Annotated in this window: 54 protein-coding genes, 1 tRNA gene, 1 pseudogene and 1 riboswitch (1 of these 57 only partly in view); of the genes and pseudogenes, 42 read left to right on the forward strand and 14 right to left on the reverse strand. The window is 63.4% G+C overall.

The window, feature by feature from the left end:
- Nucleotides 1-100: 100 nt before the first annotated feature.
- The 9 genes from ectA (at nt 101) to ehuA (ending at nt 8045) form a co-directional block, all read left to right on the forward strand.
- Complete coding sequence (ectA, locus tag GDR53_RS16265) at nt 101-661, forward strand: diaminobutyrate acetyltransferase (RefSeq protein WP_193335497.1); 561 nt, start codon at nt 101-103, stop codon at nt 659-661.
- A 41-nt stretch (nt 662-702) separates the two neighbouring features.
- Nucleotides 703-1992, forward strand: coding sequence for a diaminobutyrate--2-oxoglutarate transaminase (ectB, locus tag GDR53_RS16270; protein WP_193335498.1), 1290 nt, complete (start codon nt 703-705; stop codon nt 1990-1992).
- Between the two features lie 13 nt (nt 1993-2005).
- On the forward strand, nt 2006-2398 hold the full coding sequence (locus tag GDR53_RS16275) for an ectoine synthase (protein WP_193335499.1): 393 nt from the start codon (nt 2006-2008) through the stop codon (nt 2396-2398).
- A gap of 44 nt (nt 2399-2442) precedes the next feature.
- Nucleotides 2443-3366 carry an ectoine hydroxylase gene (gene thpD / locus GDR53_RS16280; RefSeq protein WP_332872356.1) on the forward strand — a complete coding sequence of 308 codons (924 nt, stop codon included), beginning with the start codon at nt 2443-2445 and terminating at the stop codon, nt 3364-3366.
- A gap of 69 nt (nt 3367-3435) precedes the next feature.
- Nucleotides 3436-4893 (forward strand): aspartate kinase, encoded by a 1458-nt coding sequence (locus GDR53_RS16285; protein WP_193335501.1) that lies wholly within the window; start codon nt 3436-3438, stop codon nt 4891-4893.
- Nucleotides 4894-4961: 68 nt separating this feature from the next.
- Entirely contained in the window at nt 4962-5825 is an 864-nt protein-coding gene (gene ehuB / locus GDR53_RS16290; protein ID WP_193335502.1) for an ectoine/hydroxyectoine ABC transporter substrate-binding protein EhuB, read from the forward strand.
- 85 nt (nt 5826-5910) lie between these two features.
- Entirely contained in the window at nt 5911-6582 is a 672-nt protein-coding gene (gene ehuC, locus GDR53_RS16295; protein WP_193335503.1) for an ectoine/hydroxyectoine ABC transporter permease subunit EhuC, read from the forward strand.
- A gap of 3 nt (nt 6583-6585) precedes the next feature.
- Nucleotides 6586-7278, forward strand: coding sequence for an ectoine/hydroxyectoine ABC transporter permease subunit EhuD (gene ehuD / locus GDR53_RS16300; RefSeq protein WP_193335504.1), 693 nt, complete (start codon nt 6586-6588; stop codon nt 7276-7278).
- Nucleotides 7275-8045, forward strand: coding sequence for an ectoine/hydroxyectoine ABC transporter ATP-binding protein EhuA (gene ehuA / locus GDR53_RS16305; protein ID WP_193335505.1), 771 nt, complete (start codon nt 7275-7277; stop codon nt 8043-8045). Before ehuD ends, ehuA begins: the two co-directional genes overlap by 4 nt.
- 93 nt (nt 8046-8138) lie before the next feature.
- Here the strand turns inward: ehuA and GDR53_RS16310 are convergent, their stop codons facing one another.
- The 3 genes from GDR53_RS16310 to pdxR all read right to left on the reverse strand — a co-directional run bounded on the left by GDR53_RS16310 (nt 8139) and on the right by pdxR (nt 11963).
- Complete coding sequence (locus GDR53_RS16310; RefSeq protein ID WP_210321346.1) at nt 8139-8915, reverse strand: sulfite exporter TauE/SafE family protein; 777 nt, start codon at nt 8913-8915, stop codon at nt 8139-8141.
- A 126-nt stretch (nt 8916-9041) separates the two neighbouring features.
- Nucleotides 9042-10418, reverse strand: a complete 1377-nt coding sequence (locus GDR53_RS16315; protein ID WP_193335506.1) for an aminotransferase family protein — start codon at nt 10416-10418, stop codon at nt 9042-9044.
- Nucleotides 10419-10484: 66 nt separating this feature from the next.
- Nucleotides 10485-11963, reverse strand: coding sequence for a MocR-like pyridoxine biosynthesis transcription factor PdxR (gene pdxR, locus GDR53_RS16320; protein ID WP_193335507.1), 1479 nt, complete (start codon nt 11961-11963; stop codon nt 10485-10487).
- Between the two features lie 401 nt (nt 11964-12364).
- Between pdxR and GDR53_RS16325 the strand changes: the two genes are divergently transcribed.
- The 4 genes from GDR53_RS16325 to GDR53_RS16340 all read left to right on the forward strand — a co-directional run bounded on the left by GDR53_RS16325 (nt 12365) and on the right by GDR53_RS16340 (nt 15402).
- Complete coding sequence (locus GDR53_RS16325) at nt 12365-13252, forward strand: transporter substrate-binding domain-containing protein (RefSeq protein WP_193335508.1); 888 nt, start codon at nt 12365-12367, stop codon at nt 13250-13252.
- Between the two features lie 83 nt (nt 13253-13335).
- The gene (locus GDR53_RS16330; RefSeq protein WP_193335509.1) at nt 13336-13977 is read left to right on the forward strand and encodes an amino acid ABC transporter permease; all 642 of its coding nucleotides are present in this window, start codon (nt 13336-13338) and stop codon (nt 13975-13977) included.
- Between the two features lie 8 nt (nt 13978-13985).
- Nucleotides 13986-14648 carry an amino acid ABC transporter permease gene (locus GDR53_RS16335; protein WP_193335510.1) on the forward strand — a complete coding sequence of 221 codons (663 nt, stop codon included), beginning with the start codon at nt 13986-13988 and terminating at the stop codon, nt 14646-14648.
- Nucleotides 14641-15402, forward strand: coding sequence for an amino acid ABC transporter ATP-binding protein (locus GDR53_RS16340; protein ID WP_193335511.1), 762 nt, complete (start codon nt 14641-14643; stop codon nt 15400-15402). Before GDR53_RS16335 ends, GDR53_RS16340 begins: the two co-directional genes overlap by 8 nt.
- Nucleotides 15403-15904: 502 nt before the next feature.
- On the opposite strand, the gene GDR53_RS16345 is transcribed toward GDR53_RS16340, so the two are convergent.
- Together GDR53_RS16345 and GDR53_RS16350 are read right to left on the reverse strand one after the other, a co-directional pair.
- On the reverse strand, nt 15905-16066 hold the full coding sequence (locus GDR53_RS16345; protein WP_193335512.1) for a DUF1127 domain-containing protein: 162 nt from the start codon (nt 16064-16066) through the stop codon (nt 15905-15907).
- Nucleotides 16067-16260: 194 nt separating this feature from the next.
- Nucleotides 16261-16482 (reverse strand): hypothetical protein, encoded by a 222-nt coding sequence (locus tag GDR53_RS16350; protein WP_193335513.1) that lies wholly within the window; start codon nt 16480-16482, stop codon nt 16261-16263.
- 264 nt (nt 16483-16746) lie between these two features.
- On the opposite strand from GDR53_RS16350, the gene GDR53_RS16355 reads away from it, so the two are divergent.
- Nucleotides 16747-17781, forward strand: coding sequence for a response regulator (locus tag GDR53_RS16355; protein WP_193335514.1), 1035 nt, complete (start codon nt 16747-16749; stop codon nt 17779-17781).
- Between the two features lie 442 nt (nt 17782-18223).
- On the opposite strand, the gene GDR53_RS16360 is transcribed toward GDR53_RS16355, so the two are convergent.
- The gene (locus tag GDR53_RS16360) at nt 18224-19627 is read right to left on the reverse strand and encodes an FAD-binding oxidoreductase (protein ID WP_210321347.1); all 1404 of its coding nucleotides are present in this window, start codon (nt 19625-19627) and stop codon (nt 18224-18226) included.
- 241 nt (nt 19628-19868) lie between these two features.
- On the opposite strand from GDR53_RS16360, the gene GDR53_RS16365 reads away from it, so the two are divergent.
- From GDR53_RS16365 to GDR53_RS16375, 3 genes are all read left to right on the forward strand, one after another.
- Nucleotides 19869-20420, forward strand: a complete 552-nt coding sequence (locus GDR53_RS16365; RefSeq protein WP_193335515.1) for a molybdopterin-dependent oxidoreductase — start codon at nt 19869-19871, stop codon at nt 20418-20420.
- Nucleotides 20421-20449: 29 nt separating this feature from the next.
- On the forward strand, nt 20450-21778 hold the full coding sequence (locus GDR53_RS16370; RefSeq protein WP_193335516.1) for a sensor histidine kinase: 1329 nt from the start codon (nt 20450-20452) through the stop codon (nt 21776-21778).
- A 684-nt stretch (nt 21779-22462) separates the two neighbouring features.
- Nucleotides 22463-23590 carry an acyltransferase family protein gene (locus GDR53_RS16375; RefSeq protein ID WP_193335517.1) on the forward strand — a complete coding sequence of 376 codons (1128 nt, stop codon included), beginning with the start codon at nt 22463-22465 and terminating at the stop codon, nt 23588-23590.
- A gap of 812 nt (nt 23591-24402) precedes the next feature.
- On the opposite strand, the gene GDR53_RS16380 is transcribed toward GDR53_RS16375, so the two are convergent.
- From GDR53_RS16380 to GDR53_RS16400, 5 genes and pseudogenes are all read right to left on the reverse strand, one after another.
- Nucleotides 24403-24690 (reverse strand): hypothetical protein, encoded by a 288-nt coding sequence (locus GDR53_RS16380; protein ID WP_193335518.1) that lies wholly within the window; start codon nt 24688-24690, stop codon nt 24403-24405.
- A gap of 101 nt (nt 24691-24791) precedes the next feature.
- Nucleotides 24792-25058: a hypothetical protein gene (locus GDR53_RS16385; RefSeq protein ID WP_193335519.1), complete on the reverse strand. Its 267-nt coding sequence runs from the start codon at nt 25056-25058 to the stop codon at nt 24792-24794.
- A 365-nt stretch (nt 25059-25423) separates the two neighbouring features.
- Nucleotides 25424-25920 (reverse strand): annotated as a pseudogene (locus GDR53_RS16390) (transposase); the annotation flags it as partial.
- Nucleotides 25921-26095: 175 nt separating this feature from the next.
- Nucleotides 26096-26171: transfer RNA gene (locus tag GDR53_RS16395), tRNA-Thr, on the reverse strand.
- 132 nt (nt 26172-26303) lie between these two features.
- Nucleotides 26304-27521 carry an ROK family transcriptional regulator gene (locus tag GDR53_RS16400; protein ID WP_193335520.1) on the reverse strand — a complete coding sequence of 406 codons (1218 nt, stop codon included), beginning with the start codon at nt 27519-27521 and terminating at the stop codon, nt 26304-26306.
- Nucleotides 27522-27747: 226 nt separating this feature from the next.
- Between GDR53_RS16400 and xylF the strand changes: the two genes are divergently transcribed.
- From xylF to GDR53_RS16450, 10 genes are all read left to right on the forward strand, one after another.
- Nucleotides 27748-28791 carry a D-xylose ABC transporter substrate-binding protein gene (gene xylF, locus GDR53_RS16405; RefSeq protein WP_193335521.1) on the forward strand — a complete coding sequence of 348 codons (1044 nt, stop codon included), beginning with the start codon at nt 27748-27750 and terminating at the stop codon, nt 28789-28791.
- 124 nt (nt 28792-28915) lie between these two features.
- Nucleotides 28916-30235 (forward strand): sugar ABC transporter permease, encoded by a 1320-nt coding sequence (locus GDR53_RS16410; protein WP_408639770.1) that lies wholly within the window; start codon nt 28916-28918, stop codon nt 30233-30235.
- 11 nt (nt 30236-30246) lie between these two features.
- A complete protein-coding gene (locus GDR53_RS16415; protein ID WP_193335522.1) occupies nt 30247-31029 on the forward strand; it encodes an ATP-binding cassette domain-containing protein in 783 nt (260 codons plus the stop codon).
- A gap of 102 nt (nt 31030-31131) precedes the next feature.
- Nucleotides 31132-31770, forward strand: a complete 639-nt coding sequence (locus GDR53_RS16420) for a DUF1345 domain-containing protein (RefSeq protein WP_193335523.1) — start codon at nt 31132-31134, stop codon at nt 31768-31770.
- Nucleotides 31771-31841: 71 nt separating this feature from the next.
- Entirely contained in the window at nt 31842-32969 is a 1128-nt protein-coding gene (locus GDR53_RS16425) for an S-(hydroxymethyl)glutathione dehydrogenase/class III alcohol dehydrogenase (RefSeq protein ID WP_193335524.1), read from the forward strand.
- Between the two features lie 10 nt (nt 32970-32979).
- The gene (locus GDR53_RS16430; RefSeq protein ID WP_193335525.1) at nt 32980-33438 is read left to right on the forward strand and encodes a YaiI/YqxD family protein; all 459 of its coding nucleotides are present in this window, start codon (nt 32980-32982) and stop codon (nt 33436-33438) included.
- A gap of 168 nt (nt 33439-33606) precedes the next feature.
- Nucleotides 33607-35907 (forward strand): Tex family protein, encoded by a 2301-nt coding sequence (locus GDR53_RS16435; protein WP_193335526.1) that lies wholly within the window; start codon nt 33607-33609, stop codon nt 35905-35907.
- Between the two features lie 151 nt (nt 35908-36058).
- A riboswitch (cobalamin riboswitch) is annotated at nt 36059-36277 on the forward strand.
- 281 nt (nt 36278-36558) lie between these two features.
- Entirely contained in the window at nt 36559-37362 is an 804-nt protein-coding gene (locus tag GDR53_RS16440; protein ID WP_193335527.1) for an ABC transporter ATP-binding protein, read from the forward strand.
- Nucleotides 37363-37391: 29 nt separating this feature from the next.
- The gene (locus GDR53_RS16445) at nt 37392-38321 is read left to right on the forward strand and encodes an ABC transporter substrate-binding protein (RefSeq protein WP_193338135.1); all 930 of its coding nucleotides are present in this window, start codon (nt 37392-37394) and stop codon (nt 38319-38321) included.
- Nucleotides 38322-38467: 146 nt separating this feature from the next.
- A complete protein-coding gene (locus GDR53_RS16450; RefSeq protein WP_193338136.1) occupies nt 38468-39436 on the forward strand; it encodes a FecCD family ABC transporter permease in 969 nt (322 codons plus the stop codon).
- 9 nt (nt 39437-39445) lie between these two features.
- On the opposite strand, the gene GDR53_RS16455 is transcribed toward GDR53_RS16450, so the two are convergent.
- The 3 genes from GDR53_RS16455 to GDR53_RS16465 are packed head-to-tail and all read right to left on the reverse strand — an operon-like array spanning nt 39446 to nt 43723.
- Entirely contained in the window at nt 39446-40627 is a 1182-nt protein-coding gene (locus GDR53_RS16455) for an efflux RND transporter periplasmic adaptor subunit (protein ID WP_193335528.1), read from the reverse strand.
- 4 nt (nt 40628-40631) lie between these two features.
- Nucleotides 40632-43001, reverse strand: a complete 2370-nt coding sequence (locus GDR53_RS16460; protein ID WP_232846649.1) for an ABC transporter permease — start codon at nt 42999-43001, stop codon at nt 40632-40634.
- A complete protein-coding gene (locus tag GDR53_RS16465) occupies nt 42998-43723 on the reverse strand; it encodes an ABC transporter ATP-binding protein (RefSeq protein WP_193335529.1) in 726 nt (241 codons plus the stop codon). Before GDR53_RS16465 ends, GDR53_RS16460 begins: the two co-directional genes overlap by 4 nt.
- Before the next feature lie 229 nt (nt 43724-43952).
- On the opposite strand from GDR53_RS16465, the gene phnF reads away from it, so the two are divergent.
- The 15 genes from phnF to GDR53_RS16540 all read left to right on the forward strand — a co-directional run.
- Nucleotides 43953-44711: a phosphonate metabolism transcriptional regulator PhnF gene (gene phnF / locus GDR53_RS16470; protein ID WP_193335530.1), complete on the forward strand. Its 759-nt coding sequence runs from the start codon at nt 43953-43955 to the stop codon at nt 44709-44711.
- Nucleotides 44698-45153 carry a phosphonate C-P lyase system protein PhnG gene (locus GDR53_RS16475; RefSeq protein ID WP_210321348.1) on the forward strand — a complete coding sequence of 152 codons (456 nt, stop codon included), beginning with the start codon at nt 44698-44700 and terminating at the stop codon, nt 45151-45153. The genes phnF and GDR53_RS16475 overlap by 14 nt, the downstream gene beginning before the upstream one ends.
- On the forward strand, nt 45153-45689 hold the full coding sequence (gene phnH, locus GDR53_RS16480; protein WP_193335531.1) for a phosphonate C-P lyase system protein PhnH: 537 nt from the start codon (nt 45153-45155) through the stop codon (nt 45687-45689). Before GDR53_RS16475 ends, phnH begins: the two co-directional genes overlap by 1 nt.
- Nucleotides 45690-46790, forward strand: a complete 1101-nt coding sequence (locus GDR53_RS16485; protein WP_193335532.1) for a carbon-phosphorus lyase complex subunit PhnI — start codon at nt 45690-45692, stop codon at nt 46788-46790.
- Entirely contained in the window at nt 46787-47701 is a 915-nt protein-coding gene (locus tag GDR53_RS16490) for an alpha-D-ribose 1-methylphosphonate 5-phosphate C-P-lyase PhnJ (protein ID WP_193335533.1), read from the forward strand. Before GDR53_RS16485 ends, GDR53_RS16490 begins: the two co-directional genes overlap by 4 nt.
- Nucleotides 47698-48519 carry an ATP-binding cassette domain-containing protein gene (locus tag GDR53_RS16495; protein ID WP_210321349.1) on the forward strand — a complete coding sequence of 274 codons (822 nt, stop codon included), beginning with the start codon at nt 47698-47700 and terminating at the stop codon, nt 48517-48519. The genes GDR53_RS16490 and GDR53_RS16495 overlap by 4 nt, the downstream gene beginning before the upstream one ends.
- A gap of 8 nt (nt 48520-48527) precedes the next feature.
- On the forward strand, nt 48528-49265 hold the full coding sequence (locus GDR53_RS16500; RefSeq protein WP_210321350.1) for a phosphonate C-P lyase system protein PhnL: 738 nt from the start codon (nt 48528-48530) through the stop codon (nt 49263-49265).
- Nucleotides 49252-50439 (forward strand): alpha-D-ribose 1-methylphosphonate 5-triphosphate diphosphatase, encoded by a 1188-nt coding sequence (locus tag GDR53_RS16505; protein ID WP_193335534.1) that lies wholly within the window; start codon nt 49252-49254, stop codon nt 50437-50439. The genes GDR53_RS16500 and GDR53_RS16505 overlap by 14 nt, the downstream gene beginning before the upstream one ends.
- Nucleotides 50440-50509: 70 nt before the next feature.
- Nucleotides 50510-51337: a phosphonate ABC transporter ATP-binding protein gene (gene phnC, locus GDR53_RS16510; RefSeq protein ID WP_193335535.1), complete on the forward strand. Its 828-nt coding sequence runs from the start codon at nt 50510-50512 to the stop codon at nt 51335-51337.
- Nucleotides 51338-51373: 36 nt separating this feature from the next.
- Entirely contained in the window at nt 51374-52294 is a 921-nt protein-coding gene (gene phnD / locus GDR53_RS16515; RefSeq protein ID WP_193335536.1) for a phosphonate ABC transporter substrate-binding protein, read from the forward strand.
- Between the two features lie 65 nt (nt 52295-52359).
- Nucleotides 52360-53271: a phosphonate ABC transporter, permease protein PhnE gene (gene phnE, locus GDR53_RS16520; protein WP_232846650.1), complete on the forward strand. Its 912-nt coding sequence runs from the start codon at nt 52360-52362 to the stop codon at nt 53269-53271.
- Between the two features lie 2 nt (nt 53272-53273).
- Complete coding sequence (gene phnE / locus GDR53_RS16525; RefSeq protein WP_193335537.1) at nt 53274-54122, forward strand: phosphonate ABC transporter, permease protein PhnE; 849 nt, start codon at nt 53274-53276, stop codon at nt 54120-54122.
- A gap of 381 nt (nt 54123-54503) precedes the next feature.
- Nucleotides 54504-55286, forward strand: a complete 783-nt coding sequence (locus tag GDR53_RS16530) for an SDR family NAD(P)-dependent oxidoreductase (protein ID WP_193335538.1) — start codon at nt 54504-54506, stop codon at nt 55284-55286.
- Between the two features lie 23 nt (nt 55287-55309).
- On the forward strand, nt 55310-56206 hold the full coding sequence (locus GDR53_RS16535; RefSeq protein WP_193335539.1) for an NAD-dependent epimerase/dehydratase family protein: 897 nt from the start codon (nt 55310-55312) through the stop codon (nt 56204-56206).
- 132 nt (nt 56207-56338) lie between these two features.
- Nucleotides 56339-56775: the 5' portion of a sugar phosphate isomerase/epimerase family protein gene (locus tag GDR53_RS16540; protein WP_193335540.1), read on the forward strand. The gene runs 430 nt beyond the window's last position; the window shows 437 of its 867 coding nt (coding positions 1-437); it begins with the start codon at nt 56339-56341; its stop codon lies beyond the right edge, outside the window.

Genomic DNA, 56775 nt, shown 5'->3' on the forward strand with positions numbered 1-56775 from the left:
GCGCTTTTGTGGGATAGGGTGGCCAGTATGGAGGTGGAATTGAGTGACTTGCCACAATGCGCGGGTTGACAATTAGTTTGATATGACTAAATTTCCGCCCATGATTTATGGCACTACCGTTCTTTCGGACGCCGCATCGTTGCGGCGCGAGGCGCAATCCGACATCCGCATGCCCATCGCGGCGGATGGACCTGCCGTCTGGAAACTGATCGCGGCAACGCCGTCGCTGGACAAGAACTCGCTCTATTGCAACCTGCTGCAGTGCAGCCATTTCGCCGCCACCTGCGCCCTTGCCGAAGGCGACGGCGCCGTCGTGGGCTGGCTGTCCGGCTATGTCCCACCCGAGCAGGCCGATACGCTGTTCGTCTGGCAGGTCTGCGTGGCGGAGGCGGCGCGCGGCCAAGGACTGGCGCGGCGGATGATCGGGAATGTGCTGGCGCGCCCTGGCGCCCAATCCATTGAGCGCATTGCCTGCACCATCACGGCGGACAATGCGCCTTCCTGGGCGCTGTTCGGCTCGATTGCCCAGGCGCTCAAGGCAGAGCTGGCGCAGGAAGAGCATTTTACCCGCGCCGTGCATTTCGACGGCAGCCATGACAGCGAACTGGCCGTCTCCATCGGGCCGTTCGATCGGCGCCACCTGGCTGCCCTGGCCGCCTAAACCCGCTATTTCCGATAATTTCGTCTCAGGAGACGCGTCTCATGACCTTGACCAAAACCATTTCACCCCTGGCCACCTTTGATCGTGTCGAAAGCCGCGTGCGCTCCTATTCGCGCAGCTTCCCCAAGATGTTCAACAAGGCGGTCGGCGCCACGATCTACGACACCAATGGCCGCGCCTATACCGATTTCCTCGCCGGCTGCTCGACGCTCAACTACGGCCACAACGATCCCGACCTCAAGGCAGCACTGATCGACTATGTCTCGGCCGACGGCATCGCCCATGGCCTCGACATGTTCACCCATGCCAAGGAACATTTTCTGGCCGCCTTCGAGCAGCACATCCTCAAGCCGCGCCACATGGATTATCGCGTCCAGTTTACCGGCCCCACCGGCGCCAATGCCGTGGAAGCCGCGCTCAAGCTGGCCCGCAAGGTTACCGGCCGCACCAATGTCATCTCCTTCACCAATGGCTTTCATGGCGTGACGCTGGGCGCCCTGGCCGCCACCGGAAATGGCAAGCACCGCAACGGCGCCGCCACCCCGCTATCGGGCGTGACCCGCGCCGCATTTGACGGCTATTATGGTCCCGACATCAACACCGCCGACCTGCTCGAGCGCCAGCTCTCCGATCCCTCGAGCGGCGTTGACGCGCCCGCCGCCATCATCGTCGAGACGGTGCAGGGCGAGGGCGGCCTCAACGCGGCGTCCAAACCGTGGCTGCAGCAGATCGAAAAGATCGCCCGCAAGCATGGCGCGCTGTTCATCATCGATGACATCCAGGCTGGTTGCGGCCGTACCGGCGGTTTCTTCTCGTTCGACGGCATGGGCCTGTCGCCCGACCTGATCACCATGGCCAAGTCGCTGTCAGGCATGGGCCTGCCTTTGGCGGTGACGCTGATCAAGCCGCAGCACGATATCTGGAAGCCGGCCGAGCATAACGGCACCTTCCGCGGCAATAACCACGCCTTCATCACCGCCGCCGCCGCCATCGAGAAATTCTGGGCCGATGACAGCTTCGCCACCGAAGTCGCCGCCAAGGCCGACTACCTGGCCGATCGCCTGAGCGCCATCGCCGAAGCCCATGACCTCTCGGTCAAGGGCCGCGGCATGATGATCGGCGTCAATGCCGGCAGCACCGAACATGCCGCCGCCATCTGCAAATCCTGCTTTGCCAATGGCCTGATCATCGAAACCTCGGGCAGCTTTGACGAAATCGTCAAGATTCTCGCCCCCCTCACCATCTCCAAGGCGCAGCTCGCCGCGGGTCTGGATACGCTCGAAACCGCCTTCGAGGCGGTTATGGGCAGCCACCGCGCTGCTGCCGAATAGTAAGGAAATCACCATGATCGTCAGAGATCTGCAAACCGCCCGCACCGGCGACCGCCTCGTCAAAGCCGATGGCTGGGACAGTACGCGCCTGCTGCTGGCCGGCGATGATATGGGCTTCAGCTTCCACATCACCCGCATCCACGAAAACACCAGTCACGTCTTTCACTACAAGCACCATTTCGAGAGCGTCTACTGCGTCTCCGGCGAGGGCAGTATCGAAGATCTCGCCACCGGCACGGTGCACCAGATCCGCCCCGGCGTGATGTACGCCCTCGACCAGCACGACCAGCACCGCCTGACCGCCAAATCCGAGCTGGTCATGGCCTGCTGTTTCAACCCGCCCGTCACCGGCACCGAAGTCCATCGCGAAGATGGCTCCTACGCGCCCGTGACCGAAGACGCTTAGTCGCGTCCTTTCCCGTCTCAAAAACGAAAGGTCAAGACATGACAATGCCCGCCACCAAAGCCACCCATCAGGACGATTATCCCACCCGCTTGCCACAGGAACAGTGGCTCGAGCGCAAGGACCCCACCGTCTGGGGCAAGTGGAGCCCTGAAGCCCCGCTCACCCGTGCCGAGACCCAGTCCTTCGAGAAGAACGGCTATCTCGTGCTCAAGGGCGTCTTTTCCGCCAGCGAGGTCGAAGCGCTGCAGGCGGAATCCACGCGCATGCGCTCGGGCGAAGCCAAGCTGGCGCCGGAAAACATCATCACCGAGCCCAATTCGAGCGAAGTGCGCACCGTGTTCCGCCTCGACGAACAGAATGCGCTGTTCGATCGCTTGGCGCGCGACAAGCGCGTGGCCGGCCGCGTCAGCTATCTGCTGGGCGATGATGTCTATCTCCATCAGTCGCGCCTGAACTACAAGCCGGGCTTTACCGGCAAGGAATTCTACTGGCATTCCGATTTCGAAACTTGGCACGCCGAAGACGGCATGCCGCGCATGCGCGCCATTTCCGCCTCGGTGCTGCTGACCGACAATGACGCGCTCAATGGCCCGCTGATGCTGATGCCCGGCTCGCACCAGACCTTTGTTTCCTGTGCCGGCGAGACGCCGGAGGACAATCACAAATCCTCGCTCAAGAAGCAGGAAATCGGTGTGCCCTCGCAGGACAGCCTGTCCAAGCTGGCGGAAAAATTCGGTGTTGACTATGCCGCCGGCCGCGCCGGCACGGTGATCCTGTTCGACTGCAACACCATTCACGGCTCGAACGGCAATATCACCCCGTTTCCGCGCTCGAACGCCTTCTTCGTCTACAATGCCTGGTCCAACAGGGTGGTGACGCCCTTTGCCGCCAAGGCGCCGCGTCCGGCTTTTCTGAGTTCGCGCGATCCGCAAGCCCCGATCCAGATCGAGAGCGGCAAGCTGGCCTAGGCCAGCCGTTCTCATTCTGCACTCAAGGCATCGCGGTGCTGGCCCAGCCAGCATCGCGTCGGAGACGACATGACTGAACAGTCCACCGGCCATACGGTCGAAAAAATCGGCGGCACCTCAATGTCGCGCACGGCAGAACTGCTCGATACGGTCCTCATCGGCCCGCGTAGCGGCGCGGCGCTCTATAACCGCATCTTTGTCGTGTCGGCCTATGCCGGCATGACCGACAGCCTGCTCGAGCACAAGAAATCCGGCGAGCCGGGCGTCTATGGCCTGTTTTCCAGCGCCGAGGGCGGCTGGACCTGGGGCGATGCGCTCAATGCCGTGGCCGATCGCATGTATGCGCAAAATGCCACCATCTTTGCCGATGAAGGCGCCCGCCAGACGGCCAACCGCTTTGCCCAGGAGCGCGTCGAAGGCGTGCGCTCCTGCCTCATCGATCTGTCGCGGCTCTGCTCCTTCGGCCATTTCCAGTTGCAGCAGCACCTGCTGACGGTGCGCGAAATGCTGGCCTCGCTGGGCGAAGCCCAGTCGGCCTTCAACACCGCCATGCTGCTCACCATGGCCGGCGTCAATGCGCGCTTCGTCGATCTGACCGGCTGGCGCGAAGATGGCCAGCGCGGCCTCGACGAGGCCATTGCCCGCGCCTTTGCCGATATCGACCTCAGTTGCGAACTGCCCATTGTCACCGGCTATGCCCAGTGCAGCGAAGTGCTGATGGGCACCTATGATCGCGGCTATAGCGAGGTGACCCTGTCGCGCGTCGCCGTGGTCACCGGCGCCAGCGAGGCCATCATCCACAAGGAGTTTCACCTCTCCTCGTCCGATCCGCGCGTGGTCGGCGAAGACGTGGTGCGGGTCATCGGCGAAACCAATTACGACGTGGCCGACCAGCTCTCCAATATGGGCATGGAGGCCATCCATCCGCGCGCCGCCAAGAGCCTGCGCCAGGCCGGCATCCCGCTGCGCGTCAAGAACGCCTTCGAGCCAAACCATGACGGCACGCTGATCCGCTCGGATCTGCATGCCCGCGCTCCCCAGGTCGAGATCGTCACCGGCCTGCGCAACGTCTTTGCCTTTGAATTCTACGATCAGGACATGGTCGGGGTGAAGGGTTATGACGCCGGCATTCTCGAGGCGCTCAAGCGCCACAGCGTCTGGATCATCTCCAAGACCTCCAACGCCAATACCATCACCCATTTTCTCAAGGGGTCGATGAAGGCCATCCGCCGCGTCGAGGCCGATCTCAGCGCCGCCTTTCCCAATGCCGAAATCAGCCTTCGCAAAGTATCCCTGGTCTCGGCCATCGGCCGCGACCTCGGCGGCACCGCCGTCCTGCTGCAGGCCATCCAGGCCCTGGCCGCTGCCGGCATCGAGCCGCTTGGCGTGCATGACCTGATCCGCAAGGTCGATCTGCAGGTCGTGGTCGAGCCGGCCGATTTCGAAGCCACCATCAAGGCCCTGCACAAGGGCCTGATCGAGAACTGGGCCCCGGCACAGCGTCAGACGCTGCACGCCGTCGCCTGATCCCATGCCGGCTGATTTTTCTGGGCTCCAGCCGGTAACCCCGCCCACCATCAAAGAGGAGCAACACCATGACGAAATTCGGAACAACTGCACTGATCGGCCTGTCGGCCCTTGCCGTCTCCGCATTGGCCAGCACGGCCGTCAGCGCTGCCACGCTCGCCGAGATCCAGGAATCGGGCACTATCCGCATCGCGGTGGCCAATGAAATTCCCTATGGCTATGTCGACCCCACCGGCGCCGCGCTCGGCGCCGGTCCCGACGTCGCCAAGGCGCTGATGGAACAGCTTGGCGTCGAGAACATCGAGTGGGTGACCACTAATTTCTCCTCGCTCATTCCCGGCCTGCGCGCCGATCGCTTCGACATGGTCGCCGCCGAAATGGCGATCCTGCCCGATCGCTGCGGCCAGGTCCTGTTCTCCGAGCCCAACTCTTCCTATGGCGAAGGCCTGCTGGTGGCCGAGGGCAATCCCAAGGACATCCACGCCTATAGCGATTTTGCCGATAATCCCGACTACAAGGTCGCCATCATGGCCGGCGCCGACCAGCTGGAAATGATGCAGAAGCTGGGCGTCTCGGAAGCCAATCTGGTGACCATTGCCTCCAATGCCGATGCCATTTCCACCGTTTCGACCGGCCGCGCCGATGCCTATGCCGCCACCAGCCTCACCGCCAGCGGTTTGGCCGAGCAGGGCGACGGCGTCGAGGTTGCCGCCGAATTCACCGATCCGGTGATCGATGGCGAGGAAGTGCGCAGCTGGGGTGGCTTCACCTTTGCCAGCGGTAATGAGGAACTGCGCGATGCGGTAAACGAGGCCCTGGCCGAGTTCAAGCAGACCGATGAGTGGAGCGAGGTCCTGTCGGGTTACGGCTTTACCCAGTCCGATATCGATGGTTCGAGCAACCGCACGACCGAAGAGCTCTGCGCCGACTGATCGGTGCCAAAACGCTGATGTTTTGGGCGGGTGCTGCGGCGCCCGCCCAAAGCGCGTTGCAACCCCTGCGGGCAGGAAACCAACCATGCAATGGACTGACTATATCACGCCGCTGATGGAGGGCGCCTGGGTCACCATCCAGCTGACCTTTTACTCAACCATACTCGGCGCCGTGCTGGCCTTTGCGGCCGGCATCGGCAAGCTGTCGCACAACTGGGCCATCAAGTCCGTCTCGGTAGGCTATATCGAGGTGTTCCGCGGCACCTCGCTGCTGGTCCAGCTGTTCTGGCTCTACTTCGCGCTGCCGATAGCCGGCACGGCGATGGGCATCGACCTGCGCTTGCCGCCGGTGCTCGCCGGCGTGCTGGCGCTGGGCCTCAATATTGGGGCCTATGGCGCCGAAGTGGTGCGTGGCGCCATCCAGGCCGTCCATACCGACCAGCACGAGGCGGCACGGGCGCTCAACTTCACCCCACGCCAGACCCTGTGGCGCGTCGTACTGCCCCAGGCCATACCCGAAATGATGCCGTCCTTCGGCAATCTGGCGGTGCAGAACCTCAAGGATACCGCCCTGGTCTCGCTGATCAGCCTGGGCGATCTGACCTTCCGCGCCGAGCAGATCCGCAATTTCACCCAGGACAGCACCACCATCTATACCATGCTGCTGTTCACCTATTTCGGCATGGCGCTGGTGCTCACCGCCCTCATGCGCTGGCTCGAACACGCCGTCACGCGCTGGCGCACGGTAGGAGGCTAACCCATGCTGTTTGGATTTGAATGGGATCTCTCCAGTCCCCTGGCCTTTGCCATCTCCGTGCTGCCCATCGTCTTGGTCGGCATGTGGGTCACCATCCAGGCCGCCGTGCTCGGCTTTGCCGTCGCTCTGGTGCTCGGCCTCGTCTGGGCCGTGCTCAAGGCCGCGCCGTCGCGTTTCATCGCCTGGCCGGCCACGGTGATCACCGAGTTCATCCGCGATACGCCGCTGCTGGTGCAACTGTTCTTTCTCTATTACGTGCTGCCCGAATACGGCATCGTCCTGCCCGCCTTCATGACCGGGGCCTTGGCTTTGGGCATCCAGTACAGCGCCTATACGTCCGAGGTCTATCGCGCTGGGCTCGAAGCGGTATCGCGCGATCAGCACGAGGCGGCGCGCGCCCTCAACCTGTCGGCCACCCGCACTTTTACCCATATCGTGGTGCCCCAGGCGGTGCCGCGCATCATCCCGGCCATGGGCAATTACCTGGTCTCGATCATGAAGGACGTGCCGGTGCTCTCGGTGGTGACGGTGCTCGAAATGCTCAACGTCGCCAAGATCGTCGGCGACCGCACCTTCAACTATCTCATCCCGCTGTCGCTGGTCGGCGGCCTCTATCTCATCATGACGCTGGTCGCGTCGACAGGCGTGCGCCTGCTCGATGCCTGGCTGCCCAAACAGGGGATCCCCTTGAAATGACCGATCCGATCATCAAATTCGACAAGGTCGTCAAACGCTTCGGCGATCTCACTGTGCTCAATGAACTCGACTTCGAGGTCAAGCGCGGCGAAAAGGTCTCCATCATCGGACCCTCCGGCTCGGGCAAATCCACCGTGTTGCGTATCCTGATGACGCTTGAGGGCATTGAGGGCGGCATGGTGACCGTGGCCGGCGAACCGCTCTGGCACGAGCCGGGTTCGGACGGCCAAAAGCCGGCCAGCGAGGCGCATCTGCGCAAGATGCGTGCCCAGCTCGGCATGGTGTTCCAGCAGTTCAACCTGTTCCCGCACATGACCGTTTTGCGCAATATCACCGAGGCGCCGGTCAGGGTCTTGGGCCTGTCGAAGCAGGAAGCCCGCACCCGCGGCAAGGAACTGCTCGACATGGTGGGCCTGGCCGATCAGGCCGACAAATATCCGCACCAGCTCTCGGGCGGCCAGCAGCAGCGCGTCGGCATTGCCCGGGCGCTGGCCATGCGCCCCAATATCCTGCTGTTTGACGAGCCTACCTCGGCGCTCGATCCCGAACTGGTCGGCGAAGTGCTCACCGTCATCGCCGCCCTGGCCGAGGAGCATGACCTGACCATGCTGCTGGTGACGCACGAAATGCGCTTTGCGCGGGAAATCTCCGACCGGGTCTGCTTTTTCGATCAGGGCCGGATCCGTGAGGAGGGTACCCCCGAGCAGTTGTTCACCGATCCCAACGAAGCCCGCACCCGCGAATTCCTGCAGGCCGTGCTCGACTGACCACACCATATTGGCGCCAGGGGACTATAAAGCCCAGTCCCTTGGCCTCAACCCGTGCGGACTTGCCTTGACCAAACACGGCAGTCGGTGACGTCAACCCAGGACGTCGAGCAGGCCGCGCAGGCCGCTGCTGAGCGCCATGACAATCAGCACGGCGAGGGCCACGGGCTTGTAGGCAGCGTTCGGTGCGCGCGCGAAAATGGCGCCGCCCAGCGCCGTGCCGCCCAGCATAAGGGGGATGGCAAGCAATGAGAGTAGCAGCGTCTGCCCATCGATCAGGCCGCCCAGCGCCAAGCCCGGCAGCGCCAGCAGCGAGGTGAAGAAGAAGAACACCATCATGGTGGCGCGGATGACCTTGGATGGGGTGGATCCGGAGAGATAGTAGGCGACCACCGGTGGGCCGGGCATGGCGGCGAGCCCCCCGAACAGGCCTGCCAGAACCCCGGTCGGCGCCGCCAGTCCCAGCCGGACCGGCGCGTCCGGATGCGCCTTGGGCAGCAGCAGCAGCACGCCGACCACCACGATGGCCGCAATGGCCAGCCGGATCAGGCCGGCATCGAGATAGACGAGACCGAAGAGTCCGATGGGCGTGCCGATCAGCGCGCCGAGCGACAGGCGCTTGAGGCCGGGCCAGTCCAGCACGCCGCGGCTCTTGGCCACGTCGCGCAGCCCGACGGTCGTCTGCAGCAGCACCGCAATGGCCACTGCCTTGGTCGGCGCGACGATCATTGAGGCCAGCGGCACGGCCGCCAGGGCAAAGCCGAAGCCCGAGAAGCCCCGCAGCACGGCAGCACCTAGCACGGCGAGACAAAATAGCATGAGCGAGAGCCAGGAGAGCTCGAGCAGGTCGACCAGGGGCAGCAGGCTCATCGGTTTCTTTCGTAGCTCAGCGGACAGCGACGGACATGGAGAGGCCCTGGGCGGCAGCAGGCCGCCACGATCGTGGTGGGCGGCCTGCGGCCCGGTCTTACGGCAGGTGCAGGCCCCGCGCCAGTGTCAGCCGAAGACGGCCGTGAGCGCCTCGTCGATGGCCGCGGTGATCGCGTCAATATCGGCCGCCGTGGCAATCAAAGCAGGCGCCAGGCAAATGACATTGTTGAGCCCGGGCACCGAGCGGTTGGAGGCGCCGATCAGCACGCCGCGCGCGGCGGCCTGGGCCACCACCTGGCCGATGGCCTTTTCGCTGACCGGCTCCTTGGACTGCCGGTCGCTCACCAGCTCCATGCCGCGAAACAGGCCCATGCCGCGTACGTCGCCAATCACTGCGTGCTTGTCCTGCAGCGCCAGAAAGTTCTGCTCGAGCCGGGCACCCATGGCGAGGCAGTTTTCCAGCAGGCCCTCTTCCTCGATGATGCGCAGGTTTTCCAGCGCGGCGGCCGGCCCGCCGGCACAGCCGCCAAAGGTCGAGATATCCCGGAAATGCGCCATGGGATCGGCGGCATCCTTGAACAGGTCGAAGATCGCTTCGGTAGTCACCGTGCAGGAAATGGCGGCATAGCCCGAGGCGACGCCCTTGGCCATGGTGACGAAATCGGGCTGGATGCCGAAATTCTGATAACCAAACCAGCTTCCGGTGCGGCCCAGGCCGCAGACCACCTCGTCGATATGCAGCAGGATGTCATACTTGCGGCAGATTGCCTGCACGCGCTCCCAATAGCCCTTGGGCGGCACGATGACGCCGCCGCCCGCCGTGATCGGCTCGAGGCAGAGCAGGCCGATACTGTCCGGCCCTTCGCGCAGGATCACCTCCTCGATGGCGTCGGCGGCGCGCTCGCCATAGTTTTCGACGTCCCACTGCTTCCGGTATTCCAGGCAATGCGGCACCATGACAAAGCCATCAGGGTAGGGGCCATACATGGCCGCGCGCTCGGGCTGTCCGCCCGCGGCCAGGGTGGCGATGGTGGTGCCGTGATAGTCCCGCTCGCGATAAAGGATCTTCCACTTGCGGCCGCCATGATGGCGCTGCGCGATCTGGCGCACCATCTTGAAGACCTTCTCATTGGCCTCCGAGCCCGAATTGCCGAAATAGACCCGCGATAGGCCGGGCATTTTCTTGAGCAGCGCCTCGGCAAAGCGCGCCGCCGGAATGGAGCCGGCGGATTGAGCGAAATAGTTCATGCGCACCAGCTGGTCGCGCACAGCATCAGCAATCGAGGTTCGGCCATAGCCGACATTGACCGTCCAGACGCCGCCGGATAGCGCATCGATATATTCGCGCCCCATGGCATCCCAGACCCGCAGTCCCTTGCCCTCGACGATGATGCGCGGATCGCTGGTCTCGAGCGGCTTGTGCTGGAGCATATGGTGCCAGACATGGGTGCGGTCGGCCTCGATGACGGGGCGGAGATCATTGGTTTGCAGGGCGGCGGACATGGCAGAACTCTCCGGTGTGCACGTCAGGAGACGGCGTGGGTCAGGTGGATATTGAAACGCCTCGCTTCAGAGGCGGTCCATGACGTCGGCCAGAATGCCCACGCCGGTGCCGATGCGATCGGCCTCGATGGCGTTGAAGCCAAGCCGCATGAAATTGGACGGAGCGGTGCCGCCGAGAAAGAACTGCTCACCGTGTTCGACGATCACGCCCTTTTTCGCGGCGGCCCAGGCGAGTTTGCGGGTATCCACCGCGCTGGGGGCCGCCAGCCAGAAGGCACTGGCACTGCTCGAGCCGATGCGGCTGCAGGCATCCAGATCGCTGCGCAGCGCCTTTTCCAGCACGTCACGTCGACGGGCATGTTCGGCGCGGAAGCCACGCAGGTGCACGTCGTAATAGCCTTGCGCCAGAAACTCGGCGAGCATGCGCTGATTGTTGAGGGGCGGATGGCGATACATCAGGCGCCGTAGCGCCCGCAATTCGTCCACGAGATCGGCATCAGCGACCAGATAGCCCAGGCGGAGCCCCGGCGAGAACGGCTTGGAGAGGCTGCTGACATAGATCACCCGTCCGGCCGTGTCGTCCGACTTGAGGGCGGGCAGCGCGTCACGATCGAGGTTGAGTTCGGCATCATAGTCATCTTCGATGATGATCTGGTCGTTGCGCGCGGCCATCTCCATCAGCTGCGCGCGTCGGCCGGCACTCATCGATATGCCGGTGGGCACCTGGTGGCTGGGCGTCAGATAGACGTAGTCACTGCCGGCCAGGTCAGGACCGATGGTCATGCCCTCGGCGTCAAGGCCATGCAGCTGGATGCGCGCGCCATGCAACTCGAAAATCGACAGTGCGTCCCGATAGCCTGGGGTTTCCAGTGCGACCGTGGTGTTGCGGCCCATCAGCAGGGCGGCCAGCAGGTAAAGCGCGTTCTGCGAGCCGATGGTGATGAGGATTTCGTTGGGCTGGGCCCAGATGCCGCGCTTGGGCAGGACCCGGCTGCGCAGCTGCTCGATGAGCATCTCGTCGTCGCGATCGAAACGGTCGTTCAGCCAGCTGTCGGCGCTCTCGGCTTTGAGCGCCCTGCGCGAGGATTGCCGCCAGCGCTCAAGCGGAAAAAGGTCGCGCATAGGCTGGCCGTAGACGAAAGGGTAGGGATAGCTGGCCCAGTCCTGTGGCTTGGCAACGCTGGACATCAGCCCCGGGCGGAGCTGGAAGCGGTTTTCCCAATCGGGGCCCGAGCCGGAGGGATTTTCACTCTGGGTGTTCTTTACTGGTGCCTCGAGGCGCTCACCCGAGCCCGCATAGGCATCGTCGAGGAAAAAGCCCTTCTTGGGCCGGCTACGGATATAGCCGCTGTCGACCAGGCCTTCGTAGACGGCGTTGACGGTGTTTCGCGACACCGACAGTTGCTCGGCCAACTTGCGGCAGGATGGCAAAGGCTTATCGGCGGCGAAGTGGCCCGCCAGAATAGCCGACACCATGGATTCACGCAGTTGCTCCTGCAGGCTTCGTTCCGCAACGAACCGCATGGGAAAAAAGTGGTCGTGCATCTGCCGCTCCGCTGTCTGGTGCATGGCAGACGATGCAATTGTTGCGCCAACCGACCGAAAGTGGCGGCGGGAGGTCGGGTAGGGGGTCTGGTGCGGCCGTTCCATCCCGCGATCGGTAGCCCCATTGTGCATCGTCACCACTCCATTCCCGCAGGAGTCTAGGGGTGCAGCGCTTCCTGGGTTAGTGCCAGTTCGATGGCATTCCTTGGCCAGAGGATGCTTGCGGTGATGGTCCTGTAAAAAAACTGGGCGCTGGTCCTGGCTGGTTCATCTGACCCAAGACCGCGCAGAAACTGGCACTACCGCCTCTTGAATAGGCAATCCTATGCTCAGCCTACAAAGTCGGCAAACCTGAGCGACATGCCGGCACCCGATCGAACAAGCGACAGGAGCATAGAGTCATGCAGCATCAGAGAACGACGCCGGTCCTTTCGTCTCGCCTTCTGCGTCATCTGGTTATCGCGGGGGCGGTATTGGCCGGCACACTGTCAGCCCATGCCGACATGGCGGATATCAAAACCCGCGGCTACATGACGGTGGCTACCGAAGACGACTACGCACCGTTCAACTTTATCGTCGACGGCCAGCCGGAGGGCTTCCACAAGGAACTCCTCGTCGACATGCAGGCCTATGCCACCGAGCAAGGCATCGAGGTGCGCCAGGAAATCCTGCCCTGGACCGGGCTTCTGGCCTCGGTGTCGTCCGGGCAGTACGACCTGGCCTTTACCGGCGCGCTGGTCACCGATGAACGACTGCGGGTGTTCAACTTTGCCCCACCCTTTGCCTCTGCACAGCACTTCTATGTCAAGCGCCTGGGCGATGATCGCCTAAGCGACATTGCCAGCCTGTGCGGCAAGACCGTTGGCGTGCAGGCCGGCAGCGCTCTGCTGGCTCGCTTGCCCGAACTCGAAGCAATGATGGCCGAGGTCAATTGCGAGATGGGGGAGGTGGTCGAGTACCAGTCCTATCCCGAAGCCTATGCCGATCTGGCCAACCAGCGCCTCGACTATGTGATCAACGCCCTCATCTCGATCAATGATCTGGTCAAGAATCGCGGCGACGTCTTCGAGAAGGGCATCGCCGTCTCGGGTGATGGCTTTGCCGCCTGGCCGATCCCCAAGGAGAGCCCCGAACTGCTCGAATTTGCCAGCGGCTTCATGACCCTGATCCGCGACAATGGTCGATTGGCCGAGCTGCAGGAAAAATGGTTCGGCGAGACCTTTCCTACCCTGCCGATCGTGCCGATCCAGGAGGTCGATCAATTCCACGAACTGGCCGGCATGAACTGATTTCGTCAGGCCCGGTGCGTCCGCACCGGGCCTGACAGTTTGCGCCCTCCCTGCCTTTCCCGCTGGCAACAACGGAACCCCCTATGACCGAACGAGCCTGGTTGCTGCTGCTGGAAGGGGCTTGGGTGACGCTATGGGTTTCGGGCGTTTCCATTGCGATGGGGCTGGTGATCGGCCTAGTCATTGCGCTTGTGCGATCCGCGCGTATTCCCGTCATCGACCAGATAATGGCCGTCTATGTGAGCCTGGCGCGCGCCACGCCGCTGGTAACGCTGGTGCTGTTTCTGTTTCTGGCCGCACCCACATTGGGTCTCTCGCTGGATCGCTACACCGTTGCAATCATTGCGTTGACCTTGAATACCGCAGCCTTCAACGCCGAAATCTGGCGCACGGCCTTTCTCAACTTCTCGCCCGAGCAGAAGGAGGCGGCGCTCGCCTGCGGCATGACGCCGGCGATGATGTTCGGCAATATCATGCTGCCGCAGATGATCACCACCAGCCTGCCGGGCCTCGTCAACGAGATGACCGTCCTGATCAAGAGCAGCCCGGCCATCGCCATTATCGGGCTGGTCGATCTCACCCGCGTCACAAACCGCATCAGTGCCGTGACCTATGAGCCGCTGCCGCCCATCCTCGCCGCCGGCTTGCTCTACATGATCATCATCAGCGTGCTGCTCAAGCTGCAATCGCTCACCGAGAAACAGGCCAGCCGGCTGGCCATGTAGGAACGACCATGATCGAATGGACCATTCTCTGGGAAGCGCGCGACACCATTCTGAGCGGATTGTGGCTCACCATCTGGCTGTTTTTGGTATCGATCGCAGGCGCCTTCGTGCTGGGGTGCCTCGTGCTATACGGCCTTGAGCGGGGCGGCGTGCTCGCCTGGCTTTTGCGCGCCTTTGTCAATGCGATGCGGGCGCTGCCCTTCCTGGTGTTGGCCTATCTGCTCTATTATGGCCTGCCGCAGCTGGGATTGCGCATGAACGCGGTCACAGCCGGTCTTGTCGCCATGATCGTCTATCACGGCGCCTATTTGGCCGAAATCCTGCGGGGGAGCCGAATGGTGCTGCCGCCCGGCACCATCGAGGCAGCGCAGGCCCATGGGTTGATGCCCAGGACGATCTTCACCCACATCATCCTGCCCCAGCTGCTGCTGCGGACGCGCCCCTTGATCGGCAACCAGCTGATTTATGCCATCAAGGATACATCATTCCTGGCCATCATCACCGTGCAGGAACTCACCGCCGCCGCCAATGCGGTCCAGGCCAGCTATTTCATCCCGATGCCAGCCTTCGTCGTCGTCATCCTGCTCTATTGGGCGATCAACGTCTGTATCGAGCTCGCCGTCAGCAAAGCCGGCATTTTCGGCGCAAAACGAGGTTTCGAAAATGTCTGATCTGCCCGCGGTCGAGATCCGCAAGCTGTCCAAGAGTTTTTCAAACATAGAGGTGCTGCGCGACGTGGATCTTGTCGTCCACAAGGGCGAGGTGGTCAGCATCCTGGGCTCGTCCGGCTCGGGCAAGTCGACCCTGCTTCGCTGCATCAACTGGCTGGAGCAGCCGGACAGCGGTTCGGTTTTCATTGCCGGCCAGCGCATGGGCTATAATGCCGAAAAACACCGGCCGATGACCAATCGTGAAATGGCCGCCACGCGCGCCCGCACCGGCATGGTATTCCAGAGCTTCAACCTCTGGCCGCATCTCACCGTGGCCCAGAATGTCTCGATCTCCCCCATCAAGGTCAAGGGCATGGCCAAGGCCGAAGCGCGCGAACTGGCGCTGCAGCTGCTCGACAAGGTCGGTCTGGGCGACAAGGCCGAGGTCTATCCGTTCACGCTATCGGGCGGGCAAAAGCAGCGTGTCGCCATCGCGCGGGCCCTGGCGATGAGTCCGGAAGTGATCCTGTTCGACGAGCCCACTTCTGCGCTCGACCCCGAGCGTGTGGGCGAGGTGTTGCAGGTCATGCGCGATCTGTCTGGGGAGGGCTACACGATGGTGGTGGTCACCCACGAGATGGAGTTCGCCCGCATGGTCTCGGACCAGGTGGTGTTCCTCGACAAGGGTCTGATCATCGAGAAGGCAACCCCAGAGGTCTTCTTCTCCAACCCGGCTTCAGAACGGGTTCGCCGATTTTTGGATCGGCAGGACTAGCTTTGTCGCCAGTTGCCCTTGCACAGGCAATGGCCCGCCGTCGATCGGAACATGTCGATCGGGTACATTTGGCAGCGTTCTTGCGTCCGATTTCGGGGATGCAGGTTGAGGTCGCCAATAGGCTCTGGACGCTGGAAACAAACGGCCGAGAGCGCACCAATGCAGTAGCACAGTGTTGCTTGGACCAAGCACCAGCTGGCCGGAACAGATCAGGGTCTGAACTGGATCAATGCGGCCATCGATGAAACAGAGTTGGTGGCGATTGCCGCTGACGCTCTTGTCGAACAGCGCACGGGAACGCCGCCAACAGACTTCTGGTAATGAGCGAGCACGCAGCCCCACGATGCCGCTTCACCGCGGCATCGTAGATCCTGGAGATGACGTCGAGTGTGTCGGCGTCGCCCAGACCAGGGGGATATATGTGGTCGTCAACACTACCCACTTTATCCGGGCCGGGTCACATGCTGATCAGGTGACCGATCAAGGCGAGCTCCGCTTTCTGTCAGCGCCCGTGCCGATTGGGCAGGCCATTCGCGCCAATAGTGCGAATGTCAGAACGGGCCAGACCAATATCGCTGAGGGTCCGGTCGCTGAGACTATAGAGTTCCTGGTGGGTGTTGCGAATGCGGCGCTTGGCGCGCCAGGTATCGAGAACGCTGATCATTTTCTGCTCCGGTTGAGTTCGCGGTTTCTAGAGTTTTTTGGGGAACGCCGCCCCACCCGTTCGGGCGGGCCTTTGCGGCTTTGTTGCTGCCACCCTGCGAAAAAAAAAGCGCCGCCCGGCAGGACTGCGGGCGGCTAGTGTTTGGAAGTCGGACACCGGCCTGACGGCATCGGCGGCTTAGCGTTAGCGAAGTCTTAGCGACGCGGCCCCACCCATTTGTGTGGGTGCGGCACGGACCAACCCGTCTGCGCGAGGCAGGAAAGAAGCGCGGTGAAAAGTGACAACGCGATGAGCACCGCCACAAAAGCAAGCGCGAGGAGCAGCGCTGGAACCAAGCCAAAAACATCTTGGCCCACAAATACCAATCCGATGAGGACATAGGCAGTCAGTGGCAGGTCGTGTTCAGTCCTTGGCATGATTTTGGCTCCGCAATGCAATTGGTCAGCTCAAAGACCATGATTGCAGCGATGCCGTCGCCACCCAAACGTGTGGTGATCTCCAGGCCTTGGATTGTCCGAATTGCAGGCGCCCTACTTGCTTGGATACAAGCAACGCGACAAAGACGAGATTCGATATTAGGTTGTTTTTTGCGCGACACCGCTCGACCAGATAATGGTGTGATCGCATGAAAGTTGTGACGTGAAGGTTTTCTTCAACATTGGGATGCAGGCGGCGACTTCATGAGTGCCACGATACTTTGTGTCGAAGACGAGGCGGACCTTCGCAGCGATATCTGCGAGGAACTGGTTGCCGCCGGATATCAGGTCGAAGAAGCAGGTAATGGTCAGGAAGCCCTGGACCTGTTGCGCGAACGTTCCTTCGATCTCGTGCTATGCGACATCACCATGCCGCGCATATCTGGCCTCGACCTGTTGCAACGGGTCCGGCAGGCGCCCGATCTTGCCGATCTGCCATTCGTTTTTCTGACGGCATTGGCGGGGCGGCAGGACATCATCGCCGGCAAGGCAGCCGGCGTCGATGACTATCTGACCAAGCCGATCGACTTCGACCTGATGCTGATTACGATCGCAGCGCGGCTCGACCAGGTTGCCCGCATAAAAGGAACGAGGCCGCCGACGGACGCCGCCGAGGGGCAAAGCCTGCGCGCCGCCCTCATGGGCGCGGATGAGGCGCTCAACCGGATCGCGGTGGGCGTTTTCCTGCTCGACAGCGACCACAGGGTATTGTTCCGCAACCGGCGCGCGGACCAATTGTTGGAGGAGCGCGATGGCATCAGCCTTTCCCGCGACCTGCTGTTGCGTGGTGGCAGACCGCAACAGACCCAGGCCCTGCGCGACATCATCGACAGGGCCATAGCGAGCCTGGCAAATGGCGCCCGCCAAGGCAGTGAAGCGGTCGCCCTGGAACGCGACAGCGGCAAGCGGGCATTGGTTGCGGTCGCCTGTCCGCTCGGCAAGGGGGCGGCCGCCGTGGGTGAGCCGGTAGTGGGCCTGTTTGTCACCGATCCACAATGGCGCTCAAGCGATGCCGCGCAGGCGGTGGCGCAGCTCTACGGACTGTCGCCAGCCGAGACCCGGCTGGCCCTGGCGCTGGTGCGCGGCCTGCGTCTGGATGAGATCGCCGAGGAGTTCGGGCTGTCGCGCAACACGGTGAGCTATACGCTCAAGAACCTGTTCCGCAAGACCGAGACCGATCGCCAGGCCGACCTCATCAGCCTCTTCATTGCCAGTCCGGTGGCCCTGGGGCCCAATTGATATTCATGCGGCGGGCCGGCGCGTCACACGGCCACGCCGGTCTGAAAGGCCAGCTGTCTTGTTCGACGGATGGTGGCGCCTGTGGACTGACTTTGGCCTGAATGCGGGGTCTGCCGCCACGATGGCGGCAATGCCAGCATCAATGCTGCGGAAGATACTGGAGAGCTCGGGATGGCGGGCAGTGTCAAAATCGGTATGCTGGGAAAGCCGGTGCATTTGAGGTCCTCATCTGGGTTAGGCGCCCAAGCCATAGGGCAGGGCTAAAAGGGTTAGGGCGAGCACGTAAAGGCCCGACAGCAGGAGCGTGCGGCGCATGATGGTGAAACCCGAAAAGCTTTGGACAGGTACCGCATCAGCGGGTTGTCACGAGGTTTAGGCTTGGCTGACAGGCGGCGCCGAGCCGAATGGGACCGGCGCCGTTGTGTGCCAAAAACGGTCGGCTTCAGGCCGGCGGAATGTTCTGGTTGAGGCGGAACAGGTTGGTTGGATCATAGCGGCTCTTGATCTCCCGCAGCCGCTGCCAGGTGGCGCCGGCATAGGACCGAGAGATAATGTCCGAGCCCTGTTCGCCCAGGAAGTTGACGTAGGTGCCACGCTGGGCGCCACCGAGCATCGCCGCGCAGCTTTCCGCCCATACATCGTGCCGAGCTGCCGCTTCGGCGCTGCCGTCCATGGCAAGGAAGGCGACAAGCATGGCAGCATCCCGATGGGCATAGGCCGTTGCATCAGCCGGAATGCGCGCTGCCGCACCGCCCAACACCCGGAACTGGGCCATGCGCATCGGCGCGTCGCAGCGCTCGAGCTGCCTCAGGATGATGTCGGCATCGTCCTGATCGAAATCATCCTTGAACAGCGTCCGTATCGACAGCGCTGGTACCATGGAAGGGTCTTCAGGCAGATACATCATGCTGTAGGGACCGGGGCGGACAAGATCGGCAACGGGTTCGGCCAGCGCCCGGAACGGCGCCAGCGCGCGCTGCGCGTCGTCGTCCGGACCGGCATAGGCCATCATGCCGATCAGCACGGTCGTGCCGATCACGTCGGGCGGCAGGAACGGCATTGGCGGGGCGGGCATGGCCAGCAGAATAGCGCTTAACTCATCGGGCGCGGCCTTGGCAGCTGCGATGAACCCGCTCAGCGCCGCCGGCGTCGCCGGGAGCACCAGGGGCCCGCCGGTGAACGCCGGCAAAGGATTGAGGCGATAGCAAAGGCGCGTCACCACGCCAAAATTGCCGCCGCCGCCCCTGATCGCCCAGAAGAGCTCGGGGCTGTGGCTCTCATCGACGGAGAGGATACTACCAGCGGCGGTGACAATCTCGGCAGCGATCAGCGAGTCAAGGGTGAGGCCGAATTTTCGCGTCAGATAGCCGACGCCGCCACCAAGCGTAATGCCGCCAATGCCGACGCTGGCGGAATCGCCGAAACCGACCGCCACGCCATGCGGGTCGAGGGCCCTCGTCAAGTCTCCGGCGGTCAATCCGCTGCCCGCCCAGGCGGTCATGTTGTGCAGGTCGATATCGAGGGAATTCAGCTCGCGCAGGTCGATGACGACACCGTCCTGGCTGCCGCTGTGGCCGCAAACGGAGTGGCCGCCGCTGCGTACGGCTAGCTCGAGATTGTGCCGGCGGGCGAAATCTACCATGTCGGCCACGTCGCGCGCGCTGGCGACCCGAGCGACAAATAGAGGGCGATGATCCCAGTTGCTGTGGGCGATGGCGCGCAACGGATCGTAGTCGACGGCGTCGGCCGTAACGATCCGGCCTTCCATGCGCGCTGCGAGCTTTTCGATGGCGATGGCAAGAAGGGGCGCAATCATGGGGGCGCTGACCCGTGCGTGGACGTTCATGTTCTCTGCTCCATTTGGCGCCGATGGCGCTGCATGAGCGGCGGAATAGAGCAAAGGATGTCTGGCATCCCCACCCGTTTGCGGGGGATGCTTGGGCAAATCGCAATTTATCCCACCCCATCTTGGAACAGGGTTGGATGGACACACTTATAGTTGCGCCAATCGAAAGATTCTTCGTGCATGCAGTGTCTCCAGGACGTAGTTGTTATGCGTGGTTCTGTAATTTCACGAGGCATTGGGCATGTCTTTGAACATCTGGACGTCTGGTCGGACTTTTCGCACTGGTTGGCAGATCCTTGTGGGTCTGGCGGCGACTACCCTGTTTGTCGTGTCCGCCTTCGGGCAGACCTTGGAGCCGCTCCCCGCGCCAGCCGGTCCGGTTATCCTGACGGTTGCTGGCAGTATCGAAGTGACCAATGGTAACGCTGGTGCCGCGTTTGATCGCGACATGCTCTACGCACTTGGCATTTCCGAGCTCACGACATCGACGCCATGGACCGATGGTACCAGGGTGTTTTGGGGCGTTCTTGCGCGGGCCGTGCTGGACCGCGTGGGAGCGACAGGGGCGACTGTCCTGGCCTCCGCACTGAACGACTATACGGTTGAAATCCCCATGGAGGATTTTGAGACATACGATGTGCTCCTCGCCACCGAAATGGACGGCGAGGAAATGCTGGTCAGCGACAAGGGTCCGATTTGGATCGTCTATCCGCGCGACAGCGACTCGGCATTGCAGGACCGGCGATTGCATGACCGCTGGGTCTGGCAACTCAAGGCCTTGCAGGTGCGATGATAATACGGCCGTGGATGTCGCGGCCGTTCATGGCCGCAGCGCTGGCGCTGACCGTTCTGTTCGTCATCTTGCTGGCGGCGGTCATCCGGCTGGCCGTCAACGAAAATCGCCTGGCGGGTGAACCGGCCGAGGGCGTCGTCTGGTTTTCAAGTCAGGCGCAGTTCGAAGCCATGCGCCTGGCAGATTCTGTGCTGCTGTTCGAGATGGGGCGGGTGGCGCGCGACGAAGTCATCTTGCGCTTCGACCTGCTCGACAGCAGGCTCCGTCTGTTCGAGGAGGGCCAGATGACCGAGCGGGTCGCTGGCATGAGCTATCAGAACGAGATTGCGGGCGTGCGCAAAATCCTTGATGGCCAGCGGGGACAACTGACAGGTCTGGATCGCGCAGACGCCGAAGGCCTGAACGCGCTGCACGACGATGCCCATGCGGTCTCTCTGACCATGCGAGACTTTGCCAATGCCGGTATGCTGGACGGCCGGGACCGGCAGGAGGCTTCGCGCGCCAGTCGCCGTCAGATCCTGCTCGAAATCTTCGGCTATCTGCTGGCTACCCTGGCGGCGGGTGTGCTGGTGAGCATCATTGTGGTCCGCAATTACCGGACCATGGCGCAAGCCGAAGCCGCATTGGCGCAGGAACGGGAGGTGTCGCGCCTGCACCGTGCCTTCACCTCGGTGGTGTCGCATCAGTTCCGCACGCCACTCTCGATCATCGATGCCAGTTCGCAGCGCATGTTGCGCCGCGCCACGGTAATGACAGCGGACGAAATCGTCACCAGGGTCAGCAAGATCCGCAATGCCTGCCAGCGCCTCACGAGGCTGATGGAGAGCACGCTCAATGCCGCCCGGCTTGAGCAAGGCGAGATAGCCTTTCATGCGCGTAGCTGTAACCTGCATCATCTGATCGCGGCCGCTTGCGACAACCAGCCCGAACAGGACCAAAGCCGCATCGATTGCGCCCTGGAGAGGCTCCCGCAACTGGTCATCGCCGACAGCACGCTTCTGGAGCAGGCCATCCAGAACCTGCTGTCGAACGCCCTGAAATATTCGCCGCCCGATAGCCTTGTACTAGTCCGCGGCGCCCAGCAGGGCAACGATGTCCTTATCAGCGTGGCGGACCGTGGCGTCGGCATTCCGGCTGACGAGCTCAGGTTTATCAGTGAACGTTTCTTTCGCGCCCGCACCGCCGAGGGGATTCCGGGAACGGGGATTGGACTGAACTTCGTGTCGCAAATCATGGTGCTACACAGGGGACGGATCGACGTGGATAGCGTCGAAGGCAAGGGCTCAACCTTTACCCTGATCTTTCCCTATAGCAGCCCATCAAAGCTTTATGCTGCCTCGTCTGAGCAGGCCGGTTAAGCTCGCCTGCGTCATTGACGGCCTGCCAATACGCCGCCACGGGTGTGACCATGGGCTGTGCCAGGGGCTCGCGATCTGGTTTGCGGCCCAAAGTTGCCTCTAATCGGGCGGGGCCATGATAGTGACACGGTAGTAAACGGCAGTAAGCGGGCTCATTACATCAGAAGCGCTACAAGGAATTATGTGCGATGGAATTTGACATCGCCGCCTATCTTGAACGGATTGGCCTTGCTACCCGCCCGCCATAGACGCTCGACGGCCGCCGCACCTGCAGGCTACACAGCTGAGCTCCATAGCAATCGAGAACATGGAGCCGATGCTGGGAGGTCCGCCAGACCTGTCGACCGCTGGGATCTCGGACAAGCTTGTCGTTGAAGGCCGCGACGGCACGGCGGCGGAAAGGGTGGAAAGCCGCCCGTCCGCGACTTCTCAGGCCAGCTACGGTTGCTGGTCAGTTGGTGTCGCCAGTTGCTGTGCAGGAATCCCCCGATAGCAGCCGGCTAGGTCTGAAACGAACGCCGTAGCGCTGAACTAGGTGGGCCAGTCTGTGGCTGCGACTCCCGTGGCTTTCGAGTGGAGCCGCTACATTGAGGCTTCTCGCAGCCTAAAAACCTTGAGGGATAGACCAGAGCCGGAAAATATGGCTTCATCGGGCTTCAAGCGCCAGAAACAGCACGTGGTCGAATGAGACGTTTTGAAGCTCTTGATGCTTTTCGCGGCCTCGCAGCACTGGGTATTGTCGCTGTCCACGTCGATTTTACTGCCCGTCCTTGGTGGGTGCCCGAAAACGCACAGCTTTACCTCCTAGTCGACTTTTTCTTTGTGTTGAGTGGCTTTGTCATTAGCCACAGCTACTCGCGCCGGATCGAAAACACTGGCGATGTCGGCATTTTTATGTGGCGCCGGCTGGGACGGGTGTGGCCGCTGCACATGGTGATGCTGGCATGCCTGTTGATGTTCGAGGTACTTAAGGTGGCCTTGACTGCCACCGGCGCCCCTTCGATTGAACCTTTCACCGGCTTTGCCGCCCCAAACTCCATCACGCAGAATCTACTTTTGTTGAACAGCTTGGGGACCACCCCCGGACTGTCATGGAATGTGCCAAGTTGGAGCATCAGCGGGGAGCTGGTGGCCTACCTGGTCTTTAGTGGGGTCATATATTTCGCGGTACCAGTCCGCCTGGTGTCCATGGTGATTGTCATCAGCTGCCTCGCTGTGCTGATGAATTTCTCGCCCCGCGGGATGGACGCAACGTTCGATTTCGGCGCCATCAGGTGCATGGCGGGGTTCTTTGCTGGTTGCTTTGCATACTCACTCTATCGAGCACGGCCGGCAGCGAGCGATAGCAATGACTTCTTATGGACCATCGCCGAACTGGTGACCTTGGTGGTGGTCCTGTCGTACTTGTCCATCGCGCGCACCACGTGGCTCAGCTTTGCTGCACCGCTGGTGTTTAGCGCCTGCGTCCTTGTGTTCAGTATGGATCGCGGGCTTGTTTCGAAAGCCCTGCAGGCGCCTTGGTTCGCCTTTCTGGGCCGGATTTCCTACTCGATCTACATGGTGCATTTCGTGCTGCTGGCGGTCGTGGTGCAATGCACAATGGTGGTCGCTCGCCTAGCTCCAGCGGTGTCTGCTTGGTTTCCGTTCAAGGACGACCTTTTCACGCTTGGTTTGCTCCTCCTCGTCATAGCGGGCTCCAGCGTCACCTATCGGTTCGTCGAGTTACCCGGCATGGCCTTCTTTCGTCAGTTGGAACGCCGAAGTGGCCGGCGGCAAGCTGAGTCAGAAGATCGCCCCCGCACCCCTTATTAATGTGGGTCAGTTCACGGCGACGTTTCTAGGCCTTAGTAATCTCTAGAAGCGACGCCCACAGTCCCACATCTAGCTACGGTTGCGGCGAGACAACAACGCGTGGACAGTCCCGACGATAATCAAAAGTGGGCCCAGCAGGACGAACATCCCGACGGTCCCAAGTCGCTGGACGACTGTTGCTGATTTTTGCCGCATGCGAGCCTCGCGTGTTTGCGGGAACCGGACCGCGCTGGCGGTCTCGTGGGCGTTCCAGGCTTGCGCCAGGCTCGGGATGATTATGGCAAACGTGGTGTAAGATGTTCAGTAGAACCAGTGGATAAGGTTAACGCAGCGACGGCCAAACAGGGATCGGCGCATTGCTTGTGCCTTGTTAAGCTTGCGTTTACCACTCGGCATTGCCGGATGGATATTCGTGCTCTGATCCGTGTTCAAGCACTGAGCATAGAGGTTGACGAAAGCTGGCTCGTGAAACGGATCTACGAACTTCTCTTGGAATTGGGATACCCACCCAGCGGCATCGATTGGCTTCGCAGGCACAGGCTGCCCGCGATCATAGTGATGGCTTTGCTTTCATGGGCTCTGTTCCTAATCGTCGGCTGGCTGATCTGGTGGGCGTTTACCTAGCTACCCCCACACCTACACTTCGCATATTGGGCTCAGACCGGCTGAAACTCGCCCGTAGGAGGGCTCCATGGCCGGATATGGCGACGACGACAGCGGGGGTCACCACTTGGCTGACCGAGAACGGCTAGGGTTATCCACTGCGGCTTGACGTTAAGTGCGTCCACAAATCCAATTTCCGGCGCGGCATATCAGATGCATATCGGATCATCATGCGCGATGGCCCTCACGCGCTGATTGATCTCGAGAAACGTCGGTAAAGATGACCGCGGGCATCCAGCAGCAGACCATGCTTCGGCAATAGTGGGGTCGAAATTCACGGCCTGGCGCGCCAAATCGTCGAGCCGGGCGTCATAGATCCGCGCCGGCAGCTTGACGCCATAGACCTGCAGTCCGCGCACTTCGTTCTTCAGGTCGATCAGCCGCCGGAGCCAAGCTTTGCATGCTGCTAAATGCAAGTTAATTGCCTTACTGGGCATGGCCGAGCATATGACTACACTAATAGACCGGCGATTGCCGATTGCACAATGTCTAAAAGTACAATCGGATCAGTGGGTTGTAGTCGTGCTATTTTCGGGAGCTACGCCGTTAAGCCATCCCTGGAAGTGCATAGCAAGATGTCCTTGCTGCCAGGGCTCTTCGACATGACGATGCAATGGTCGGCGAAGAAAGTGATGCCGAGATTGAGCGCTGTGCGCGCATTCATCCATGATGAGACTTCAAGGAACTTGTCCGAGCGGAAAGTCTCGTGGGTTCCGGTAGTCAACCAGCGGCCGTCGCTGTGCAGCGAGAATTCGTTTGCGATCGCAAAATACGGCTGCGGCTTGGTCTTCGTGGTCTTCTTCATGGGCTAGGCCTCCTGTTGTGAAGGCCTTCCATTTATACCGCGATTAGTTTCACAAAAGTTGCACGTCGAGCATTTTGCCGGCCGGAGAGACCGAGAATTCGAATCAAATGGGATCGAAAAATCTCCAGGACACACATGCCATCCTGCCCTATACAACTGCCCATGGATCGCTTGGCGCATAAAGTCGGCGGTGCACCCCGAGCCGAAACCGATCATCCGTCGGACGGCTGCGTGGGCGTGGGTCGGAACCGGCCTAGACTACAATCACAATGAGATTGCAGGACACGAATACAGCTGGATCGTGCCCCATATCGTGGTGTAGCTCAGGCTGGGCCTCACCGCTTTTCCGGCATGGGCCGGGCTGATCAGCCAGCCACGGCTGGCAGGCTGACGAGAGGATCATCGCTCAATGGGGCGACGGATTCCAGTGTCATATATCGCGACCTCTGGACGGCCCACTCATCGTTTTGTTCGAGCAGGATGGCGCCGACCAGCCGGATGATGGCGTCGTCATTGGGGAAGATGCCGACGACCTCAGTGCGGCGCTTGATCTCGCCATTGACCCGTTCGATCGGGTTGGTGCTGTGGAGCTGGACGCGATGCTCCCAGGGGAAGGTCATGTAAGCCAGCACATTGGTCTCTGCCTCGTCCATAATTGCGGCGAGCTTGGGCACTTTGGGGCGAATCTGATCCGCAACAGCCCGCCATTGGCTACTGGCCGCCTCTGGCGTTTCCGAGCAAAGGCGGTTGTGATGAAGGCACCGGCGACGCGCCGCCCGCTCTTGCCGGCATGGGCCAGCACATTGCGCATGAAGTGGACGCGGCAGCGCTGCCAGGTGGCGCACAGCACCTTGCCTAGCGCATCATCCGTGAGCTACCTGGCGAGCGGCGCGGATGAGGTGCTTGAAAAGCTCGAATTCGCTGGGTCGTAGGCCGCAAAATCGGGCGAACTGTAAACCAAGTCAAAAACTGTAAATTGACGGGCTGGACGATCGAAAATGAAAATGGCTGAAGAGCGCACTAATGCTGGAGGTTTCTGGTGCCGGCAACAGGGTTCGAACCCGTGACCCCCTGATTACAAATCAGGTGCTCTACCAACTGAGCTATACCGGCACACGCGCTGGCATTTAGCATCGAAGTGTTTGGCCTGCAATGGGCAAGGCGGGTGAGATTGTGACCCCCGCAACGCTGTCAATGCGGGGCAAAGAGCGGGCCTTGCCGGACTTAAGCGTCCAAGGCTTGGGGTCAGGCCAGGCCGGCAAAGTCGCTCTGGTCGATGTCGTTGAGCGCCTTCATCATCAGGCCCTTGAAGATGGGTTCCTTTTCGTCGCGATGGGCGACGATGGCGGGAAGGCCATTGATGCGGCAGACCAGGGCGCTGCTGAGGGCGGCGTGGATTTCGGCCCGCATCAGCGGGAAGGCGCGGGCGCCCGGGCCGACGATCAGGATATGGGTGGGATCGAATACTGCCATCATCCGGCTCAGGCCGAAGCCGATGGCGCGGCCGGCCTGATTGAAGGCATGGGTGGCACTGCGGTCGCCCGCCGGGGCGCGGGCCATCAGGTCGTCATAGGCCTGGGCCGGAACGGCAGGGGCGGGGGGCGTGGTGTCGGGCACCGAATAGGCGCTGCGCAGCACGCCATAATCGGCCGCATAGGCCTCGATGCACCCGCGCATGCCGCAGCGGCATAGTGCCCCGTTCGGGATGTGGTTCATATGCCCGAATTCGGTGGCACCCTCGTCGCCGCGGCCCAGGATCTGGCCGCGAAAGGTCATGCCCATAGCCACGGTGGAGCCGACAAAGACGGTAGCGACGCTCGCATCGTGCAGCGCCGGATCGAGCCAGCGCGCACCTTCGGCCAGCAGGCGTCCACGCTTGTAGATGGTCACGGGCAGCGCCAGCGCTTCGGCCAACTGCTGGCCAAACGGCTTGCCGGCGAGATGGGCAATGGGTGACCATTTGAGGCCATGGCCGGGTCGGTCGAGAATGCCCTGCACGGAAATGGCAATGCGGCGCATGGGCGGACCATCGTCCTGATTGCGGCGCTGGAGATAGCCCAGCCGCTCGGCCAGGAAATCTGCCGGGGCGATCTCGGCAAAGAAGGTTGGGGTCAGCGGGGTCTCGATGCGGTCGACGAGCACGCCACCATAGTCGACCAGCGACAGGCGCGCGCGGTTGACGTCGATTTCCACCAGTGCCGTGGCGGCGATGGCCCGGTTGAACCCGACCAGGGTCGCCGGTCGGCCGCGCGTCCGCGCATCGGTGGTTTCGGGCATGGCCAGTTCGACGATCACGCCCTGGGCGAGCAGGTCCTGGGTGATGGCGGTGATGCTGGCATGGCTCAGCCCCGTGACCGCGGCCAGCGCCGTGCGCGAGAGCGGACCCTGCACGCGCAGGGCGCCAAGCACCAGGCCCCGGTTCTGTCGCCGGACGCTGTCGCTGTCGCTGACATTACGCGCCAACCGGTATTCTCCTCGCCTCGAAGCGCAACACACCATTGTCCGTGCCTTAGCGCAAACGGTATTATTTGGGGCTGCCAAATTGATGTTGACTCAATTGGCGTGGCCGTGCGACTTCTTTTTTCGAGCAGCGAAATTAATGCTCAGGGCGCCGGTGGAGGGGGCCCGCTGGGGCTATGCCACCGGCACGAATGTGGGCAGGAGGACCGGCCCACGAGGGAGGACGAACATGAACAAGTTTCTAGCGGTCTTGCTTTGCACGACTGTCATTTCCGGCACGGCCGGCGTTGTCTATGCGCAGGACGGCATCACCGTCGGCGTGTCCTGGAACAACTTCCAGGAAGAACGCTGGAAGACTGACGAAGGCGCGATCAAGGCGGTGCTCGAAGCGGCCGGCGCGACCTATATCTCGGCTGACGCCCAGTCATCCGCATCCAAGCAGCTGACCGACATCGAAAGCCTGATTTCTCAGGGCGCCGATGCCATCATCGTGCTGGCGCAGGACAGCGAAGCTGTCGGTCCGGCCGTGGCTGCTGCCGTCGCCGAGGGCATTCCGGTGGTCGGGTATGACCGCCTGATCGAAAACCCCGATGCCTTCTACCTCACCTTCGACAACAAGGAAGTCGGTCGCCTGCAGGCGCAGGGCGTCTTTGCCGTGCAGCCAACCGGCAACTATGTCTTCATCAAGGGCAATTCGGCTGATCCCAATGCGGACTTCCTGTTTGCCGGCCAGATGGAAGTGCTGCAGGCCGCAGTCGACTCCGGCGACATCGTCAATGTCGGCGAAGCCTATACCGACAACTGGAACCCCGAAGTTGCCCAAGCGAACATGGAGCAGTTCCTGACCGCCAACAATAACGAGGTCGACGCTGTCGTCGCATCCAATGACGGCACCGCCGGTGGCGCCATTGCGGCGCTGACGGCGCAGGGTCTGGCCGGTTCGGTGCCGGTGTCGGGTCAGGACGGCGACCACGCCGCGCTGAACCGCATTGCTCTGGGCACGCAGACCGTATCGGTCTGGAAGGACGCCCGCGAACTGGGCAAGAAGGCTTCTGAAGTGGCCCTCGAGCTGGCCGGCGGCACGGCGCTCGATGCCGTGACCGGCGTGGTGCCGTTCTCGGGCGGACCAAAGGGCGTGGCGATGAATGCGTTCTTCATCGCGCCTGTCGCCGTCACCAAGGACAACCTCAACGTCGTCATCGACGCCGGCTGGGTTGCCAAGGATGTGGTGTGCCAGGGCGTGGCGGCCGGTTCGGTTGCCGCTTGCGACTAAGCTCACCCTGATCCACAGCAATCTGTGAAAAAGATGGTGCCGCGGCGTTCGCGCTGCGGCACTGTCACAAAGGTTGGCGCCACCCATCAGCGGGTCAGGCGCCGCGCCTCCGGGGAGACTAGACTTGGCTGACCAAAGCGCCATTCCAACCACCGTCCATCCCAGCGTCTATGCGCGCAACCCGTTGCAGCGTTTCCTGGTGGCCACCGAACTCGATACGCGCCTATTGGGCATGGTCGGGGCGCTCGCCATCATCTGGATCGGCTTTCACGTATTTTCCGGCGGCCTGTTCCTGACGCCACGCAATCTGTGGAACCTTTCGGTACAGACCTCGTCGGTCGCCGTCATGGTCACCGGCATGGTGCTGGTTATCGTCACCCGCAATATCGACCTGTCGGTGGGCTCCATTCTCGGCCTCGTCGCCATGGTAATGGGCGTGATGCAGACCGACATCCTGCCCAACCAGCTCGGGCTGGGTCTGGGCCATCCGATGATCTGGGTGCTGTCGCTGGCCGTCGGCCTGCTGACCGGCATCGCCATCGGGGCGCTGCAGGGCTCCATCATTGCCTATCTGCGGGTGCCGGCCTTCATCGTGACGCTGGGCGGCTATCTGGTGTGGCGCGGCGCTGCCTGGTGGGTCACCATGGGGCGCACCGTTGCGCCGATGGATCCGACCTTTCAGCTGATGGGCGGCGGGCCGACGGGGTCAGTCGGCGCCTTTTGGAGCTGGGTGGTGGGGATAATCGCCTGCGCCGCCATTCTGATCATGCTCTATGTCGGGCGCCGGCAGCGCCTGCGCTTCAATTTCCCGCTGCGTCCGATCTGGGCCGAGGCGACGCTGGCGTTGATCGGCTGTGCGCTGGTGATTGGTGCGGTCTCGGTCGCCAATGCCTATCCCTGGCCGGTGCGCATTGCCGCCAACTATGCCGAGGCCAATGGCCTGGTGGTGCCCGAAGGCGGGTTGTTCATCGCCCATGGCATTGCCATTCCAGTGCTGATTGCCCTGGGCGTCGGCGTCGTCATGACCTTCATATCCACCCGCACCCGTTTTGGCCGCTATGTCTTTGCCATGGGTGGCAATCCCGAGGCTGCCGAACTGGCCGGCATCAATACGCGCTGGGTGACCGTCAAGATCTTCATGCTTATGGGGGCGCTCTGCGCCATTGCGGCGGCGATCTCCTCGGCCCGGCTCAATGCAGCAACCAACGCCATGGGCACGCTGGACGAGCTCTATGTCATCGCCGCGGCGGTGATCGGCGGCACGTCGCTGGCCGGCGGCGTCGGCACCATTGCCGGCGCGCTGCTGGGGGCGCTGGTCATGCAGTCGCTGCAGTCGGGCATGGTGCTGATGGGGCTCGACAGCCCGCTGCAGTCCATCGTCGTCGGTGTGGTTCTCGTCTTTGCGGTATGGCTCGATACGCTCTACCGCCGTAACAAACACTAGGAGTCCTTGTGATGCTGGACACCAGAACACCTCTCGTGGAAATGAATGACATTTCCATATCCTTCGGCGGGATCCGTGCCGTGGACCATGCCTCCATCGACCTGTTTCCGGGCGAAGTGGTGGGGCTGTTGGGCCACAATGGCGCGGGTAAGTCGACGCTGATCAAGATTCTGTCGGGCGCCTATCGGCGCGATGCCGGCTCTATCCGCATCAATGGCGAGGATGCGACAATCAACAATCCGCGCGATGCCAAGGGCTACGGCATCGAGACGATCTACCAGCAGCTGGCCGTGGCCGACAATGTCGATGCCGCCGCCAATCTGTTCCTGGGGCGCGAACTCACCACAGCGATCGGCACGCTGGACGATGCGGCCATGGAGTCCAAGGCGCGCGAGGTAATGGGGCGGCTGAACCCCAACTTCCACCGCTTCAAGGAGCCGGTAAAGGCCCTGTCGGGTGGCCAGCGGCAATCGGTGGCGATCGCCCGGGCGATCCTGTTCAATGCCCGTATCCTGATCATGGACGAGCCGACGGCGGCGCTGGGGCCGCAGGAGACCACCCAGGTGGGCGACCTGATCAAGCAGCTCAAATCCGATGGTATCGGCATTTTCCTGATCAGCCACGACATCCATGACGTGTTTGACCTGGCCGACCGGGTGGTGGTGATGAAAAACGGGCAGGTGGTGGGTAGCGCCCGCACCAGCGATGTCACCAAGGACGAAGTGCTGGGCATGATCATCCTGGGCAAGGTACCGCCTGGTGCCACGCCAGGGCCGGGAGCCATTCCGGGCTGACCGCGTTAGGGTGAGGTCCGCAAGTGCCGTCACCCCTTGGTTCACATGTCAGCGCCCAAACAACCGCCAGCTTCATCTTCCCCGTCGGTGCTCGACCGGATCATGCCGCGGCACGCGCCGCTCTATTTCGGGCTCGCTATCGGGGGGCTCGCCTTTGCGATTTCGATGTTTGTGACCCCGAAATTCGCGGTTTCGATTGGCGCCAACGCCCTGTTCGTCGCCTATCTGGCGCTGGCGGCGATCAAGCTGCCGCGTCTCAGCGCCGACTATCTCAAGCATCATGCCCGCGACGAGGATACACCCTCAGGCGGGATCTTCCTCATTGTCTTCATCGTGGTGCTGGCCTCGGTGGTGTCGCTGTTCCTGGCGCTCAATGGCGAGAAGCCCGATCCCGCCGAAATGGTGCTCAGCGTGAGCTCGGTGCTGCTGGGCTGGTTCACCGTGCAGGCGGTGGGTGCCTCGCACTATGCCTATGAGTATTATCAGGCACCCGAAGCGAGTGGCGACAAGAAGCAGGACATTGTGGGTGGGCTGGAGTTTCCGGGTGAGGAAGAACCCGACGGCACGGCCTTCGTGTATTTTTCCTACACCGTAGGCACGTCCGTGGCGACGTCAGACACCAAGGCGACCTCCAATGCCATGCGCCGCCGGCTGACCTATCACCTGGTCTTCTCCCATCTTTACAACACCATCATTCTCGCCGCCGCCGTGAACGTGATGATGGCGGGGGGCGGCGGCTAGGCTTGTCGGGTTGCCGCTCGGCGCCCCGCATGCCAAAGCTTGGCCACTTAGTGCCAAGGAGAATCTCGCTCATGAAAACCCGCGCCGCCGTTGCCTTTGAAGCCGGCAAGCCCCTCGAAATCGTCGAGCTCGATCTCGACGGCCCCAAGGCCGGCGAAGTGCTGATCGAGATCAAGGCCACCGGCATCTGCCATACTGACGATTTTACCTTGTCCGGCGCCGATCCCGAAGGGCTGTTCCCCGCCGTGCTGGGCCATGAGGGCGCGGGCGTCGTCATGGAGGTCGGCCCGGGCGTCACCAGTCTGAAAGTGGGTGACCACGTCATTCCGCTCTACACCCCTGAATGCCGGGAATGCTATTCCTGCCGCTCGGGCAAGACCAACCTGTGCACCGCCATCCGCGCCACGCAGGGGCAGGGGCTGATGCCCGACGGCACCTCGCGCTTCTCGCTCAAGGGCAAGCCCATTTTCCACTATATGGGCTGTTCCACCTTCTCGAACTTCACCGTGCTGCCCGAGATCGCCGTGGCCAAGATCGATGCCGCCGCTGCCTTCGACAAGGTCTGCTATGTCGGCTGCGGCGTCACCACTGGCGTGGGCGCGGTGATCAATACCGCCAAGGTCGAGATCGGCGCCACGGCGGTGGTGTTCGGCCTGGGCGGCATTGGGCTCAACGTCATCCAGGGGCTGCGGCTGGCCGGTGCCGATATGATCATCGGCGTCGATCTCAACAATGACAAGAAGGCCTGGGGCGAGCGCTTCGGCATGACTCACTTCGTCAATCCCAAGGAAATCGAGGGCGATATCGTCCCTTATCTGGTCAACCTGACCAAGCGCCGCGGCGATCTCATCGGCGGCGCCGACTACACCTTCGACTGCACCGGTAACACCACGGTTATGCGTCAGGCGCTCGAAGCCAGCCATCGCGGCTGGGGCAAGTCGGTGGTGATCGGCGTGGCCGGAGCCGGCCAGGAGATCGCCACGCGCCCCTTCCAGCTGGTGACCGGCCGGACCTGGATGGGCACGGCCTTTGGCGGCGCCAAGGGGCGCACCGATGTGCCAAAAATTGTCGACTGGTATATGAACGGCAAGATCGAGATCGATCCGATGATCACCCACACGCTGCGGCTGGAAGACATCAACAAGGGTTTTGAGCTGATGCGCGCCGGCGAAAGCATTCGCAGCGTCGTGGTCTACTAAGGACAGATAGGTGGCGCAGCCGACCATCTTCGTCGATGCGGACGCCTGTCCGGTCAAAGCCGAGGCCATGCGCGTGGCCGAGCGGCTGGGACTCGTCATTACCCTGGTAAGCAATGGCGGCGTGCGGCCATCGCGCGATCCGATGGTCAAAATCGTGGTGGTGGCGGCGGGCGCCGACGCTGCCGATGACTGGATCGTTGAACAGGCGGTAGCCAATGATATCGTGCTCACGGCCGATATCCCGCTGGCCAGCCGCGCCATCGACAAGGGCTGCCATGTGCTGGGTTTTACCGGCAAGCCGTTCACGCCGGCCTCCATTGGCATGGCGCTGGCGATGCGGGCACTCAACCAGCACCTGCGCGAGACCGGGGAAAGCAAGGGCTACAATGCCGGCTTTACCCCGGCCGACCGCTCGGCCTTTCTGAGTGCGCTCGATACGCTGGGGCGCAAGGCGAAAGCGAGCGCCTGAGCCTATCGGGCAGGAAAGTGATGGCAGGGGCTCAGTGTCGTACCCGCACAGTTACGGATGATCGGTGTCTCACCGGCGCCTTCACAACTGAGGAAATCGTGCCGCCCTGGGTGTGAGCCTGCGGCCAGTGCGACTATGGTCGCGCCAGCCCAACTACAAAGAAGCTTCATGTCCCAGCTCGATACAAGCATTGCCGCCCAGATCGCCACCGAAGTCGCCGCCCGTCCTGAACAGGTGCGCGCCGCGGTGGAGCTGCTCGATGGCGGGGCGACGGTGCCCTTCATTGCGCGCTACCGCAAGGAGATCACCGGCGGGCTCGACGATACGCAATTGCGACTGCTGGCCGAGCGGCTGACCTATCTGCGCGAGCTGGAAGCCCGCCGCGCGGCGATTCTCAAATCCATCGACGAGCAGGACAAGCTGACGCCCGCGCTCACCGCCTCCATTCTGGGGGCCGCCACCAAGGCCGAACTCGAAGACCTCTACCTCCCCTTCAAGCCCAAGCGCCGCACCAAGGCCGAAATTGCCCGCGAGCGCGGCCTGGGCCCGCTGGCTGCGGCGATCCTGGGCAATCGCAGCGCCGATCCCGTGACGCTGGCGCAGGCCTATGTCACCGAGGAGGTCCCCGGCACCAAGGAAGCGCTCGAGGGCGCCCGCGACATCGTGGTCGAGGGCCTGTCGGAAAATGCTGCTCTGCTTGGCCGGCTGCGTGCCCATATGCGCGACAAGGCCATGCTCAGCGCCAAGGTGCTCAAGGGCAAGGAAGAGGGCGGCGCCAAGTTCTCCGACTATTTCGACCATGCCGAGCGCTGGAACAAGGTCGCCGGCCACCGCGCTTTGGCCATGATGCGCGGCCGCGACGAGGGCTTCTTGAGCCTTGATATCGAGGTAGATGCCGACGTCACCGACCCGGTCAAACCAGCCGAGCGCTTTGTCGCGGCAGCGCTGCAGGCTCAGGGCAGTGGGGCAGCCGACCTCTGGCTGCGCGAGGTCGCCGGCTGGGCCTGGCGCACGCGGCTGCGCGTCTCGCTCTCCATCGATCTCATGGTCGAGCTGCGCGAACGGGCCGAGGTGGAAGCCATCGCCGTCTTTGCCCGAAATCTCAAGGACCTGTTGCTGGCCGCGCCGGCCGGCGCCCGCGCCACGATGGGACTCGATCCGGGCATCCGCACCGGCGTCAAGGTCGCGGTCATCGATGCCACTGGCAAGGTGCTCGATACCGAGACCGTCTATCCCTTCCAGCCGCGCAATGATGTCATGGGTGCGCAGGCGGCGATTGCGGCGCTGATCAAGAAGCATGGCGTGCAGCTGATCGCCATCGGCAATGGCACCGGCAGCCGCGAGACCGAAAAGCTGGTGGCCGACCTTACCGAGCGCCTGCCTTCGCCAAAGCCGACCAAGGTCATCGTCTCGGAGGCCGGCGCCTCGGTCTACTCCGCCTCGGCTTTGGCGGCTGCCGAGTTCCCCGATCTCGACGTCTCGCTGCGCGGCGCCGTCTCCATCGCCCGCCGCCTGCAGGATCCCTTGGCCGAGCTGGTCAAGATCGAGCCCAAGGCCATCGGCGTCGGTCAGTATCAGCACGATATCGACCAGTACCGCCTGGGCCGTTCGCTCGACGCGGTGGTCGAGGACGCGGTGAATGCGGTGGGCGTCGACCTCAACACCGCCTCTGCCCCGCTGCTGGCGCGGATTTCCGGCTTGGGCCCGTCCGTTGCCGAAGCCATCGTCAGCCACCGCGATGCCAATGGGCCGTTCCGCTCGCGCAAGGCCTTGCTGGAGGTGCCGCGCCTCGGCCAGCGCACGTTTGAACAAAGCGCCGGCTTCCTGCGCATTACCGGGGGCGCCGAGCCGCTCGATGCCTCTTCGGTGCATCCGGAGGCCTATGGCGTCGCCCGCAAGATCGTCGCCGCCTGTGGCCGTGATCTGCGCACCATCATGGGCGACAAGTCGGCTTTGGCGGGTCTGAATCCGCAGAGTTTTGTCGATGACCGCTTCGGCCTGCCCACGGTGCGCGATATTCTGTCCGAGCTGGAAAAGCCCGGCCGCGACCCGCGCCCAGCCTTCAAGACCGCGACCTTTGCCGAGGGCGTGGATGACATCAAGCACCTTAAGCCCGGGATGATGCTCGAAGGCACCGTCACCAATGTTGCCGCCTTTGGCGCCTTCGTCGATATCGGCGTGCACCAGGACGGGCTGGTGCATGTGTCGCAATTGGCCGACAAATTCGTCAAGGACCCGCATGAAGTGGTCAAGGCGGGCGACGTGGTCAAGGTCCGGGTGGTCGAGGTCGACGTGCCGCGCCAGCGCATCGGCCTCACCATGCGCAAGGAAATCGATGCCACCGCGCCCACGCGCGAACGCCCGCGCGACCAACCGCTGCGCGCCAATCAGCGCCCGCCGCAGGAGGCGCCGCGCAGCACCGGCTCGTTGGGCGACCGGCTGAGCGAAGCCATGCGCACCAAGAAATAGGCACGCGACGATATGGCCGGTCTCGGGAGGCGGCGTGCTGGCAGCGGCGCCGGCCCTTGCCGCCCTGGCAGGCGCCAGGGGAGGGAGGTTGTCCCGGATCGATCTGGCGGCACGAGGCGCTGCGCCCTTGACTTCAGGGAGCCAGGCTGGCTTGTTGCGCCATGTTGAAGGTTCCTTCGCGGCCTGCCGGCCAAAGGGGATTAAAAGGGAACACGGTGCGACGTACCCATCAGGGCGCAAAACCGTGGCTGCCCCCGCAACTGTAAGCGGTGAGTTCTGCTGGAATCGCCACTGATCCCAAGGGATCGGGAAGGCCCAGACAGCGCATAGACCCGTGAGCCAGGAGACCTGCCATCAACTTGTCTTCAACCCGGCCGGGGTGTGCCGCGGAGAACGATGATGGCGCATGACGACTTCACTGCTGGTCTATGCCTGATGGGTTCGCCTGGTCTGCCCCGCCTGTTAGCAGGGGGTTCCAGTGGGACAGGCGCGTCCATGCCACCACGATAGTTGCATCAGACAGCTTGGCCGATCGGCACAGCGCCAGCCTGTGGCCCAGATTTCACGTTGCAGATCAAAGATACGTAATGTAATAACATCACATTCGACGCGGCATTCGCGACGCGTGCTCAATCGTCTGCGGAGCCTGGCATGATCGCACTGCAACCTGCCGTCCCTGCGCGGCCCGCCGGCCTCAATGTGGACCAGCTGAGCTGGGGCCCGAGCCCGCAGCGGGCCATCATTTCGGGACTGCATTTTTCCGTGCAGCCGGGGCAGATGCTGGCCGTGGTCGGCCCCAATGGCGCGGGCAAATCCAGCCTTCTGCGCTGTCTTTACCGCTACCACCGGCCCACCGCAGGAATGGTGCGGCTTGACGGCGAGGACCTCTGGGCGCTCCGGCCCAAGGCTGTGGCGCGGCGGATCGCCACCGTGCTGCAGGAGCCGGCCAGTGACTTCGGGCTGACCGTGGCCGAAATCGTCGCCCTGGGGCTGGCGCCGCATCAGGGCCCTTTTGCCAGCGCCGATGAACAGCCGGTGCTTGAGGCGCTGGCTCTGCTCGATCTGACATCCCTGGCGCCGCGCAACTTTGCCAGCCTGTCGGGCGGCGAGAAGCAGCGCGTGCTGATCGCCCGCGCGCTGGTGCAAAAGCCCGACCTGCTGATCCTGGATGAACCGACCAACCACCTCGATATCCGCCACCAGCTCGAAGTGCTGGCCCTGCTGGCTGCCCTGCCGGCCACGGTCGTGGTGTCGCTGCACGATCTGGCCCTGGCATCCGCCCATGCGGATCAGGTTCTGGTGCTCGACCAGGGTCAGCAGGTCGATATCGGCCGTCCGCTGGACGTGCTGACCCCAGCGGCGATCGACAGGACCTTTGGGGTATCCACTACCATCGACAGTCATCCCGCCACCGGCCGTCCTCGCTTTTCTTTTCACCTTCCCCTCAAAGCCTAAGGAGCTTCTACGTGCGTTTCGTTCACACAATGCTGGCCACCGGCCTGCTCGTCGCCTCGGCGTCGGCAGCCCAAGCCTTTCCGGTCACCGTCAAGAGTTGCGACCGCGAGGTCACCTTCGCGGCGCCGCCGCAGCGCGCCGTCTCCAATGACGTCAACCTCACCGAAATGATGCTGGCGCTCGGCCTGAGCGACCGCATGGTGGGCTATACCGGCGTGTCGGCATGGAAGACGCTCGACGAAACCCTGCGCCAGGGCGTCGAGCAACTGCCCGAGCTGTCGCCCGACTATCCAACCAAGGAAGTGCTGCTCGGCGCTGATGCCGATTTCTACTTTGCCGGCTGGAACTACGGCATGACGGTGGGTGGCGAGGTAACGCCGCAGACACTCGCCGCCTTCGACATCGCCGTCTACGAGCTCACCGAGAGCTGCATCCACATCATGGCCAAATCCAAGGCCTCGATGGACGATATGTATGTCGATCTGCTCAATCTGGGCCGCATCTTTGGCGTCGAGGACCGCGCCCGTGCCCTGGTGGACGGCTACAGGCAGGAACTGGAGGCCTTCGCCGCCGCGCGTCCGGCGACCGCGGCGGCCCCGTCCGTCTTCGTCTATGACTCGGGGGAGGACATGCCCTTTACCGCCGGTCGCTATGCCATTCCCACGGCGCTGATCGAGGCAGCCGGCGGCCGCAATATCATGGACGATGTCGAGACCAGTTGGGTCGCGGTGGGCTGGGAGCCGGTCATCGAGCGCAATCCGGAGGTGATCGTGATCGTCAATTATGGGGATGTGACAGCCGAGCAGAAGATTGCCTTCATGCAGAACAATCCTGCCTTCTCAGCCATTCCCGCGGTGCAGAACGATCGCTTCGTCGTGCTGGATTATGTCGAGGCGACGCCGGGCCCGCGCAATATCGCGGCCATCAAGCGGCTGTCCGCCGCCTTCTTTCCTTGCTGACCAGGGTGGCCGGCCCCCTGGGGTCGGCCTTTTTCCGAAGGCGACAGACTTTGAGCCACCACAATCTCGTTGCCGGTCCCCGGCATGCCATCCTGCATCACCTTCCCCTGCTGACAGCAGGGCTGGCCATTGTCCTGGTTCTGGTAATGGTGGCCGGCGTCAGCGTCGGCGCCATTGCCATTCCGCTCGATACCGTCTGGGGCGTCATCGCCAGCCACCTGGCGCCCGGCAGTATGGATCCGACCTGGTCGGCCGGGCGGGACAATATCGTCTGGGAGGTGCGCTTGCCGCGCGTGGTGCTGGGCGCCACTGTCGGGGCCAGCCTGGCTCTGGTCGGCGCGGCTTTGCAGGCGGTGACGCGCAACCAGCTGGCCGATCCGCATCTGCTGGGCATTTCCTCGGGCGCCGCGCTCGGCGCCATCGTCGTGCTGCTGCATACCGGCATGTTTCTTGGCCTGGTGACCGTGCCGCTCTTCGCCTTTGCCGGCGCGCTGGCGACGACCGCCCTGGTGGTCGGTGTGGCCAGCTTTACCGGTGCCACCAATGCCAGTCGCCTTGTCCTCACCGGTGTAGCGATTTCCTTTGTCGTGACCTCGCTGGGGAGCCTCGCCATCTTCCTGGGCGATCCGCGCGCTGCCCATACGGTGATCTTCTGGATGCTGGGCGGGCTTGGCCTGGCGCAATGGGCGCAGCTGCCCTATCCGCTGGCGGCCCTGGCGCTGTGCGGCGCCTATCTGGTGGTCAATGCCCGCAACCTCAATGCCATGACGCTGGGGGATGAATCGGCGACCACGTTGGGGCTGCCCGCGGGCCGCTTCCGCATGGTGGTCTTTATCGTCTGCGCGCTGCTGACCGGCGCCGCCGTGGCCTTTTCCGGCGTCATTTCCTTTGTCGGGCTGATGATCCCGCATCTGGTGCGGCTGGTCGTGGGCGGGGACTATCGCCGCGTACTGCCGCTCTCGGCGCTGAGCGGCGCCATCTTCCTCGTCCTCGCCGACATGCTGGCCCGCATCGTCATTCCGCCCCAGGATGTGCCGCTGGGCATCATCACGGGCATCGTGGGCGGCATCTTCTTCCTGGCCCTGATGAAGCGCAACACCATGCCGGCGCAATAGGCAGCGTCGCTATTGTTCCGCCACGACGCTGCCGCCATCGGCCAGGGTATCGCCGGGATGCATGATCACCGTCTCGCCTACGGCAAGGCCGTCTTTGACCTCGGCGCTTTCGCCATTGCGCTGGCCCAGGCTCAAGGTCCGCAGCCGCGCCGTGCCGTCCTCGATGACAAAAACCGACCAGTCAGCATCGGTGCGGAACAGCGCGCCGAGGGGCACCAGAACCACCTCTGCAGCCTCCCAGACCACGATCTGCGCGGTGACGCGGTAACCATGGCCGAGCCCGGTGCGGGTCTCGGGGCCATCGAGCAGGCGCAGCGTCACGCGCGTCCGCTGCTCATCGATACCCAGGGCACTGACCCTTGTGGTGGCGATCGGATCGATCTGGTCCACTTCCGCGCGAAACGGGGCACCGCCCCAATCCACAATACTGGCCCGGGCGCCCCGGACGATGCGCACGGCATCGCTGGAGAGCACGTCCACCTGGATTTCCAGCAGGTCGGGGTCGCCGATATCCATCAGCGGCGCAGCGGCCTGCAGCACCTGTTCACTTTCAGAGAAGACGGCGAGCACCCGCCCGGTGACCGGCGCCATGACATTGACGCAGCAGGGACCGGCCGTGGGCGCGTCGCCCTGGATTAGTGCGGCCTGCGCACTTTGCAACTGCTGCCGGTGCATCTGCAGTGTCGCCTCGGCCGCGTCCATGGACTGCTGTGCGGTCTCGGCGGCGAGCCGCGCCCGCTGCAGCGCCTGCGTCGACACCAGACCGCGCTCCGAGAGCAAGATCGACCGTTCGAGGTCCTCTTGCGCGAAAGTGTCGGTGGCCCTGGCCTGGGCCAGGCCGGCTTCGGCCATGGTGACACCGGCGGCGGCAGCCTGAACAGCCGCTTCGGCAATGCGACGCGTCCGCTCGTCAAGAAGGCCTGGAGCGACCGGCTCCATGCTGGCCAGCGTCTGCCCCTGCGTCACGGCATCGCCGACATGCAGGCCAATGCGTTTCAGGCGACCCAGTATGGGTGCAGAAACATGGAATACCTCGCTGATGCGGCTGGTGCCATCTTCATCGACGGTGACCACCAGGCTGCCGGTGGCGATGCTGGCCGTCTCGACGCTGATGGGACGCGGCCACAGGGCCCAGGCCGCGGCGGCGACCAGCGAGAGGATTATGCACAGAGTCAGAAGGCGGCTCCACATTTGGCTACTCCCTGGTTTTGAGAACGGCGATCAGGTCAAGGCGGTCAATCCGGCGACGGACCACCAGGCCCGACACGAGCGCCGCCGCGGCGACCGCCAGGCTGGCGGTGGCAAAGCCGTCGGGGCCGATAATCAGCGGCATGCTGAACAGTTCGCTGGCAAAGCCCTCGACCATGCCGCGGGCGATCAGCAGGCCGAGCAGCCAGCCCGGCGGTTGAGCGAGCAGCACGAGGATGGCTATCTCGGTCAGCAACAAGGACGAGACCTCGCTGCGGGTGAAGCCGAGCACGCGCAGGCTAGCCATTTCGCGTCCCTGTTCGGACAGCGATATCCGGGCGAAATTGTAGACCACGCCAAAGGCGATGAGGCTGGCCAGGCCGACCAGGACGGCGATCATGACATACATGTTCTGCGCCATGGTGGCGCGAAACTGCTTGAGCGCGGCGGCCTGCAGGGCGATATGGCCGAGCGATGGTGAGCGCTTGAGCGCGGCAAAGAGCTCGGCCTGGTGCAGCGTGTCGATAGTGATGTTGACGCCGGAAATGCGGTTGCCCTCGCCCATCAGCGCCTGCAGGGCGGCCATGTCCATATAGGCGCCGAGGCCGAGATAGCTTTCCACAACGGCCGCCACCTGCAGCTGGAATCGCTGCCGCTCGCCCTCGAGCAGGCGGATGTCGACGCTGTCGCCCGGGCCGACGCCCAGGATCCTGGCCAGGGACTGCGTCAGCAGCACGCCCTGTGGCGGCATCGGCACCGGCTGCAGATCGGCATCGAGCATGCGGGTCATGGAACCGTTGGCGGGTCGCCCCATCAGGGCTATCTGGCGCGTCACCTGGGCATGACCGATTTCGACGCCCACGGCACGGAAGGGCTCGGCTCCCAGCACACCGGGAAGGCGGGCGATCTCGGCCGTGGCGGCGAGGGGCTTGCTGGTGGCAAAATTGACGATGGCGTCCTGCCGCTCGGTGCGGTTGAACGAATAGTCGATCATGAACTCGACGCCGCCCACCGACCAGAGCGAGCCGACAAGCACGGCGACCGAGAGGGCAATGCCGACGATGCCACCGGCCGATCGCCAGGGTCGGTGCAGCAAGTGCCGCGTGACCATGACCCCGGTCTGGTGCAGGGGCAGGGCGAAACGCCGCCGGCCGCTGTGCCGCCGATAGGTCGGCGGTGGCGGCGGCGACATTGCCACCGCGGGGGGAAGCACGGCGGCAGCCCGCACGGCGCGGATAGCGCCGGCCACCGCGGCTGCCAGCGTGATGCCGCCCGAAATGGCATAAAGGCTGGGTTCACGGCTGAAGACCAGGACGGGAAAGCTGTAGAACCGCGTGTACATTTCGGTGAGGCCGTTGCCGGCCCAGATCCCGAAACCGGTGCCGATGATGATGCCGATAATGGCGATCAGCAGTACGAATTCCACATAGTGCCAGGCGATGGCCCGGCCGGAATAGCCAATGGCCTTGAGCAGGCCGATCTGCTCGCGCTCAAGCGCGATCAGGCGCGTCAGCGTCATGTTGACGAGAAAGGCCGCCACCAGCAGGAAAACCGGCGGCAATACCTCGCTCATCGAGCGCAACTGTTGCAGTTCGGCGTCCAGATAGGCATGGGAGGTCAGCTGGTCGCGGCCATGGGCGCCCTGCGCGCCATAGGGATCGAGCAGTTGATAGAGCCCGGTGATCACCGCCTCCTCGGAAGTGCCGGGCGCGAGCTGGACCGAGACGGCATTGAAGGCGCCGCCCAGGTCATAGGCCGCCGCCAGCGTCCGCTCGGGCACCCAGAGGATGCCGAAGCGCCCGCTATTGGGCGTCATCTCGCCGGGGGCGATGGCATAGAGATAGTCGGGTGCCAGGGCGATGCCGGTGATCGTCACCTCGCGCCGGGCGCCATTGACGACGACGCCAAACCGGGAGCCTTCGCGAAAGCCATGCGCCTGGGCAAAGATCTCGCTGACCACAGCCTCCATATGGTTGGCGGCTTCGGGCAGCCGCCCGCTGCGCAGATAGAGGCGGTTGAGCGTTCCTGCCTGTTGCGGGGGCAGCGAGATCAGGCGCACGGAGGCGGGTTGCTCCAGCCCCTCGATATCGGCCAGCGCCACCTTGGCGATGCGGCCGTCGACAGCCAGGACCCCGTCCATGGCACCGATCTTTGTCAGCATCGAGCGGGGCGCCCGGGTGACGGTGGCAAAGACATTGGCGAGGTGATGGCTCTGGTAATAGGCCTCGCGCGTGCGCTCCAGCGACTGATAGGTGCCGATGCCGATCAGCAGGGTTGCGACCCCGGCGGCCATGACCAGGGCGATGGCGAGCACCTGTGCCCACAGGCGCACGAGCTCGCGCAGCAGCTTGCGGTGCAGGGCATGCAGGCCGCTCACCAGCGCACCGAGGCGGCTGGCTGGCGCTCGGCATTGGTGTCGATGGCGGCGATCCGGCCGTCGGCAAAACTGACGACGCGATGGGCAATGGTGCGGATGGCCGCGTTATGGGTAATCACCAGGGTAGTGGTCCCCAGCTCGGCATTAATCCGGGTGAGGGCTTCCAGCACGACAATGCCGGTCTTGGAATCCAGCGCGCCGGTCGGCTCGTCGCAGAGCAGGATGTCGGGTCGCTTGGCGATGGCGCGGGCAATGGCGACGCGCTGCTGTTCGCCCCCGGAGAGTTGAGCCGGAAAGTGGTCCATCCGGTCGGCCATGTCCACCATGGCCAGCGCTGCTTCGGGCGCCATCGGATGGGCGGCGATTTCGGTGACCAGCTGCACGTTTTCCCGGGCCGTCAGGCTGGGCACCAGGTTGTAGAACTGGAACACGAAGCCGACATGGCGGCGGCGATAGCGGGTCAGACCGGTATCGTCGGCGCCGGTGATCTGCCAGTCGCGGAACCAGGCCTGGCCTGACGTGGCGGTGTCGAGACCGCCGATGAGATTGAGAAAGGTCGATTTGCCCGATCCCGAGGGCCCCAGGATGACGACGAATTCCCCGCTGGCGGCAACGAAATCGACCCCGTCCAAAGCGACGACCTGAGCGTCCCCGGCCGCATAGGCCTTGGTGAGCTGGCTGACCCGGAGTAGGTCCGAACGGGGGGGCGAGGCGCTGTCCATGACAAAAATCTAGCAGGATGCCATGGTCGCGCGTTGATTTCGGTCAAGTCGCGCAGTGCGTCGTGCTGGAGCCAACCGGACTATGTCTGTCGCAAGGCGGTTCCGAGAGGCAGGAAGGCCTTGTGCGCTCCACTCTGGCACAGGTCATGGCGACCAGGGCATCTCGTCATTGGCCTGTCATCCACCGTCGCTAGGGTCCAACTCATCCGAATGAGTGAAGCGGGCCTTTATGCACAGTCGAGGGCAGACGTGGGAAACCACGCGGGACAAGATCAGCGAAGAAATCGCGGCGGGCCACCTGCCGCCGGACAGCCGGCTGCCGTCGGAGCCGGAGCTGTGCGTTCTTTATAACACCCGGCGGCATTCGCTGCGACGGGCGCTGGCGGCGCTGGTGGGGGAGGGCAAGCTGCGCGTCGAGCACGGCCGCGGCACCTTTGTCGAGCGGGCGTCGATGATCAACTACGTCATCGGGCCGCGCACCCGCTTCCGCGAGAACCTGCTGGCCCAGGGGCTAACCGCCTCCGGCCAGGCGATTTCGGAAATGCAGATTCCGGCGAGTGCCCGCGTTGCCGCTGCGCTGGGACTGGTCCCCGGGGCGCTGGTGACCGCCCGATCCTGGCGCGGCTTCGCCAACGACCTGCCGATCAGCCTGGGCTGGTCCTATCACGATGTTGCCCGCTTCCCCGATATTGCCGAGCGCCGCAAGGCAAACCCCTCGATCACCGCCATCTACAAGACCTATGGCATCGAGGATTATCGTCGACAGAGCACGACGATCTTTACCCGCCTTGCCAACCCGCACGAGACTTCCCTGCTCATGATGCGGCCGGGCCAGTCGGTGCTGATCGTGCAGAAGGTCGACGTCGACCTCGCAGGCAACCCGATCGGCTTCTCCGAGGCGGCCTGGGCCGGCGATCGCGTGCAGTTCACCTTCGAGAACGCCCCCACGGGCGAAGTGGTCAGCGAAAGGACCGATGATGTTCAATGAAGCCAGCGGCCCCGGGCCGGAACGGGCCGGCCATGCCGAGGCCCTGGGCGTTCTGGCGCGGGCGCGTCCCGCGCCGCTCAAGGCCCTGGCCGAAACCCTGCTGGAACCGATGGGCGATATCACCGTCATCGCCAACCGTACCGGGCTGGTCATGGTGCCGATGCGCGACACCGTGGAAAATGTCGATTTTCACCTCGGCGAGGTGCTGGTGAGCGAGGCCCATATCGTCGATGCCGCCGGCCGCCTGGGCTACGGCATGATCACCGGCCGCGACCTCGAGCGCGCCATGGCCATGGCGGTGGTCGACCTAGCGCTCGCTGCGGATCCCGAGGCCGCCGCGATCCGCCGCTTTATCGACAGCGAACACCAGCACCAGGCTGCGCTCGACGCGGCGCTGATGCGCCGGGTCGAGGCGACCCGCGTCGAGATGGAGACATTCTGATGCTAACCGTAGCCCCGCCCGATGCCGTTGAGGCGCGCGACAATGCCACCTTCGAAGCGCTGATGTGGTCGATGGCCCGTCCCGGCGAGAGTCGCGAACTGCCCGAGGCCGGCCTTGCCGGCATCGTCGATGCCCTGATCGATCGCGAATGCGTGGCCTATGCCGACAATGCAGCATTGACCCGGAAGATCGCCGCAACCGGTGCCCTTGCCGGTGAGCTGCACCAGGCCGACCACGTGTTCCTCGACAGCCTTGATGCCGCCGCCGATGCCCTCGCTGCCATTCGCTGCGGCAACGCGCTCTATCCCGATGAAGGCGCGACGCTGGTGGCCCAGGTCAGCCATGGCCAAGGCCAGCGCCTGCGCCTGACAGGCCCTGGCATTGACGGCTCCCGTGAACTTGCACTTGCCTTGCCTTCAGCCTTCTGGGCCCTGCGCCAGCAGCTTTGCGCCTATCCGGAGGGGTTTGAACTCCTTCTGGTCGATGGCCGTTCGGTCATCGGCATTCCCCGCTCCACCCAGATCGAGGTGCTCTGAATGGCCTATGTCGCAACCCGCGGTGGCGAAAAGGCCATCGAACAGGCCGAACGCCTGTTCCGCCAGGACCTTGGTACCATCGACATCGCCCGCGTCGCGGCCATTCGCCAGTCCATGCCCTATCTCATTGATCGGGTCATGGGCGAAGCCTCGCTCTATGACGAAGACATGGCGGCGCTGGCGCTGGCCCAGACCGGCGGCGAACTCTCCGAAGCCGTGCTGGTGCTGCGCGCCTGGCGCACGACGCAGCCGCGCCTGGCAGTCGCCGCCCCCCTGCGGCAGGAACATCTGCTGACGCAGCGCCGCATCTCGGCCGCGTTCAAGGATATTCCGGGCGGACAGATCCTCGGGCCGACGCTGGACTATTCTCACCGCGTGCTGGCCACCGACGTCTTCGAAGGCATCCCCTACCACCCGCCAGCGGTTGACGCGGCAGCGCGGCCCGCGCCGATGCGGCAGCCGTCGCTGGCCGACTGGCAGCGCCAGCAGGGCCTGGTGGCGCCGGCCACCGAGCCGCAGGTGGCACGCGATGACATTCCTGACCTCACGCGGGAGCCGCTGCTGTTTCCCGCCTCGCGGGCGCATCGGCTGCAGAGCCTGGCCCGGGCCGAAACCGGGGGTGTGCTGGCGCTCGGCTATGCTGCCATGCGCGGCTATGGCAATGCCCATCCCACGGTCAATGAGTTGCGGCTGGCCGAAGCCGAGGTGGTGGTGCGCCATCCCTGTGGCACGGAATTTTCGGCGGGCCGCGTGCGCGTCTGCCAGGCCGAGGTCACATCCAAGGAAAAGGGTGGTTTTCTCGAACTGGGTTTTGCCGCCAGCTTCGGCTGGAACGAGGTCAAGGTGATCGCCGCGGCGACACTCGATCTCAACTCGGCTGAGGCGCCGTTGGGCTCGCCCATGCACGAGGAATTCTACCTCTACCATACCGAAAGCGTCGAAGCCTCGGGCTTCTGCATCCACTTCAAGCTGCCCCATTACGTGACCTTCCAGTCGGTGCTGGATGCCATGCGTGACGCCAAGGCAAAGGCTGCCGCGGCTGACGCCCATGACGACGATGACGCCTTGGCCCAAGCACGCCAGACGGAGCCCGCAGAATGACCCTTGCTTCCCTCACCAAGCCCTGGGCCGCCACCAGCTATGGTTTTCTCGACGCCTCGGCCAAGCGCGAGCTGCGCCGCAAGATGCTCAAGGCCATCGCCGTGCCCGGCTGCCAGATGCCCTATGCCAGCCGCGAAGTGCCCATGGCGCGCGGCTGGGGCACGGGGGGGCTGCAGGTCACGCTGACCCTGGTCAATCCGCAATCGACCATCAAAGTTATCGACCAGGGCGCCGATGACGGCGTCAATGCCGCCTCGATCCGCCGCTTCATCAGCCGTGTTTCGGGCGCGGCGGAAACCTGGGATACGCTGGAAGCCTCGATCATCCAGTCGCGTCACCGCGTGCCGGAAGAGACCCTGGCTGCCGATCAGATCCTGGTGCTGCAGGTGCCCAATCCCGAGCCGCTGCGCGGGGTAGAGCCCAATATGTCGATCGCCCGGCAGATGCATGCCGATGCCGATTATGGCCGGCTCTGGCTGACGCTCTATGAGCAGATGGTGCGCAAGGGCCGTATCATGCAGGGCGCCGCCTATCCGAGCCTGGTCAATGGCCGCCACGTGATGACGCCCTCGCCGATCCCGCGCTGGGACGTTCCCAAGCTCAATATGGCGCAGCACCTTACCTTCCTGTCGGCTGGCCGGGAAAAACGCCTGCATGCCGTGCCGCCCTTCACGCGAGTGGAGCCCCTAGTGTTTTCCGACCGGCCCTATCGCGTCGAGGATCACGCCGAGCTGGTGTGCCGCCGCTCGGGCGTCGCCGGCTATTTCATGAACGAGATCCCGCAGGACCAGGGCGGCTCGGTGTTCGAGATTTCCGACAGCAATCTGGGCATCAAGGCCATTCGCCAGGCAGAAGGCGAAGTGGTGGCGATCGGCACCACCTGGTACCGGAACGGGGAGTATTCGGCATGAGCATCGACATGACTTCGGCGCCGGCCGAACTGCTGCCGCCGCAGCTGATGCAGACAGAGGCGCTGCTGACCATGCGCGGCGTGTCCCGCCGCTATGGCGCGGTGCGCGCGCTGCGCCAGGTCGACGTCAATGTCTATCCGGGCGAGGTACTTGGCATTGTCGGGGAAAGCGGTTCGGGCAAGTCGACCCTGCTGCGCATGATGAACCTCGAGGATACGCCCGATGCCGGCGATTACCGCCTGCGCCTGCCCGGGCGCGACGATGGCAACCTGTTTGCACTGGGGCGCTACGAGCGGCGCATGCTGTGTGCGCACCATATTGGCATCGTCTACCAGAACCCGCATCTGGGCCTGCTGATGCGGCACAGTTCGAGCGGCAATGTCGCCGAACGGTTGCTCATCGCCGGCGAGCGCAGCTTTGAGGTCTTGCGCGGCAAGGCACGGGACGCGCTCGACGCTTCCGAATTCCCGCTGTCGCGCATGGATGCGCGGCCGGCCGAACTGTCGGGCGGCATGCAGCAGCGCGTGCAGCTGGCCAAAGCCATTGCCCTCGAACCGGCGCTGCTGCTGCTGGACGAGCCGACCACGGGGCTCGACGTCAGCGTGCAGGCCCTGGTGCTCGATACGCTCAAGCGCCTGCAGCGCGACCGCCGCATTACCATGGTGCTGGTTAGCCACGATCTGGGTGTCATCCGCACCATGGCGGACCGCGTGCTGGTCATGCGGCATGGCGAGGTGGTGGAGCAGGGCTTGTGCGACCAGGTGTTCCAGGACCCACAGCACCCCTATACCCAGCAACTCGTCCACGCCAAGCTCTAGGGGCCGCCATGACACACGACAACCATCTGCCCCTGCTGCGCGTCGACGGGTTGAGCAAGACCTTCCGCATGTATCATCTCGACAGCATGCTGCATGCCTTCGAGGGGATCAGCTTTGACCTGCATGCGGGCGAGTTCCTGCTGCTCAAGGGTCGCAACGGCGCCGGCAAGTCGACGCTGCTGCGTACGCTGTGGCGCAGCTATCTGCCCGTCGCCGGCCATATCTGGTACCAGTCCAGCCTGGGCACCATCGACCTGGCGCGCGCCGCCGATGTCGACATCGCGTTGTTGCGTCGCCAGGAAATCGGCTTTGTCACGCAGTTCCTCAATGCCCGTCCTCGCGTTGCCGCCCAGGACATTGTCGCCGAACCGCTGCGGCTGGCCGGCTATGCGCCCGATGAGGCCCTGGAGCAGGCGCGGCACTGGCTGGGCGAGTTCGGCGTCCGCCCCGAACTCTGGCGCGCCTATCCCAGCACGTTTTCCGGCGGCGAACAGCAGAAGGTCAACCTGGCCCGCGCGCTGATCCTGCCGCAGCGCCTGCTGCTGCTCGACGAGCCAACCGCTTCGCTCGATGTCGGTGCCCGGGCCGCGCTGGTGCGGCGTCTCGCCGACCTCAAGGCCGCCGGCGTGGCCATTGTCGGGGTATTTCACCATCCGGGCGATGTCGCCGACCTCATCGATCGCGAGATCGATCTGGTCACCCATCCTGTTTCTTTTCCGCGCGAGTTGACCCATGTGGCTGTCTGATTTCCGCATTGTCCTGGCCGACCGCGTCATCGACCACGGCGCCTTGCGCGTCGAGGATGGCCTGATCGTCGAGGTCCGCCAGACCCCGGTCGAGCAGGCCGATATCGACGGGCAGGGCCTGCTGCTGATGCCCGGCATGATCGACATGCATGGCGACATGATCGAACGCGAGATCGAGCCGCGCCCCAATGTCCGGATGCCGATGGAAATGGGCCTGCGCGACCTTGACCGCAAGCTGGCCAATTCGGGCATCACCACCGCCTATGCGGCAGTATCGTTTAGCCCCGGATCGACCTATGGCCACATGCGCTCCTATGATTTCACCAGCGAAATGATCCGGGCGCTGCGCGCGCACCAGGCCGAGCTGCTGGTCGACCACCGCGTGCATGCCCGCTTCGAGGTGACGTTTCCGGCAGCCCTGTCGGTGGTCAAGGAACTGATCGCCGAAGGCGCGGTGGATCTGATCTCGCTGTGCGACCATACGCCGGGGCAGGGCCAGTATCGCGATCTGGCGCTGCAGGCGGCCAATCTGGCCAAGTCCAAGGGCATTACCCTCGAGCAGGCGCGGGCAAATCTCGACCAGCGTATCCGCGACCGGAAGGAAACAGCGGGCGACCTGAGCGCCACGCTGCGCGCCATTGCCCAATATTGCGCGCTCCATGGCGTGCCACTGGCCAGCCATGACGACGACACGGTGGAAAAGGTGGTGCAGATGCAGGCGCTGGGTGCCCATATCAGCGAGTTCCCGGTGACGCTCGAGGCGGCACGCGAAGCCCATAGCCGCGGTATGCTCAATGCCATGGGCGCCCCCAATGCGCTGCGTGGCATCTCCTATTCGGGCAATCTGTCGGCCCGCGAGGCCCATGCCCATGGCCTGCTCGATTTGCTGGCTGCCGACTACCACCCGTCCGCCATGCTGCCTGCGGTACTGGTGCTGGGCAAGACCGATCCAGATGGCCTCGCCGGCGCCACCCGGCTGGCGACACGCAATCCGGCGAGCGTCCTGGGGCTTGAGGATCGCGGCGAAATCGCCCTGGGCCTGCGCGCCGATCTCATCATCGCCGACGATACCGGGGTGGGGCATGTGCGCACCACCATCTGCAGGGGCGCCGTGGCCTATTCCGACGGCAGCATGGTCCCGATCCGTCACCGTGGTGTCATTCGAATGAGTTAACGGTGTCATGCAAGCCGGTTAGCTTCAACACAAGCCTGACGACCCGACGACCTCGAAAAAAGGTAGTGACATGCTTGAACTGAGGAAGATCACCAAGACATTCGGCCAGACCATTGCGGTCAACAATGTCTCCCTGAGCTTTCCGGCTGGCCAGATGGTCGGCATCATTGGCCGGTCTGGGGCGGGCAAGTCCACGCTGCTCCGCCTGATCAACCGCCTCGCCAGTACGGGCCAGGGCGATATCGTGTTCGACAACATCCATATCGGCAAGCTGACCGGCCGCGAATTGCGGGCCTGGCGTTCGCGCTGCACCATGATTTTCCAGCAGTTCAACCTGGTGAACCGGCTCGACGTGCTCACCAATGTACTGATTGGCCGGATTGGTACCGCGGCCACGCTGCCGATCATGTTCAAGCATTTCTCGACCCAGGATCGCGCTGCCGCGGCCATGGCGCTCGATCGCCTCGATCTGCTGCCGCAGGCGCTGCAGCGCGCCGACACCCTGTCGGGTGGCCAGCAGCAGCGTGTGGCCATTGCCCGGGCACTGATCCAGAATCCCTCGATGATCCTGGCCGATGAGCCCATCGCCTCGCTCGACCCGCGCAATGCACGACTGGTGATGGATGCGCTGCGCACCATCAACCAGCAGGACAAGATCACCGTCATCTGCAATCTGCATACGCTCGACGCCGCCCGGGCCTATTGCGACCGCATTGTCGGCATGGCGCAGGGCAGGGTGGTGTTCGATGGTACACCCGCCCAGCTGACCTCTCGGGTGATCCAGGAAATCTATGGCGGCGACAACGAAGATACCGTGGACGAGAACCTTACCTCGACCATGGCTGCCCACATGACGGCCAAGGCCGACATGCAACGACAAATGGCCGACGTCGAGTAGGCGTCGCCACTCAAACCCTTCAACCGGAGCATTGCTATGTTCACTTACCTGCGCCACGGCCTCGCGGCCGTGCTGATTTCGGCTGCCGTCATGTCGCCCGTCCTGGCTCAGGACTGGCGCGAGCAATATCCCGAACTGACCATCGGCATTTCCTCGGGCGAGAACGAAACCGATGCCATCGCCCGCAACGAGCCCTATGCCGCGTATCTGAGCGAAGCGCTCGGCGTGCCGGTCAAGATCGTGCGCGGCACTGACTACGCGGCCATTGTGGAAGCGATGCGCTCGGAACATGTGCATATCGCCTCGGTCGGCCCGGCCGCCTATGCGCTGGCCCGCAAGATCATGGGTGAGGATGTCGCGCCGGTGGCCGTCACACTCGATAACGAGGGCAATCTTGGATACTATTCGGTGATCGCCGTACGCGCCGACAGCCCCTATCAGTCCCTAGAGGACATCAAGGGCAAGTCGTTTGCCTTCGCCGATCCGAATTCGACGTCCGGCTATGCCGTGCCCTCCTATTACCTGGCCACCGAACTCGATACCTCGGCTGACGAGTACTTCAGTGAAGTGGCCTTCTCGGGCGGGCACGAGCAGAGCGTGATGGCCCTGGTCAACGGCACGTTCGAAGCCGTCGCCACGCACTGGCGCAATGAAGAGGCCGGCAATATCCAGACCATGGAAAGCAAGGGCCTGATCGAAGAGGGGTCGACCCGCATCATCTGGACCTCGCCGGTTATCCCCAATACGCCCGTCATGATCCTGACGACCCTGCCGCAGGAACTGCAGGACGAATTCAAGGCGGCGCTGCTGGCCTTCCCCACCGCAGATCCAGAAGGCTTCGCTGCATACACCCGCGGCACCTCAAGCGGCTATGTCGAGGCCACCCACGAAGACTATCTCGATGTCGTGGCAATTACCGAATTCAACGCCGCCGAACGTCGCCGCACCGCCAACTGACGTTGCCATGGCACGCGAGGATCACCCTCGCGTGCCAATCTGCCATCGCGACGAGGAATGACCCGATGATGTTGCCCGAACCGGCCACCGGCCCACGTCCCACCGACCACAGGCACGACCGCCTCGCCGCCTTTGAAACCCGCTATCACCAGGTCAGGGCTACCCGCCGGCTATGGACCGGTCTCTATGGCGCACTGTTCCTGGCGGCGCTCGTAGCCTCGGTCATGGTCAGCGATTTCAACCTGCCCGGACTGATGGACGGGCTGCCCAAGGCTTGGAACTACATTGCCGGCACCATGCCGACCCTGACGCTGGCCAATTTCGGTGCCGATATGGCCGAGTGGTACTGGGGCCTGCGTTTCTGGCTGCGCCTCTTGGTCGAAACCATTCTGATGGGCTTTGTCGGCACCGTTGCGGGTGGCGCAATTGCCCTGCTGCTGTGCTTTTCCGCCTCGCGCAACCTGGCTCCCAATACCGCCGTCTATATCCTCTCGCGCCGGGTGCTCGAATTCTGCCGCACCGTGCCCGAACTGGTCTTTGCCCTGATCTTTGTCTTTGCCTTCGGCCTCGGTCCCTTTGCCGGCGTGCTGGCGATCGCCGTGCATACCGCCGGCTCGCTGGGCAAGCTGTTTGCCGAGGTCAACGAGAATGTCGATGAGCGGCCGATCGATGGCGTGCGCTCGGCCGGCGGCAACTGGCCCATGGTGATGCGCCTGGCCGTAGTGCCACAGGCCCTGCCCAATTATGCCAGTTATCTGTTGCTGCGCTTCGAGATCAATGTGCGCGGTGCTTCCGCGCTCGGGATTGTCGGGGCAGGGGGCATCGGCCAGGAGCTCTATGTCGCCATCCGGCAGTTCGAATATACCGACATCTCCGCCATCATGCTGCTGCTCATCGCGACGGTGTCGATCATCGATATCGCCTGTGAGTCCATTCGCCACCGGATCATCGGCAACCACTTCATGACGGGGCACTGACCATGCAGACCATTTCCGCTGCCGATATCGCGCGCATCAAGGCCATCAACCCGCAATTGCTGGCCCGTCCGCTGGCCCAGCGCCTGCGCGACTGGAGCCTGTGGCTCGGCATCCTGGCGCTGCTGGGCTATGGCCTGTGGTGGATCGATGCCTCGCCAATGCGGGTCGTCAACGGCCTGTCCAAGCTGGGCATGCTGGTCAGCCTGATGATCCCGCCCTGGCCGGGCGACGGCTTCTGGGACTTTTGCTACGCTATTGCCGAAACCCTCGCCATGGCCTTTCTGGGTACGCTGATCGCCGCCGTCGTGGCGCTGCCGCTCGGCTTTCTGGGCGCCAAGAACGTCGTGCCCAACTGGCTGTTCCACTTCAGCCTGCGCCGCTTCTTCGATGGCTTTCGCGGTATTGACGGCCTCGTCTGGGCGCTGATCTTCGTCTCGGCAGTCGGCCTTGGCCCCTTTGCCGGCGTGCTGGCCATTGCCGTGGGCGACGTCATGATCTTCGGCAAGCTCTTCGCCGAGGCCATCGAGAATGTGGATGACAAGCAGGTTGAGGGCGTGCGGGCCAGCGGCGGCAGCGACAGCCATGCCATGCGGCTGGGCGTCTTCCCGCAGGTCTTTCCGGTGATGCTGAGCCACGTGCTCTATTTCTTTGAATCCAATGTGCGCTCGGCCACCATTCTGGGTATTGTGGGCGCCGGCGGCATCGGGCTGCAGCTGTCGGACCGCATGCGCATCAACAAGTGGGACGAGGCCGCCTTCATCATCCTGATGATCCTGGTCACGGTGGCCGTAATCGACAACATCTCCCGCCGCATCCGGATGAAACTGATCCAGGCGACGCCGCAGGGGTGACCTGTCCTGGCCGAGGCCGGCGGACTGCGCAGGACGGGTGATATCGTATCCGCCACCGGCCGCTTTCGGATTTCCCATGCCGGGGGGCGATCACGCCGATCGCCGGTCTGCGCCGGATGCAGCTCTCGACCCCGTTCCACCCGTTCGGTATGGTCGGGCGAATCCAGTACGCCGCCGCGTCATCGGTGCTAGTCTCGGCCGGTTGACCGCCGTTGAGTGGCGCATGACTCCACTATTTTCAGCACCGGGCAGTCACATTTGTGTCCGCATCTCGACTGAACCTGCGAGGAGGTGACATGCTGTGTCTCATCTCCTGCGCCGCTGGCAGCAGAACCAGCAAGCGATCCCTCGCCCAACGACAAACCCGGTAGAGCAGACATCATGGCCGATATTGAACTCGTTATCCCCGACCTGACCGGCAAGGCCGTGCTCATCACCGGTGCATCCACCGGGATTGGCGCCGCGCTGGCTGCGGCCTTTGCGGCGCAGGGCGCCAAGGTGGGCCTGCACTACAATTCCAGCGTCGACGCTGCGACTGAACTGGCTGCGAAGATTACGCAGGACGGCGGCACCGTTGTGCTGGTCCGGGCCGATGCCAACAAGGCCGCCGAAATGCGCCGGGCCGTCGAGGAATCCGTGGCCGCCTTTGGCCGTCTCGACGGGCTGATCAACAATGCCGGCGGCATGGTGGCCAGAGTGCCCTATGCCGAGATGACCGACGCGCATTACGACGCCGTCATGGATCTCAATGCGCGCTCGGTCCTGGCCGCCAGCGCCGCCGCCATCCCGCATCTCAAAGCCGCCGGCGGTGGCTTCATCATCAACACGACCTCGATCGCGGCCCGCAATGGCGCGAGCAATGGCGCGGGGATCTACGGCTCGTCCAAGGCCTTCGTCGCCAATGTCACGCGCGGCATGGCCAAGGAACTCATCGCTTTCGGCATTCGCGTCAATGCCGTCTCGCCCGGCGTGATCACCACGCCATTCCACGAACGCTATTCGACGCCGGCGCAGATGGATGCGGCTCTGGCCACTATCCCGCAGGGACGCCATGGCCGCCCCGAAGAGTGTGTCGGCGCCTACCTGTTCCTGGCGTCAAACGCCCTGTCGAGCTACATCATTGGCCAGGAGATCCAGGTCAATGGCGGCCAGCTGATGCCCTGAAACGAGTCTTCAAAGGAATAGAAATGAGCAAGCGCATCGTCTTTACCGGCGGCAGCGGCAAGGCCGGACGCCACGCAGTTGCCCATCTGCGCGCCCAGGGGCACGCCGTTCTCAATCTTGACCTCAAGCCGCTGGACATGGACGGGGTCAATACCCTGATCACCGACCTCACCGATAGCGGCCAGGTCTTCAATGCGCTGTCGATGCATTTCGACTTTGACGGTTTCAACTCGGGCCAGGGCCCCGCGCCGGTGGATGCCGTGGTGCATTTCGCTGCCATTCCCCGGGTTCTGCTGCAGCCCGACAACGAGACCTTCAAGGCCAATGTGGTCTCCACCTACAATGTCATCGAGGCTGCCACCAAGCTGGGCATCAACAAGATCGTCATCGCCTCGAGCGAGACGACCTATGGCGTGTGCTTTGCCGAGGGCGACCAGGACTACCATTCCTTCCCGCTCGAGGAAGATTACGACATCGATCCGATGGACAGCTATGGCCTGTCCAAACTGGTCAACGAGAAAACGGCCCGCGCCTTTGCCATGCGTACGGGCGCCGATATCTATGCCCTGCGCATCGGCAATGTCGTCTCGCCTGAAGACTATGCGCGCTTCCCGGCCTTCCTGGCCGATCCCCAGTCGCGCAAGCGCAATGCCTGGAGCTATATCGACGCGCGCGACCTCGGGCAGATCGTCGATCTGTGTGTCGCCAAAGACGGGCTAGGCTTCCAGGTCTTCAACGCGGTCAATGACGAGATAACGGCCAACGAGCCGACCGAGGCGTTCCTCAAGAAATGGGCGCCGAATTCGCCCATCACCCGACCTATGGGCGATCACGAAGCGCCGCTGTCAAACCGCAAGATCCGTGAGGTCCTCGGGTTCAAGCAGCAGCACAGCTGGCGTCAATACGTGCCGCAATCCTGATTGACGGCTTGCCGGCGGGCAGAGGAGCCGCCGGCAAGCCGTACAGCTTTGGTTTTCTGAGGAGGAAACGAAAATTCCAAGCGTAGAAATTACCGCTGCTCGCCTTGGGCAGTCCGCGGCGGACATCCGCGCATGAGCCTTCGACTCGGCGGCTACGGCATCGACTATAGCGGCGACCCCGACGCCTATGCCCGGGCGCATGTCGCGTTCGGCTATAATGCGGCCTATATGCCCAATATCAGTGTGGACAACCGCGACGAGATCGCGGCCGTCATCAAGGCCATGGCGGCTGCCGATGTGGTGATTGCCGAGGGTGGCGCGTGGAAGAACCTCATCGCCCACGATCCGCGGCAGCGGCAGGCCAATCTAGACTATGCGGTGCATCAGCTGGCCCTGGCCGATGAGCTGGGCGCCCGGGCCTGTGTGGCTTTTCACGGCACGGTGGGCCATGCGGGCGACCCCTGGCAGCTGAGCGACAATTACGACTACGGCCCGCATCCGGACAATCAAAGCGAGGCCGGGTTTCAGCGCGCGGTGGAGACGGCCCGCTATGTCATCGACGCGGTCAA

It is taken from the genome of Devosia beringensis, assembly GCF_014926585.1.
Taxonomy (GTDB): domain Bacteria; phylum Pseudomonadota; class Alphaproteobacteria; order Rhizobiales; family Devosiaceae; genus Devosia; species Devosia beringensis.

Coding starts and splice junctions, on each gene's coding strand:
- ectA (WP_193335497.1), top strand. CDS start 101: ATGATTTATGGCACTACCGTTCTTTCGGACGCCGCATCGTTGCGGCGC.
- ectB (WP_193335498.1), top strand. CDS start 703: ATGACCTTGACCAAAACCATTTCACCCCTGGCCACCTTTGATCGTGTC.
- GDR53_RS16275 (WP_193335499.1), top strand. CDS start 2,006: ATGATCGTCAGAGATCTGCAAACCGCCCGCACCGGCGACCGCCTCGTC.
- thpD (WP_332872356.1), top strand. CDS start 2,443: ATGCCCGCCACCAAAGCCACCCATCAGGACGATTATCCCACCCGCTTG.
- GDR53_RS16285 (WP_193335501.1), top strand. CDS start 3,436: ATGACTGAACAGTCCACCGGCCATACGGTCGAAAAAATCGGCGGCACC.
- ehuB (WP_193335502.1), top strand. CDS start 4,962: ATGACGAAATTCGGAACAACTGCACTGATCGGCCTGTCGGCCCTTGCC.
- ehuC (WP_193335503.1), top strand. CDS start 5,911: ATGCAATGGACTGACTATATCACGCCGCTGATGGAGGGCGCCTGGGTC.
- ehuD (WP_193335504.1), top strand. CDS start 6,586: ATGCTGTTTGGATTTGAATGGGATCTCTCCAGTCCCCTGGCCTTTGCC.
- ehuA (WP_193335505.1), top strand. CDS start 7,275: ATGACCGATCCGATCATCAAATTCGACAAGGTCGTCAAACGCTTCGGC.
- GDR53_RS16310 (WP_210321346.1), bottom strand. CDS start 8,915: ATGAGCCTGCTGCCCCTGGTCGACCTGCTCGAGCTCTCCTGGCTCTCG.
- GDR53_RS16315 (WP_193335506.1), bottom strand. CDS start 10,418: ATGTCCGCCGCCCTGCAAACCAATGATCTCCGCCCCGTCATCGAGGCC.
- pdxR (WP_193335507.1), bottom strand. CDS start 11,963: ATGCACGACCACTTTTTTCCCATGCGGTTCGTTGCGGAACGAAGCCTG.
- GDR53_RS16325 (WP_193335508.1), top strand. CDS start 12,365: ATGCAGCATCAGAGAACGACGCCGGTCCTTTCGTCTCGCCTTCTGCGT.
- GDR53_RS16330 (WP_193335509.1), top strand. CDS start 13,336: ATGACCGAACGAGCCTGGTTGCTGCTGCTGGAAGGGGCTTGGGTGACG.
- GDR53_RS16335 (WP_193335510.1), top strand. CDS start 13,986: ATGATCGAATGGACCATTCTCTGGGAAGCGCGCGACACCATTCTGAGC.
- GDR53_RS16340 (WP_193335511.1), top strand. CDS start 14,641: ATGTCTGATCTGCCCGCGGTCGAGATCCGCAAGCTGTCCAAGAGTTTT.
- GDR53_RS16345 (WP_193335512.1), bottom strand. CDS start 16,066: ATGATCAGCGTTCTCGATACCTGGCGCGCCAAGCGCCGCATTCGCAAC.
- GDR53_RS16350 (WP_193335513.1), bottom strand. CDS start 16,482: ATGCCAAGGACTGAACACGACCTGCCACTGACTGCCTATGTCCTCATC.
- GDR53_RS16355 (WP_193335514.1), top strand. CDS start 16,747: ATGAGTGCCACGATACTTTGTGTCGAAGACGAGGCGGACCTTCGCAGC.
- GDR53_RS16360 (WP_210321347.1), bottom strand. CDS start 19,627: ATGAACGTCCACGCACGGGTCAGCGCCCCCATGATTGCGCCCCTTCTT.
- GDR53_RS16365 (WP_193335515.1), top strand. CDS start 19,869: ATGTCTTTGAACATCTGGACGTCTGGTCGGACTTTTCGCACTGGTTGG.
- GDR53_RS16370 (WP_193335516.1), top strand. CDS start 20,450: ATGGCCGCAGCGCTGGCGCTGACCGTTCTGTTCGTCATCTTGCTGGCG.
- GDR53_RS16375 (WP_193335517.1), top strand. CDS start 22,463: ATGAGACGTTTTGAAGCTCTTGATGCTTTTCGCGGCCTCGCAGCACTG.
- GDR53_RS16380 (WP_193335518.1), bottom strand. CDS start 24,690: ATGCCCAGTAAGGCAATTAACTTGCATTTAGCAGCATGCAAAGCTTGG.
- GDR53_RS16385 (WP_193335519.1), bottom strand. CDS start 25,058: ATGAAGAAGACCACGAAGACCAAGCCGCAGCCGTATTTTGCGATCGCA.
- xylF (WP_193335521.1), top strand. CDS start 27,748: ATGAACAAGTTTCTAGCGGTCTTGCTTTGCACGACTGTCATTTCCGGC.
- GDR53_RS16415 (WP_193335522.1), top strand. CDS start 30,247: ATGCTGGACACCAGAACACCTCTCGTGGAAATGAATGACATTTCCATA.
- GDR53_RS16420 (WP_193335523.1), top strand. CDS start 31,132: ATGCCGCGGCACGCGCCGCTCTATTTCGGGCTCGCTATCGGGGGGCTC.
- GDR53_RS16425 (WP_193335524.1), top strand. CDS start 31,842: ATGAAAACCCGCGCCGCCGTTGCCTTTGAAGCCGGCAAGCCCCTCGAA.
- GDR53_RS16435 (WP_193335526.1), top strand. CDS start 33,607: ATGTCCCAGCTCGATACAAGCATTGCCGCCCAGATCGCCACCGAAGTC.
- GDR53_RS16440 (WP_193335527.1), top strand. CDS start 36,559: ATGATCGCACTGCAACCTGCCGTCCCTGCGCGGCCCGCCGGCCTCAAT.
- GDR53_RS16445 (WP_193338135.1), top strand. CDS start 37,392: ATGCTGGCCACCGGCCTGCTCGTCGCCTCGGCGTCGGCAGCCCAAGCC.
- GDR53_RS16450 (WP_193338136.1), top strand. CDS start 38,468: ATGGTGGCCGGCGTCAGCGTCGGCGCCATTGCCATTCCGCTCGATACC.
- GDR53_RS16455 (WP_193335528.1), bottom strand. CDS start 40,627: ATGTGGAGCCGCCTTCTGACTCTGTGCATAATCCTCTCGCTGGTCGCC.
- GDR53_RS16465 (WP_193335529.1), bottom strand. CDS start 43,723: ATGGACAGCGCCTCGCCCCCCCGTTCGGACCTACTCCGGGTCAGCCAG.
- phnF (WP_193335530.1), top strand. CDS start 43,953: ATGCACAGTCGAGGGCAGACGTGGGAAACCACGCGGGACAAGATCAGC.
- GDR53_RS16475 (WP_210321348.1), top strand. CDS start 44,698: ATGATGTTCAATGAAGCCAGCGGCCCCGGGCCGGAACGGGCCGGCCAT.
- phnH (WP_193335531.1), top strand. CDS start 45,153: ATGCTAACCGTAGCCCCGCCCGATGCCGTTGAGGCGCGCGACAATGCC.
- GDR53_RS16485 (WP_193335532.1), top strand. CDS start 45,690: ATGGCCTATGTCGCAACCCGCGGTGGCGAAAAGGCCATCGAACAGGCC.
- GDR53_RS16490 (WP_193335533.1), top strand. CDS start 46,787: ATGACCCTTGCTTCCCTCACCAAGCCCTGGGCCGCCACCAGCTATGGT.
- GDR53_RS16495 (WP_210321349.1), top strand. CDS start 47,698: ATGAGCATCGACATGACTTCGGCGCCGGCCGAACTGCTGCCGCCGCAG.
- GDR53_RS16500 (WP_210321350.1), top strand. CDS start 48,528: ATGACACACGACAACCATCTGCCCCTGCTGCGCGTCGACGGGTTGAGC.
- GDR53_RS16505 (WP_193335534.1), top strand. CDS start 49,252: ATGTGGCTGTCTGATTTCCGCATTGTCCTGGCCGACCGCGTCATCGAC.
- phnC (WP_193335535.1), top strand. CDS start 50,510: ATGCTTGAACTGAGGAAGATCACCAAGACATTCGGCCAGACCATTGCG.
- phnD (WP_193335536.1), top strand. CDS start 51,374: ATGTTCACTTACCTGCGCCACGGCCTCGCGGCCGTGCTGATTTCGGCT.
- phnE (WP_232846650.1), top strand. CDS start 52,360: ATGATGTTGCCCGAACCGGCCACCGGCCCACGTCCCACCGACCACAGG.
- phnE (WP_193335537.1), top strand. CDS start 53,274: ATGCAGACCATTTCCGCTGCCGATATCGCGCGCATCAAGGCCATCAAC.
- GDR53_RS16530 (WP_193335538.1), top strand. CDS start 54,504: ATGGCCGATATTGAACTCGTTATCCCCGACCTGACCGGCAAGGCCGTG.
- GDR53_RS16535 (WP_193335539.1), top strand. CDS start 55,310: ATGAGCAAGCGCATCGTCTTTACCGGCGGCAGCGGCAAGGCCGGACGC.